The sequence below is a fragment of the Nonomuraea sp. NPDC049637 genome, assembly GCF_040675235.1.
Lineage (GTDB): Bacteria > Actinomycetota > Actinomycetes > Streptosporangiales > Streptosporangiaceae > Nonomuraea.
Window position 1 is genome coordinate 167,236 of sequence record NZ_JBFAOM010000013.1, and the last position, 51,017, is coordinate 218,252.

Annotated in this window: 56 protein-coding genes and 1 pseudogene (1 of these 57 running past the window's edge); 29 read left to right on the forward strand and 28 right to left on the reverse strand. The window is 73.1% G+C overall.

Features of this window, described 5'->3' with window-relative positions; translation table 11 throughout:
* Together AB0J71_RS20315 and AB0J71_RS20320 are read right to left on the reverse strand one after the other, a co-directional pair.
* On the reverse strand, positions 1-21 hold the 5' end (the start) of the coding sequence (locus AB0J71_RS20315; RefSeq protein WP_352324784.1) for a sugar ABC transporter permease. It extends 831 nt beyond the left edge of the window; the window shows 21 of its 852 coding nt (coding positions 1-21); the start codon lies at positions 19-21; the stop codon falls past the left edge of the window.
* Positions 18-1,334 (reverse strand): sugar ABC transporter substrate-binding protein, encoded by a 1,317-nt coding sequence (locus AB0J71_RS20320; RefSeq protein ID WP_364415441.1) that lies wholly within the window; start codon positions 1,332-1,334, stop codon positions 18-20. The genes AB0J71_RS20315 and AB0J71_RS20320 overlap by 4 nt, the downstream gene beginning before the upstream one ends.
* Before the next feature lie 171 nt (positions 1,335-1,505).
* On the opposite strand from AB0J71_RS20320, the gene AB0J71_RS20325 reads away from it, so the two are divergent.
* Positions 1,506-2,171 (forward strand): SDR family NAD(P)-dependent oxidoreductase, encoded by a 666-nt coding sequence (locus tag AB0J71_RS20325; RefSeq protein ID WP_352324782.1) that lies wholly within the window; start codon positions 1,506-1,508, stop codon positions 2,169-2,171.
* Between the two features lie 33 nt (positions 2,172-2,204).
* Here AB0J71_RS20325 and AB0J71_RS20330 read toward each other — a convergent pair whose 3' ends face one another.
* Positions 2,205-3,278 carry a saccharopine dehydrogenase NADP-binding domain-containing protein gene (locus tag AB0J71_RS20330; protein ID WP_364415443.1) on the reverse strand — a complete coding sequence of 358 codons (1,074 nt, stop codon included), beginning with the start codon at positions 3,276-3,278 and terminating at the stop codon, positions 2,205-2,207.
* 71 nt (positions 3,279-3,349) lie between these two features.
* Here AB0J71_RS20330 and AB0J71_RS20335 point away from each other — a divergent pair, with 71 nt between their 5' ends.
* Positions 3,350-4,330, forward strand: a complete 981-nt coding sequence (locus AB0J71_RS20335) for a helix-turn-helix domain-containing protein (RefSeq protein ID WP_352324780.1) — start codon at positions 3,350-3,352, stop codon at positions 4,328-4,330.
* Here the strand turns inward: AB0J71_RS20335 and AB0J71_RS20340 are convergent.
* Positions 4,303-4,740, reverse strand: coding sequence for a cupin domain-containing protein (locus AB0J71_RS20340; protein WP_352324779.1), 438 nt, complete (start codon positions 4,738-4,740; stop codon positions 4,303-4,305). The two genes, AB0J71_RS20335 and AB0J71_RS20340, sit on opposite strands and share 28 nt — an antisense overlap.
* Before the next feature lie 107 nt (positions 4,741-4,847).
* On the opposite strand from AB0J71_RS20340, the gene AB0J71_RS20345 reads away from it, so the two are divergent.
* The gene (locus tag AB0J71_RS20345) at positions 4,848-8,207 is read left to right on the forward strand and encodes a BTAD domain-containing putative transcriptional regulator (protein WP_364415445.1); all 3,360 of its coding nucleotides are present in this window, start codon (positions 4,848-4,850) and stop codon (positions 8,205-8,207) included.
* A 66-nt stretch (positions 8,208-8,273) separates the two neighbouring features.
* Here AB0J71_RS20345 and AB0J71_RS20350 read toward each other — a convergent pair whose 3' ends face one another.
* Positions 8,274-9,536: a serine hydrolase domain-containing protein gene (locus AB0J71_RS20350; RefSeq protein ID WP_364415448.1), complete on the reverse strand. Its 1,263-nt coding sequence runs from the start codon at positions 9,534-9,536 to the stop codon at positions 8,274-8,276.
* 157 nt (positions 9,537-9,693) lie between these two features.
* On the opposite strand from AB0J71_RS20350, the gene AB0J71_RS20355 reads away from it, so the two are divergent.
* The 4 genes from AB0J71_RS20355 (at position 9,694) to AB0J71_RS20370 (ending at position 11,868) form a co-directional block, all read left to right on the forward strand.
* On the forward strand, positions 9,694-10,038 hold the full coding sequence (locus tag AB0J71_RS20355; protein WP_364415450.1) for a VOC family protein: 345 nt from the start codon (positions 9,694-9,696) through the stop codon (positions 10,036-10,038).
* Between the two features lie 18 nt (positions 10,039-10,056).
* A complete protein-coding gene (locus tag AB0J71_RS20360; RefSeq protein WP_364415452.1) occupies positions 10,057-10,935 on the forward strand; it encodes an AraC family transcriptional regulator in 879 nt (292 codons plus the stop codon).
* Between the two features lie 60 nt (positions 10,936-10,995).
* Entirely contained in the window at positions 10,996-11,433 is a 438-nt protein-coding gene (locus AB0J71_RS20365) for an SRPBCC family protein (RefSeq protein WP_352324773.1), read from the forward strand.
* A gap of 78 nt (positions 11,434-11,511) precedes the next feature.
* On the forward strand, positions 11,512-11,868 hold the full coding sequence (locus tag AB0J71_RS20370; RefSeq protein WP_352324772.1) for a PRC-barrel domain containing protein: 357 nt from the start codon (positions 11,512-11,514) through the stop codon (positions 11,866-11,868).
* 111 nt (positions 11,869-11,979) lie between these two features.
* On the opposite strand, the gene AB0J71_RS20375 is transcribed toward AB0J71_RS20370, so the two are convergent.
* Complete coding sequence (locus AB0J71_RS20375; protein WP_364415454.1) at positions 11,980-12,828, reverse strand: helix-turn-helix transcriptional regulator; 849 nt, start codon at positions 12,826-12,828, stop codon at positions 11,980-11,982.
* Between the two features lie 104 nt (positions 12,829-12,932).
* Here AB0J71_RS20375 and AB0J71_RS20380 point away from each other — a divergent pair, with 104 nt between their 5' ends.
* A complete protein-coding gene (locus tag AB0J71_RS20380; RefSeq protein ID WP_364415456.1) occupies positions 12,933-14,414 on the forward strand; it encodes an MFS transporter in 1,482 nt (493 codons plus the stop codon).
* Between the two features lie 79 nt (positions 14,415-14,493).
* Here the strand turns inward: AB0J71_RS20380 and AB0J71_RS20385 are convergent, their stop codons facing one another.
* Positions 14,494-15,096 carry an alpha/beta hydrolase gene (locus AB0J71_RS20385; RefSeq protein ID WP_364415458.1) on the reverse strand — a complete coding sequence of 201 codons (603 nt, stop codon included), beginning with the start codon at positions 15,094-15,096 and terminating at the stop codon, positions 14,494-14,496.
* Positions 15,097-15,217: 121 nt separating this feature from the next.
* Here AB0J71_RS20385 and AB0J71_RS20390 point away from each other — a divergent pair, with 121 nt between their 5' ends.
* Entirely contained in the window at positions 15,218-15,871 is a 654-nt protein-coding gene (locus AB0J71_RS20390; protein WP_364415460.1) for a class I SAM-dependent methyltransferase, read from the forward strand.
* Positions 15,872-15,883: 12 nt separating this feature from the next.
* Here the strand turns inward: AB0J71_RS20390 and mltG are convergent, their stop codons facing one another.
* Positions 15,884-16,822 (reverse strand): endolytic transglycosylase MltG, encoded by a 939-nt coding sequence (gene mltG / locus AB0J71_RS20395; protein WP_364415462.1) that lies wholly within the window; start codon positions 16,820-16,822, stop codon positions 15,884-15,886.
* Positions 16,819-17,331 (reverse strand): SigE family RNA polymerase sigma factor, encoded by a 513-nt coding sequence (locus tag AB0J71_RS20400; protein WP_364415464.1) that lies wholly within the window; start codon positions 17,329-17,331, stop codon positions 16,819-16,821. Before AB0J71_RS20400 ends, mltG begins: the two co-directional genes overlap by 4 nt.
* A 123-nt stretch (positions 17,332-17,454) precedes the next feature.
* Between AB0J71_RS20400 and AB0J71_RS20405 the strand changes: the two genes are divergently transcribed.
* The 5 genes from AB0J71_RS20405 (at position 17,455) to AB0J71_RS20425 (ending at position 21,902) form a co-directional block, all read left to right on the forward strand.
* Positions 17,455-18,039: an NAD(P)H-dependent oxidoreductase gene (locus AB0J71_RS20405; protein ID WP_364415466.1), complete on the forward strand. Its 585-nt coding sequence runs from the start codon at positions 17,455-17,457 to the stop codon at positions 18,037-18,039.
* Complete coding sequence (locus AB0J71_RS20410) at positions 18,036-19,508, forward strand: MFS transporter (protein WP_364415468.1); 1,473 nt, start codon at positions 18,036-18,038, stop codon at positions 19,506-19,508. The genes AB0J71_RS20405 and AB0J71_RS20410 overlap by 4 nt, the downstream gene beginning before the upstream one ends.
* The gene (locus AB0J71_RS20415; RefSeq protein WP_364415470.1) at positions 19,505-19,891 is read left to right on the forward strand and encodes a MerR family transcriptional regulator; all 387 of its coding nucleotides are present in this window, start codon (positions 19,505-19,507) and stop codon (positions 19,889-19,891) included. The genes AB0J71_RS20410 and AB0J71_RS20415 overlap by 4 nt, the downstream gene beginning before the upstream one ends.
* Positions 19,892-19,978: 87 nt before the next feature.
* On the forward strand, positions 19,979-20,728 hold the full coding sequence (locus AB0J71_RS20420) for an SDR family oxidoreductase (RefSeq protein ID WP_352328408.1): 750 nt from the start codon (positions 19,979-19,981) through the stop codon (positions 20,726-20,728).
* Positions 20,729-20,831: 103 nt separating this feature from the next.
* Positions 20,832-21,902: a P1 family peptidase gene (locus AB0J71_RS20425; protein ID WP_352328409.1), complete on the forward strand. Its 1,071-nt coding sequence runs from the start codon at positions 20,832-20,834 to the stop codon at positions 21,900-21,902.
* A gap of 7 nt (positions 21,903-21,909) precedes the next feature.
* Here AB0J71_RS20425 and AB0J71_RS20430 read toward each other — a convergent pair whose 3' ends face one another.
* Positions 21,910-23,034, reverse strand: coding sequence for an NAD(P)/FAD-dependent oxidoreductase (locus tag AB0J71_RS20430; RefSeq protein ID WP_352328410.1), 1,125 nt, complete (start codon positions 23,032-23,034; stop codon positions 21,910-21,912).
* Positions 23,035-23,087: 53 nt separating this feature from the next.
* Between AB0J71_RS20430 and AB0J71_RS20435 the strand changes: the two genes are divergently transcribed.
* Together AB0J71_RS20435 and AB0J71_RS20440 are read left to right on the forward strand one after the other, a co-directional pair.
* Positions 23,088-23,780, forward strand: coding sequence for a TetR/AcrR family transcriptional regulator (locus tag AB0J71_RS20435; RefSeq protein WP_364415472.1), 693 nt, complete (start codon positions 23,088-23,090; stop codon positions 23,778-23,780).
* A 107-nt stretch (positions 23,781-23,887) separates the two neighbouring features.
* Complete coding sequence (locus tag AB0J71_RS20440) at positions 23,888-25,054, forward strand: MFS transporter (protein WP_352328412.1); 1,167 nt, start codon at positions 23,888-23,890, stop codon at positions 25,052-25,054.
* A gap of 17 nt (positions 25,055-25,071) precedes the next feature.
* Here the strand turns inward: AB0J71_RS20440 and AB0J71_RS20445 are convergent, their stop codons facing one another.
* The 4 genes from AB0J71_RS20445 to AB0J71_RS20460 all read right to left on the reverse strand — a co-directional run bounded on the left by AB0J71_RS20445 (position 25,072) and on the right by AB0J71_RS20460 (position 26,754).
* Complete coding sequence (locus tag AB0J71_RS20445) at positions 25,072-25,383, reverse strand: hypothetical protein (RefSeq protein WP_364415475.1); 312 nt, start codon at positions 25,381-25,383, stop codon at positions 25,072-25,074.
* On the reverse strand, positions 25,332-25,700 hold the full coding sequence (locus tag AB0J71_RS20450; RefSeq protein WP_364415477.1) for a hypothetical protein: 369 nt from the start codon (positions 25,698-25,700) through the stop codon (positions 25,332-25,334). Before AB0J71_RS20450 ends, AB0J71_RS20445 begins: the two co-directional genes overlap by 52 nt.
* A 19-nt stretch (positions 25,701-25,719) precedes the next feature.
* Positions 25,720-26,256: an ATP-binding cassette domain-containing protein gene (locus AB0J71_RS20455; protein ID WP_364415517.1), complete on the reverse strand. Its 537-nt coding sequence runs from the start codon at positions 26,254-26,256 to the stop codon at positions 25,720-25,722.
* 105 nt (positions 26,257-26,361) lie between these two features.
* A complete protein-coding gene (locus tag AB0J71_RS20460; protein WP_364415479.1) occupies positions 26,362-26,754 on the reverse strand; it encodes a GntR family transcriptional regulator in 393 nt (130 codons plus the stop codon).
* 171 nt (positions 26,755-26,925) lie between these two features.
* On the opposite strand from AB0J71_RS20460, the gene AB0J71_RS20465 reads away from it, so the two are divergent.
* Entirely contained in the window at positions 26,926-27,480 is a 555-nt protein-coding gene (locus tag AB0J71_RS20465; RefSeq protein ID WP_364415519.1) for a GNAT family N-acetyltransferase, read from the forward strand.
* A gap of 110 nt (positions 27,481-27,590) precedes the next feature.
* Here AB0J71_RS20465 and AB0J71_RS20470 read toward each other — a convergent pair whose 3' ends face one another.
* Positions 27,591-28,448: a helix-turn-helix domain-containing protein gene (locus tag AB0J71_RS20470; protein ID WP_364415481.1), complete on the reverse strand. Its 858-nt coding sequence runs from the start codon at positions 28,446-28,448 to the stop codon at positions 27,591-27,593.
* 223 nt (positions 28,449-28,671) lie between these two features.
* A complete protein-coding gene (locus tag AB0J71_RS20475) occupies positions 28,672-29,772 on the reverse strand; it encodes a hypothetical protein (RefSeq protein ID WP_364415483.1) in 1,101 nt (366 codons plus the stop codon).
* Positions 29,773-29,820: 48 nt separating this feature from the next.
* On the opposite strand from AB0J71_RS20475, the gene AB0J71_RS20480 reads away from it, so the two are divergent.
* From AB0J71_RS20480 to AB0J71_RS20490, 3 genes are all read left to right on the forward strand, one after another.
* Positions 29,821-30,501, forward strand: a complete 681-nt coding sequence (locus AB0J71_RS20480) for a polymer-forming cytoskeletal protein (protein ID WP_364415485.1) — start codon at positions 29,821-29,823, stop codon at positions 30,499-30,501.
* Positions 30,502-30,668: 167 nt separating this feature from the next.
* Complete coding sequence (locus tag AB0J71_RS20485; protein ID WP_364415487.1) at positions 30,669-32,381, forward strand: C39 family peptidase; 1,713 nt, start codon at positions 30,669-30,671, stop codon at positions 32,379-32,381.
* Positions 32,382-32,538: 157 nt separating this feature from the next.
* Positions 32,539-33,084, forward strand: coding sequence for an isochorismatase family cysteine hydrolase (locus AB0J71_RS20490; protein ID WP_352327338.1), 546 nt, complete (start codon positions 32,539-32,541; stop codon positions 33,082-33,084).
* 107 nt (positions 33,085-33,191) lie between these two features.
* Here the strand turns inward: AB0J71_RS20490 and AB0J71_RS20495 are convergent, their stop codons facing one another.
* From AB0J71_RS20495 to AB0J71_RS20505, 3 genes are all read right to left on the reverse strand, one after another.
* Positions 33,192-33,776, reverse strand: coding sequence for a DinB family protein (locus tag AB0J71_RS20495; protein WP_364415489.1), 585 nt, complete (start codon positions 33,774-33,776; stop codon positions 33,192-33,194).
* Between the two features lie 515 nt (positions 33,777-34,291).
* Positions 34,292-34,663, reverse strand: a complete 372-nt coding sequence (locus AB0J71_RS20500; protein WP_352327341.1) for a hypothetical protein — start codon at positions 34,661-34,663, stop codon at positions 34,292-34,294.
* Positions 34,664-34,671: 8 nt separating this feature from the next.
* Positions 34,672-35,397 (reverse strand): SDR family oxidoreductase, encoded by a 726-nt coding sequence (locus AB0J71_RS20505; protein WP_352327342.1) that lies wholly within the window; start codon positions 35,395-35,397, stop codon positions 34,672-34,674.
* A 102-nt stretch (positions 35,398-35,499) separates the two neighbouring features.
* On the opposite strand from AB0J71_RS20505, the gene AB0J71_RS20510 reads away from it, so the two are divergent.
* Positions 35,500-36,336: a helix-turn-helix transcriptional regulator gene (locus AB0J71_RS20510; protein ID WP_352327343.1), complete on the forward strand. Its 837-nt coding sequence runs from the start codon at positions 35,500-35,502 to the stop codon at positions 36,334-36,336.
* Between the two features lie 131 nt (positions 36,337-36,467).
* On the opposite strand, the gene AB0J71_RS20515 is transcribed toward AB0J71_RS20510, so the two are convergent.
* Both AB0J71_RS20515 and AB0J71_RS20520 read right to left on the reverse strand, forming a co-directional pair.
* Positions 36,468-37,061, reverse strand: a complete 594-nt coding sequence (locus tag AB0J71_RS20515; RefSeq protein WP_352327344.1) for a pentapeptide repeat-containing protein — start codon at positions 37,059-37,061, stop codon at positions 36,468-36,470.
* 434 nt (positions 37,062-37,495) lie between these two features.
* Complete coding sequence (locus tag AB0J71_RS20520; RefSeq protein ID WP_352327345.1) at positions 37,496-37,858, reverse strand: hypothetical protein; 363 nt, start codon at positions 37,856-37,858, stop codon at positions 37,496-37,498.
* Between the two features lie 92 nt (positions 37,859-37,950).
* On the opposite strand from AB0J71_RS20520, the gene AB0J71_RS20525 reads away from it, so the two are divergent.
* Positions 37,951-38,298 carry a GNAT family N-acetyltransferase gene (locus AB0J71_RS20525; RefSeq protein ID WP_352327346.1) on the forward strand — a complete coding sequence of 116 codons (348 nt, stop codon included), beginning with the start codon at positions 37,951-37,953 and terminating at the stop codon, positions 38,296-38,298.
* Between the two features lie 226 nt (positions 38,299-38,524).
* On the opposite strand, the gene AB0J71_RS20530 is transcribed toward AB0J71_RS20525, so the two are convergent.
* Positions 38,525-39,103: a TIGR03086 family metal-binding protein gene (locus tag AB0J71_RS20530; protein WP_364415491.1), complete on the reverse strand. Its 579-nt coding sequence runs from the start codon at positions 39,101-39,103 to the stop codon at positions 38,525-38,527.
* Between the two features lie 597 nt (positions 39,104-39,700).
* On the opposite strand from AB0J71_RS20530, the gene AB0J71_RS20535 reads away from it, so the two are divergent.
* Positions 39,701-40,297, forward strand: coding sequence for a TetR/AcrR family transcriptional regulator (locus AB0J71_RS20535; protein ID WP_352327348.1), 597 nt, complete (start codon positions 39,701-39,703; stop codon positions 40,295-40,297).
* Between the two features lie 215 nt (positions 40,298-40,512).
* On the opposite strand, the gene AB0J71_RS20540 is transcribed toward AB0J71_RS20535, so the two are convergent.
* Positions 40,513-41,376, reverse strand: a complete 864-nt coding sequence (locus AB0J71_RS20540; RefSeq protein WP_364415493.1) for a YwqG family protein — start codon at positions 41,374-41,376, stop codon at positions 40,513-40,515.
* A gap of 231 nt (positions 41,377-41,607) precedes the next feature.
* Between AB0J71_RS20540 and AB0J71_RS20545 the strand changes: the two genes are divergently transcribed.
* Positions 41,608-42,342, forward strand: coding sequence for a helix-turn-helix domain-containing protein (locus tag AB0J71_RS20545; RefSeq protein ID WP_364415495.1), 735 nt, complete (start codon positions 41,608-41,610; stop codon positions 42,340-42,342).
* Complete coding sequence (locus tag AB0J71_RS20550; protein WP_352330782.1) at positions 42,342-43,667, forward strand: MFS transporter; 1,326 nt, start codon at positions 42,342-42,344, stop codon at positions 43,665-43,667. The genes AB0J71_RS20545 and AB0J71_RS20550 overlap by 1 nt, the downstream gene beginning before the upstream one ends.
* On the opposite strand, the gene AB0J71_RS20555 is transcribed toward AB0J71_RS20550, so the two are convergent.
* Both AB0J71_RS20555 and AB0J71_RS20560 read right to left on the reverse strand, forming a co-directional pair.
* Entirely contained in the window at positions 43,645-43,965 is a 321-nt protein-coding gene (locus AB0J71_RS20555; RefSeq protein WP_352330784.1) for a multidrug efflux SMR transporter, read from the reverse strand. The genes AB0J71_RS20550 and AB0J71_RS20555 overlap by 23 nt on opposite strands.
* A gap of 135 nt (positions 43,966-44,100) precedes the next feature.
* A pseudogene (locus AB0J71_RS20560) lies at positions 44,101-44,403 on the reverse strand (multidrug efflux SMR transporter); the annotation flags it as partial.
* 129 nt (positions 44,404-44,532) lie between these two features.
* Between AB0J71_RS20560 and AB0J71_RS20565 the strand changes: the two are divergent.
* Both AB0J71_RS20565 and AB0J71_RS20570 read left to right on the forward strand, forming a co-directional pair.
* Complete coding sequence (locus tag AB0J71_RS20565; protein ID WP_364415498.1) at positions 44,533-44,997, forward strand: MarR family transcriptional regulator; 465 nt, start codon at positions 44,533-44,535, stop codon at positions 44,995-44,997.
* Between the two features lie 41 nt (positions 44,998-45,038).
* The gene (locus AB0J71_RS20570) at positions 45,039-45,944 is read left to right on the forward strand and encodes an NADP-dependent oxidoreductase (protein WP_364415500.1); all 906 of its coding nucleotides are present in this window, start codon (positions 45,039-45,041) and stop codon (positions 45,942-45,944) included.
* Positions 45,945-45,956: 12 nt separating this feature from the next.
* On the opposite strand, the gene AB0J71_RS20575 is transcribed toward AB0J71_RS20570, so the two are convergent.
* Positions 45,957-46,799: a LysR family transcriptional regulator gene (locus AB0J71_RS20575; RefSeq protein ID WP_364390244.1), complete on the reverse strand. Its 843-nt coding sequence runs from the start codon at positions 46,797-46,799 to the stop codon at positions 45,957-45,959.
* A 72-nt stretch (positions 46,800-46,871) separates the two neighbouring features.
* On the opposite strand from AB0J71_RS20575, the gene AB0J71_RS20580 reads away from it, so the two are divergent.
* The gene (locus AB0J71_RS20580; RefSeq protein ID WP_364415503.1) at positions 46,872-48,122 is read left to right on the forward strand and encodes an MFS transporter; all 1,251 of its coding nucleotides are present in this window, start codon (positions 46,872-46,874) and stop codon (positions 48,120-48,122) included.
* Here the strand turns inward: AB0J71_RS20580 and AB0J71_RS20585 are convergent.
* Positions 48,061-48,588, reverse strand: coding sequence for a DUF1062 domain-containing protein (locus tag AB0J71_RS20585; protein ID WP_352330804.1), 528 nt, complete (start codon positions 48,586-48,588; stop codon positions 48,061-48,063). The two genes, AB0J71_RS20580 and AB0J71_RS20585, sit on opposite strands and share 62 nt — an antisense overlap.
* A 353-nt stretch (positions 48,589-48,941) precedes the next feature.
* Here AB0J71_RS20585 and AB0J71_RS20590 point away from each other — a divergent pair, with 353 nt between their 5' ends.
* Positions 48,942-50,084: a glycosyl hydrolase gene (locus AB0J71_RS20590; protein WP_364415506.1), complete on the forward strand. Its 1,143-nt coding sequence runs from the start codon at positions 48,942-48,944 to the stop codon at positions 50,082-50,084.
* Here the strand turns inward: AB0J71_RS20590 and AB0J71_RS20595 are convergent.
* A partial coding sequence (locus AB0J71_RS20595; protein ID WP_364415508.1) for a glycosyltransferase occupies positions 50,030-51,017 on the reverse strand: 988 nt, incomplete at its 5' end. The two genes, AB0J71_RS20590 and AB0J71_RS20595, sit on opposite strands and share 55 nt — an antisense overlap.

A 51,017-nucleotide genomic window follows, 5' to 3' on the forward strand; every position in this document is an offset into this window, starting at 1 on the left:
CAGACGGCGCCGAACGATCATCCGATCTCCCGCTTCGTGGCGGACGCGATCTGCGCGGCCGCCTCGTCCAGCACGGCCTTGGGGTCCTTGCCGCCCACCACCGCACGCTGCAGCAGCTTCTTCAGCAGCTCACTGGCCTCGGCGTCGTCGTCGGTGGACTCCACGGCCGGGATGGCGCGCACCTGGTCGGCGAAGATCTTGTTGACCGGCTGCCCGCCGAAGTAGTCGACCGGCTCGGAGAAGTACGGGTCGGCCAGCGCGGGCAGGTAGGCCGGGAAGAGCGACTCCTGCTTCATCATCGACAGCTGGCTGTCCTTGTTCGCCGTGACGAACTCGACGAACGCCCACGCCGCCTGCTGGTTCTTCGTCTGGCCGGTGACCGCCAGCATGGACCCGCCGTTGGCCGAGGTGCGCACCCCGCCCGGCTCGAACGCGGGCAGCGGGATCACGCCGAACTTGCCCTTGAGCTCCGGCATCTCCGACACCAGCGTGCCCGTCCACCAGACGGCGGTGGGCGCGACGGCCGCCTTGCCCTCCTTGGTGGCGGTGACCCGGCCGTCCCAGCCCTTCTCGTTCTGGAGCAGGCCCTTGTCGTTCATCGTCTTGATCAGGGTCAGCGCCTTGACGGCGGCCGGCGTGTTGACCGCGACCTTGCCGTCCACGAACCTGCCCTGCTTCTGCTGCTGCAACAAGGTGGTGAACAGCGGCTCGCTGTTACCCAGGTCGGAGACCATGAGCTTCTTGCCGGTCTTGGCCTTCAGCGTCTCGCCGGCCTTGATCAGGTCGTCCCAGGTCTGGATGTCCTCGGCCTTGATCCCGGCCTGCTCGAAGTAGTCGCGCCGGTAGAACAGGCCGACGGGCGCGGAGTCCCATGGCAGCGCGAACAGCTTGCCGCCCTCGCCGGAGGCAGTCTGCCACTTGGCCGGGTCGAAGTCGGCCTTCAGCTTGCCGGCGACCGGGCCGAGGTCGGCCAGCCCGTTGGGGAAGTTCTTGGCGTAGCCGGGGACCCGCTCGTCCTCAAGGTGCACGACGTCGGGCAGGCCGGTGTCCGACTGCATGCCGACCGTGACCTTCTCGTAGATGTTGTCGTAGCCGACGTCCGTCACGTCGACCTTCACCTTGGGGTGCAGCTTGGTGAACTCGGGCGCCAGGCGCTTCAGGGCGGTCGCACCCACGTCGAACGACCACACCTTGACCTCGCCGGACAACTCCGCGGAGGTGGACGCGGCGATCGAGGGGGCGGGCCCCTTGGCCGTGCCGGTTCCGCCGGTGGCGCATCCAGCGGCGAGAAGTCCGGTGGCCAGCAGCCCGGCGGCGATTGTGTGGATCTTCACGGTGACCTCTTGGATCTGTAACATGTCACACTCTGAATACTGAGTGCTGAGTAACGTACGCTGAATACGCGTGGTGCACCAGAGGTGAAATCGAACCGTTCCCGATGGATGTGAGCGGACGGGCGGAAAGGCCGTTGCGTACTGCCCGTCCTGCCGGGATGATCGGCCGGCATGGGGAACGTGCTGCTGACCGGGGCCACCGGAGGCATCGGAAGGCCGCTGGCCGCCGCGCTCGGCGCGGCCGGGCACCGGGTGATCGCCGTCGGACGTGACGTCGGGCGGCTGGACGTCCGCGGGATCGAGGCCGACCTGGCCGACCCCGCGTCGCTGGCCCCCGCCATGGAGGCGCTGACGGCGGAGCTGACGGAGATACGCGCGGTGGTGCACTGCGCCGGCATCTCCCCCGTGGAGGCCGTCGCCGAGGCCGGCCCCGACACGTGGCGGCGCACGATGGCGGTGAACGTGGCCTCCGCCGCCGAGCTCGTCCGGCTCGCGCTGCCCGCGTTGCGGCGCGCCAAGGGACATGTGATCTTCGTGAACGCCTCCCCCGGGCTGACCGGCGTCCCGCGCTGGTCGGCGTTCGTGGCCAGCAAGGCGGCGCTGCGCGAACTGGCCGACTCGCTGCGCGAGGAGGAGGCCGTCCACGGGGTCCGGGTCACCACGGTCTACCCCGCGGCCACGGCGACCGACCTGCTCGGCGAGGTCAGGGCCGCCTTCGGCCGCCCGTACGACCCGCAGGCGTGCATCCGGCCGCAGTCGCTGGCCGAGATGGTCGTGTGGGCGCTGAACGCGCCTGCCGACTCCTACGCCTGCGAGCTGTCGGTGCTGCCGGGCTGAACCCGGCCGCGGCGGCGTGGATCGGCGCCCACCTCAGCGCTGCGCCGCGGCGCCGAGCTCGACCACGATGTGGGGCGACAGCGCCCGCAGGAAGTCGGGGGCGTCGAAGATGCGTCCCGCCGAGGCCACCCCGGCGGCCCTGGTCCGGCCGGTGAGGACGCGCTCGACGGCCTCCACCGCGAGCGGCGCGCTGACGGCGTAGATGTCCCGGCCGCGGGCCACCGCCCGGCGTTCCGCGGCGCCCGAACGCACGACCACGTCCACGACGAACGGCTGCGCCGACCGTCCGTGCTCGTCGGCCGCGACCGGGGCCGGGGTGTCGGGGTGCACCACGTCCGTGGCCGCCTCGACCGTCATGTAGTTGCGCACCTCGGGGATGTCCAGGTGGCTCGGGACGGTCACGATGTCGGCCATCGAGAACTCCGCGATGACGTCACGCGTCCCGGTCGGCTCGGGGAAGGCCCACTGCTCGGCCGGCGCCCGGTCGTCGCGGTACTCCAGCCGGCCGCCGGCGTGACGGACGCGCCGGCCGTCGCGCCGCTCCCTGGAGACCCTGCCCGCGGCCCGGGTGCCGGCCGTGGGGTGCCAGCTGTCCAGCCCGTAGGCCACGTGCGCCTGGTCGGCGCCGGTCCAGTCGCCCATCGCCGCCGTGACCAGCAGGTCGCCGAGCCCGCCGAAGAAGGCCATCGCGGGGACGATCACCGCCCCGGCCTCCCGGGCGCGCTCCGCGAACAGCTCGAAGGTGTCCACGTTGGCCTCGATCTCGGCCGCGACGTCCACGTACGGGACGCCGGCGCGCAGGGCCGCCTCGATCACGGGGGCCGCCGTGGCGGCGAAGGGCCCGGCACAGTTGATCACCGCGGCCACGCCGTCCAGGGCGCGGTCCAGGGCTGCCGGATCGTCCACCGACGCCTGCCTGACCGCCAGTTCGGGGTGCGCCTCGGCCAGCGCCTTCAGCGCGTCGCCGTCGCGGCCCGCCAGGACGGGCACCAGCCCGCGCCGCAGCAGCTCCGCCACCACGAAACGGCCCGTGTGCCCGTAAGCGCCGTAGACCGCCACCGCGGAACCCGTCGTCGTCTTCATCTGTGTCATGTGCTCATCAGCCATGCGGACATCCTGGCGGCCCACCGCGTCGCCGCACGAGCGTCCGGAACGACATGATGCGTACAATTCCGGACGTGACCACAGTCGCGGTAGCCGTCGCCGACGGGATCCTGCACTTCGAACTGGCCCTGGCCTACGAGCTGTTCAGCTCGCCCCCGCCCGTCCCCGTCGAGCGCTGGTACGAGCCGGTCATCTGCGGAGCCGGTCCCGTACGGGCCGACGGGCGGTTCCTGCTCGAACCCGACGCCGGGCTCGACCTGCTCGTCCGGGCCGACACGGTGATCGTCCCCGGCTGGGCCGAGGTGGACGAGGAGCCGCCGGCCGACCTCGTCGAGGCCGTGCGGGCGGCGCACGAGGCGGGCGCCCGGGTCGCGTCGCTGTGCACGGGCGCGTTCGTCCTGGCCGCGGCCGGCCTGCTGGACGGGCGGCGGGCCACCACCCACTGGGCCCACACCGAGACGCTGGCCGCCCGCCATCCCCGCATCCAGGTCGATCCGGACGTGCTCTACGTGGACGAGGGCAGCGTGCTCACCGCCGCGGGCAAGGCCGCCGCCCTGGACCTGTGCCTGCACCTGGTCCGCCGCGACCACGGCTCGGCGGTCGCCAACGCGATCGCGCGCCGCCTGGTCGTGGCGCCGCACCGGCCCGGCGGCCAGGCCCAGTTCGTCGCCACCCCCGTCCCCGAGCCGCACGGCCATCCCCTCAGCGACCTGCTCGCCTGGGCGGGCCGGCACCTGGACCAGCCCCTGACCGTGGAGGACCTGGCCCGCCGGGCGAACCTGAGCTCGCGCCACCTCGGCCGCCACTTCAGGTCCATGACCGGCACCACCCCGTTGCAGTGGCTGCTGACCCAGCGCATCCGCCGCGCCCAGGAGCTCCTGGAGACCACCGACGACGGCGTGGACGCCATCGCCGAGGCCACCGGCATGGGCACCGCGGCCACGCTGCGCCGGCACTTCAACCGCACGGTCGGCGTGCCCCCGGACGCCTACCGCCGCACCTTCCGCGCCCGCGGGGCTGCGCCCGATCAGCGGCCGGCCGGGTGGAAGTCGTAGGGCTTGGAGTCGTACACGTAGTAGACGCAGTCGGCGCCCGCGGCGCACTTGCCCCAGTGCTCGGCCTTCGACGGGTAGTACAGGTAGTCGCCCGCGCCGATCCGGTACGTCTTGTGGCCCTTGACGTTCCACAACATCACGCCGGAGACGCCGACGACGTGCTCGGGGCTGGTGTGCCAGTGCGGGGAGAAGGGCGTGCCGGCCTTGAGGGTGAACAGGGCCTCGGAGGGGCCGGTCTTCGGGTCGCCCTTCAGCTGCACGAACGTGCAGCCCTTCAGCCCCTCGCAGGGTGAGCCCGCCTCCTTGTGCGAGTGGTGGACGACCTTGTCAGGGCCCGAGTCGGCGTACGCGCTGGGGGCGCCGAGCACCATGAGAGCCAGCGAACCGGCCGTGATCACTTCTCTGAACATCTCGATCTCCAAGTGGACTGTGGTCCGATATGTCCGGGAACGTATCGGACTGCGGTCCGTTTCGTCAAGGGCGGCACGACCCGCCGCCGCGTGCCACACTCCTGGCCATGGCGCATTCGACCGTGCCGGACGGCGGACAGGTGCGCGTGGGCGTCCTCGGCCCCCTCGCGCTGGTGACCGCCGACGGCCCGGCGCAGGTCGGCGGCGCGCGGTTGCGCGTGCTGCTGGCCAGGCTGGCCCTGGACGCCGGGCGGGCCGTCCGGCCCGAGACCCTGGCCGAGGCGTTGTGGGACGACGCGCCGCCCGAGGCCCCCATGCACGCGCTGCAGTCGCTGGTGTCCCGGCTCCGGCGCGTCCTCGGGCGTCCCGGGCTGCTCACCTCCGGCCCCGCCGGGTACTGGCTGGCCGTCGAGCCGGACGCCGTCGACGCCGTGCGGTTCGAGCGGCTGGCCAGGCAGGGACGGGCCGCCGCCCGGGACCGGCCCGCCGAGGCGGCCGCCGTCCTGCGGGAGGCCCTGGACCTGTGGCGCGGGCCGGCCCTGGCCGACGTGCGGGCGGCGCCGTTCGCCGCCGCCGAGGCCGACCGGCTCGAACGCGCCCGGCTCGCCGCCCTGGAGGACCGCGTCGAGGCCGACCTGACGCTGAGCGGCGACCCGCTGGGCGCTCACCCGCTGGGCCCTGACCTGAGGCTGAGCGGTGACCTGGCGCTGGGCCCTGACCTGAGGCTGAGCGGTGACCTGGCGCTGGGCCCTGACCTGAGGCTGAGCAGCGGCCCGGCGCTGGGCGCCGATCTCGGCCTGGTCGCCGAGCTGGAGTCGCTGGCTGCCGCCCATCCGTTGCGCGAGCGCCTGCACGCCCAGCTCATCCGGGCGCTCGCCCGCGAGGGCCGCGGCGCCGAGGCGCTGGCCGCCTACCAGCGCATCCGCGTCCGGCTCGCCGACGAGTTCGGCGGCGACCCGGGCCCGCACCTCCAGCAAGCCCACCTGGCGGTCCTGCGCGGCGATCTTCCCGGCCCCCGTCGGCCGTCGGTGCCTTCCGGGACGTCGGGGCCGTCGGAACCGCCCTGGCCGTCGTCGCCTGGCCGGGCGCACGGCAACCTCGACGTCCCGCTCACCAGCTTCGTGGGCCGCGACGAGGACGTGCGCCGGGTGACCGGCCTGCTCGGGCAGGGCCGGCTGGTCACCCTGGTCGGCCCCGGAGGGGCGGGCAAGACGCGGCTGGCCGGCGCGGTCGGCCGGCGGCTCACGCCGTCCGGCGGGGTGTGGTTCGTGCCGCTGGCCGCGGTCGGGCCCGACGACGTCCCCCGCGTGCTGCTTGACCTGCTCCGGACGCGCAAGGAGGGCGCGCCCGCGCGGGCCGAGCCGGACGACCTGGTCGAGCTCCTCGCCGACGACGACCTGGTCCTGGTGCTGGACAACTGCGAGCACGTGATCGAGGCCGCCGCCGCGCTCTGCGGGACGCTGCTCGGCCGCTGCCCACGGCTGCGGGTGCTGGCCACCAGCCGCGAACCCCTGCGCATCGACGGCGAGACCCTGCACCCCGTGCCGCCGCTGGACCTGCCGGAACCGGGCGCGACGCCGGAGGCGGCCCGGTCGGTCGCGGCGGTTCGGCTGTTCCGCGACCGCGCCGCCGCCGTACGGCCCGGCTTCGTCCTGGAGGGCGGCGCGCTGGCGGCGACCGTCGAGATTTGTCACCGCCTCGACGGCCTGCCGCTGGCGATCGAGCTGGCCGCCGCCCGGCTGCGCACCCTGCCGGTCGAGGCGGTCGCCGCCCGGCTGGACGACCGGTTCCGGCTGCTCACCGCCGGCAGCCGGACGGCGCTGCCGCGCCACCGCACCCTGGCCGCCGCCGTCGCCTGGAGCTGGGACCTGCTCGACGCCGGCGAACGCTCCCTGCTGGAACGGCTGTCGGTCGTGCGCGGCAGCTTCACCGAGGACGCCGCAGCGGCGATCGGCGGTTCGGAGGACGTGCCGGAGCTGTTGGCGGCGCTGGTCGACAAGTCCCTGCTGCACCCGGCGGACTCCGCCGACCCGGCCGAGCCGCGCTACCGCCTGCTGGAGACCATCCGCGAGTACGGCCTGGCGCGCCTGGCCGAACGCGCCGAGGTCACCGCGACGCGCGACCGGCACGCCCGGTTCTTCCTGCGGCTGGCCGAGTCCGCCGACCCGCGCCTGCGCACGTCGGACCAGCTCCGCTCGCTGGCCCGCCTGTCGGCGGAACGGGACGACCTGTCGGCCGCCATCCGCTGGACGGTCGAGTCCGGGGACGCCGGACGGGCCGTCCGGTTCGGCGTCGCGCTGAGCTGGTACTGGTTCCTGCGGGACTTCCCGCCGGAGTCGCTCGACCTGCTCGGAAGGGTCCTTCAGGCAGACGGCCCGGCCGACCCCCGATCCCGCGCGCTGGTCGCCGCCGCCCACGCGATCGCCACCGTCGAGGCCGCCGGGCCGGAGGAGACCGACGCCGCCCTCGACCGGATCAGGGCGGCCCTGGCCCAGCTCGTCCCAGGCACGCATCCCATCACCGAGATGGCCCGCCTGGCGGTCGGCATAGCCGCGAAGGGCGACCACGCCGCGCCGGCGGAGGGGGCGGACCTGTGGAGCCGGTCGCTGGCGCTGCTGGTCAGCGGCGTGCTGGCCATGAACACCGGCCACCTCGCCGAAGCCAAGGACACGCTGCCCCGCGCGCTGGCCGGCTTCGAGCAGCTCGGCGAGCGGTGGGGGCAGGGAATGACGTTGAGCGCCCTCGGCTCGGCGCTGGTCCGGTCCGGCGCAGCGGCCGACGCGCCCGCCCTGGCCGAGCGCGCCACCCGCTGCTTCCGCGAGCTCGGCATGCCCGAGCACACCATGGAGAACGAGGTGGCCGCCGCGCTGCACCGTGCCGAGTCCGGCGACGTGGCCGGCGGCCGGCGGGACCTGACCGGCCTGCTAGGCAGGGCCGGGCGCAGCGGGTCGGCCGAGTCGAGCACCCAGGTGCGCCTGGGCCTGGCCCGGCTGGAGCTGGCCGCCGGGCGGGCGGCGGCGGCTCGCGAGCACGCCCTGGCCGGTCTGGCCTGCGCCCCTCCCGACCGCTCGACCACGCCGCCGCTGACCGCGCTGCTGCTGGGCGTCCTGGCTCGGGTGGACCTCGCCGAGGGGTTCCCCGAGCGCGCGGCCGGCCGGCTCGACCATCCGGCGGTGCGCCTGACGCTGACCTGGCACACGCCGGTCGCGGCCGCGACCGCGTTGGTGGCCGCCGCGATCGAGCTCGGCCGCGACCGGCCGGAACGGGCGGGCAGGCTGCTCGGGGCCGCCACCGTGCTGGGCGGCTGGACCGGCCCCGGCGACCCCGACCTGTGGCGGCTCACCCGCCGGGCCGAGACCGCCCTGGGCCTGGCCGGCTTCGCCGCCGCACACGCGGGCGGTGCGGCGATGTCACGAGCACAGGCCGAGAGCCTGGTGACAGCAGCCGTCACCACGCCGCCCAGTTAGCGCCGCTCAGCCGGCGCCCGCCCACGCGCCAGGCCCAGCCACTCACCAAGCCCAGCCACGCGCCGCTCAGCCGGCGCCGGGCACCGGCTTGCCGAACATCGTGCAGGTCACCGCCGTCTGCAGGGCCTGGACGGCCTTGGCGAGTTTCGGGTCGGCCTCGAACTCGGCCCAGAACTCGGACGCGATGAGCACGGTGGCCGTGCGGCCGCCGGTCCGGTCGGTGAGGTTGGTGGTCAGGTAGCCCGGCATGCCGCCGTCGTGCCCCCAGAACGTGCCGCACGGATGGTCGGCGGTCTGGATGCCCAGCCCGTAGCCGGGCCCGTCCGGTTGCCGCGGGTCCATCGGGACGGTGGCGCGCAGCTCGGCGAGCTGGGCGGCGGGCAGCAGCCTGCCGGACATGAGCGCGGCGTGGAAGCGCGCCCAGTCGCGGGTGGTGGACACCACCGCCCCGGCCGGGCCACCCCAGCTGGGGTCGTGGCCGGAGACGTCCACGTGGCCGTCGTGGCGCGGCCCGGCGAGCTGCCGGAACGCGGCCGGCACCGCGGGCGGCTGGTGGGCGGCGTCCGGCTCGTAGCCGCGGGCGTACGGGCCGCGCCAGTCGGGCCCGGTGGCGTAGTACGTATGAGCGAGGCCGAGCGGCCGGGCGATGCGGTCCCTGACCAGGCTGGCCAGGCTCGCCCCGGTGACCCGCTCCAGAACCGCGCCGACGGCGGCGTAGCCGGTGTTGCTGTAGGACCACCTGGCGCCGGGCGCGAACAGCGGAACGTGCCTCACCCCCAGGGCCAGCAGTTTCGCCGGGGTCCACCGCCGCCGGTCCTTGCCGAGCATCGAGGGCCGGATCGCGGGGTCGTCGGTGTAGTCGTACAGGCCGCTGGTGTGGTTCAGCAGCATGCGCAGCGTGATCGCGCCGCCGCCGGGCACCCGGCCGGGCAGCCACTTGTCCACCGGGTCGGTCAAGGCGAGCCTGCCCTCGGCGACGAGCTGCAGGACCAGCACGGCGACCATGGTCTTGGTGTTGGACCCCATCCGGAACTCGTCGCCCGCCTTGAGCACGTGGTCCAGTCTGGTCCAGGCGGCCTGCTCGGCGATCTCGACGGGCCGCCCGCGACCGTCGTCGACCCGGACGAGCACGGCCGGCGCGCCGGCCGCCACCACCTCCCGCGCCAGGCGCTGCAGCAGGGCGGGCGTCCCGTCCAGGGCGGGCCGGGACGTGGCGGCGGCGGGGAGCGCCGCGACCACGGCCAGGCCCACGGCCGGCACGGCGGCCGTGAGCGCGCGCAGCCACCGCGGCCGCGCCGCACGCCGGGACGGGACCTCACAGGGGTACATGAACCGGTTCCTCCTCCATCGGGTGACACCAACGCCCTCACCTTCCGGCCCCCCGCTCACAAACCGCACACATCCCGCTGTCAGTACGCCGCCGCGGCGATGAGTTCGCCCCACCGGCGGAGTCTTCATCGTGGAACGACAGGAGGGAGTGGTCCGAGTGGATCTCTACAGCGTGGTGTGCGTACGCGACCGGGTGGCGGCGCAGAAGTGGTACGAGGCGTTCTTCGGCCGCCCGGCGGACGAGGTCGTCGGCGAGGAGCACCTGTGGCAGGTCGGCGAGAACGCGTGGGTCGTCATCGACGACCGGCACATGCGGGCCGCGCGCGTCGGCGGCACCATGATCACGTTCGGCGTGTCCGGACTCGACGACATCCTGGCCAGGCTGGCCGGGCACGGCATCGAGCACGGTCCCGTGGAGACGTACGGCAACGGCGTGCGCCACGTGGACGTCCTCGACCCGGACGGCAACAGCCTCTCGCTCGCCGAGGCCCCGCCGCGGTGATCCGGTTAGGCTCGGGACGTGTTCGACTCGCCCGACTTCGACCTGGCGCCCTACGCCGGCCTCGACACCACGGCGTACGTGCGGCACACGTACAACAGCTGGGACGACGCCGGCTGGCGGTCGCTGCTGGTGCAGGGCTTCCGGCACGCGCCCGAGGCCGAGCACTTCGCCCTGCCCGCCGTGTCCGACCTGCATCTCGTGCTCTGCGTGGCGGGCAACGCCGACCTGCGGATGCACGCGGGCGGCAGGCCGGTCCGGCGGCGCTGGGTCCCGAGCCACCTGGAGCTCATGGTGCCCGGCCGGGCCGGGTCGATCAGCTACCGGGCGGCGGCCGGGCTGCGCACCGTCCAGGTGCACGTCCCCGCGGCGGCCGTGCGGCAGGCCGCCGACGCGCTGGGCGGTCGCGAGCCCGACCTCGAGGCGACGGCAGCGGCCCTGGCGGCCGGTGACCCGGTCGTCGAGCAGCTCCTGCGCGCGCTGCCCGGCCGCGCGGCGGCCGGCGACCTGTACGCCGAGTCCGCCGCCGCCTTCCTCGTGACGCACCTGCTGACCCACGGCCGGGCCGAGCGCCTGCCCGGCCCCGAGCACGCCGCCGTCCGGGCGGGTGTCGCCATCATGACCGAGCGCCTGGCCGAGCCGCTGACGCTGGCCGCCATCGCGGCCGAGGTGCATCTGAGCATGTACCACTTCGTCCGGGTCTTCCGGGAGGGCACCGGCCAGACACCCCACCGGTTCCTCACCCGGTTGCGCGTGGAGGAGGCGCGGCGGCTGCTGTCGTCCACCTCGCTCAGCCTGGAGCAGATCGCCGGGCGCTGCGGGTTCGCCGGTGCGGGCTCGTTGTCGTCGGCCTTCCTGCGCCAGACCGGCGTGCGGCCGTCGGCGTACCGCAAGAACTGACCGATCGACGGCAATCGTGCGCCTGGCCCACGGGCGGGGCCGCTGCCTACGTTGGGGCTCATGCCGTACTCCTTCGCCGTGACCGCTCGCTCGCAGGCCGCCCCCGAGGCCGTCTTCGCGGCGCTCACGCACGCCGCCACCTGGCCGTCGTGGTCGCCGATCGACTCCGCCGACGTCGAGGGCGGCGATCCGGCGGCCCGGCAGCAGGTGGGCGACACCAGGGTCTTCCGCACCGGGCGCAACGTCTCGCGCGAGCGCGTCGTCGAGCTGGTCCCCGACCGGCGGTTCGTCTACGACAACCTGGGCGGCCCGTTCCGCTCCTACCGCGGGACGGTCGAGCTCGCGCCGGCCGCCGGCGGCGGCACCGACATCACATGGTCGGCCGCCTTCGAGCCGAGGATGCCGCTGTCGGGCGGCTTCTGGCGGTGGTACCTGACCCGTTTCATGCAGGGCATGGCCGACGGCCTCGCCGCGTACGCCGCCCGCGCGACGACGTGACCGCGGCCCGATGTTTGGCGCGGCTGAGCCGGGAAGAGTGGGTGGGCAACGTTCTCTAGATCATCAGGAGGAAACCCCTTGTCTCAGGACATGTGGAGCTACGGTTCCGACGTCTACGGCGACAAGACTCTCGACGTGGTCGGCTTCGACGTCGAGGCCACCGACGGCTCGATCGGCTCGGTGGACGAGGCGAGCCACACCGTCGGTGACAGCTACCTGGTGGTCGACACCGGTCCGTGGATCTTCGGCAAGAAGGTCGTCCTGCCGGCCGGCACCGTCACGCGGATCGACCCGCAGGAGCGCAAGGTCCACCTCGCGCGGACCAAGCAGGAGATCAAGGACTCGCCGAAGTTCGACGAGGACGCCACGTACAACGACGACGTCCACCGCAACGAGGTGGGCGCGTACTACAGCCGCTTCAACGGCACCGTCTGACCCCGCGTAACCGGGGTACCCGCCGGGGTGCCCGCCGGGCGCGACGCGCGCCGCAGCAGCTGCCAAGGCCCCACAGCTCTGCGACCGGCGGGCCCCCGAGGGCCGGACGTCTCAGGCCGTCCGGCCGGTCTGGTGGGTCAGGATGCGCAGGGCGTCGGCGGAGGGCGGGTCGGCCGGGGTGTAGATCTCGACCCGGTGGTCAGGGCTGTCGGGCTGGAGCCAGACCTGGTAGTCGACGCTGACCGCGCCGACCGTGGGATGCCGCAGGCGCATCGTGCCCACCGTGCAGTCGGCGACCTCGCCCACCGCCCACAACGCCGCGAACTCCGCGCTGTGCATCGTCAGCTCCCCGATCAGCTCCGCCAGGCGGGCGTCCGAGGGGAAGCGGCCCGCGGTGAGCCGGAGGTAGGCGACATGGATGCGGGCCAGTTCGTCCCAGTTGCGGTGCAGGTCGCGGAAGAGCGGATCCAGGAAGAACATCCTCGGCACGGACGGCCGGTCCGCCGGATCCCGCGGCGCCTCGAACGGCAGATGCTCCCCCATCAGCGCATGCCCCGTACGGTTCCACGCGAGCACGTCCCCCCGCCGGCCGAGCACGACCGCCGGCGTCGTGTCCTTCAGCGACTCCAGCAGCGCCAGCACCCGCGGATGAAGCTCCTCCACGGGCGGCCTGGACAACCGGGACCTGGCCGGTTGCCGGGCGAGATTGTGCAGGTGGACGGTCTCGATCCGGTCGAGCCGCAGCACCCGCGCCAGGGCGTCGAGCACCTGCTCCGAGGCGGTCTCCGCCTGCCCCTGCTCCAGACGCGTGTAATACCCGGCGCTCACCCCCGCGAGCTGCGCCAGCTCCTCGCGCCGCAGCCCGGGGACCCGGCGGGCCGTCCCGAACGTGCGCAGCCCGATCGCGGCGGGCGTGACCCGATCACGACGGCTCTTCAGAAACGCTCCGAGACTCTCCACCCCACCGAGCCTAGGCCGACCGGCGGGCCGCGTGGGTACACCTGCTGGGTGCACCCACGCCAGGGGGATGGTTGCCGGACGCGTCCTGCCCGAGTGTCGGCGCCATGTATCGACAACACACGCGCACTCCCCCGGGCCTGCGGGCCTGGCTCGGCCTCCTGGTGATCCTCGGGCCCGTCCTGCTGGTCTCCATGGACGGCTCCATCCTGTTCCTGGCGATGCCCCGGATCAGCCAGGCCCTCACGCCCACCGCGGGCCAGGCCCTGTGGATCCTCGACGTCTACGGCTTCGCCGTCGGCTCCCTGCTGATCGCGTTCGGCAACCTCGGCGACCGGTACGGGCGGCTGCGGCTGCTCATGACCGGCGCCGCGGTCTTCGGCGCCGGCTCCACGGCGGCGGCGTTCGCGCCCAGCGCCGAGCTGCTGATCGCGGCCCGCGCGCTGATGGGAGTGGCGGGCGCGACCCTGCTGCCGTCGGCGCTGGCCGTGCTGAGCGAGCTGTTCGCCGACCCGCGGCGGCGGGCGCAGGCCATCGGCGTGTTCGCCGCGGCGTTCGCGGCCGGGTTCGCCGCCGGGCCGATCGTGGGCGGCGTGCTGCTGGAACGGTTCTGGTGGGGATCGGTCTTCCTGGTCAACCTGCCCGTCCTCGCCCTGTTCCTGGTCTTCGCGCCGATCCTGCTGCGCGAGGTGCGGGTGACCCGCGCCGGGCGCCTGGACGTGCCCAGCGTCGTGACGTCCGCGGCCGGGCTGCTGCTCGCGATCTACGCGCTCAAGCACGCGGCCGCCGAAGGGCTGTCGGCCGTCCCGGTCGTCGCGGGGGCGGCCGGGGCGGGGCTGCTGGCGTGGTTCGTCCGCAGGCAGCGCGGCCTCGCGCAGCCGCTGATCGAGTTCTCGCTGTTCCGCGACCGGGTGTTCACCGTGGCGATCGTCACCGGGCTGCTGCCGCTGGCGGCGTGGTCGGCGACGGCGTACCTGTCGGGCGTCTACCTCCAGTCCGTCCTCGGCCTGCCCGTGCTGCACGCGGCGCTGCTCGCGCTGCCCGGCGCAGTGGTGCTGACCGTCACCTGCGTCGTCACGCCCTTCGTGGTCGACCGCGTCGGCCGGCGGGCCGCGCTCGCCGTCTGCCACTTCTCCGTCGCGGCGGGGCTGCTGCTCCTGCTCCCGACGGCCGTCACGGGCGGGGTCGGCTGGTACGTCGCGTCCACGGTCGTGGCGGGCGTCGGGTACGGCGTCTCGTTCAGCGTCGTCGCCGACACCGCGGTCGGGGCCGTCCCGCCGGAACGGGCGGGAGCGGCGGGGGCGCTGGCCGAGACCAGCAACGAGATCGGCAACGCCCTGGGGATCGCGCTGCTCGGCTCGCTCGCCGCCCTGGTCTTCCGGCTCAGCGGACCGGACCTGGCTCCCACCCTGGACGAGACCCTCCAGCTCCCCGCCCTCGTGCCGGCGGCGGCCGCGCAGGCCGAGACGGCGTTCGTCACCGGGCTGCACGTGGCCGCGGCGGTGGCCGGGGTCCTGCACGTGGTGCTCGGCGTCGTCGGACTGCTGCGCACGCCGGCACGGGACGCCCTACGGCCGGTCGGCCACTGAGAGGTGCCACACGGCCGGTCGGCCACTGAGAGACGGCCACTGAGAGACGGCCACTGAACGGCGCGTCCTCAGCCGTCGGTCAGGAAGGCGAGGGCGTCGGGGGCGAACCGCTTGTCGGTGAAGGCGCCGCTGTGGCTGCGGCCGGGTATACGACGAGCTGGGCGTCGGCGTGGTCGGCGCGCCCCCCGTCCGAGAGCCACAGCAGGCCCCTGAGCAGGACGCGGCCGAGCGCCGACGCGGTGACGATCTCGGCCAGCGCGGGGTTCGGCCGCCTGCCCTGGCGGGCCCGTTCGACGTAGCCGCGCTGGGCCCGCCGGCCGGCCGGGCCGAGGGTGCAGGCCGTGCCCGCCAGGACGAGCCGGTCGACCAGGCCGGGATGGTCGGCGGCCAGTTGCAGGGCGATGGATCCGCCGGTGGACAGGGCCAGCACGTTGACCGGTCCGTCGAACGTGGCCCGGATCGCCTGGGCGAAGATCGCGGCGAGGTCCGCCATCGTCGTGGTGGACGGCAGCCCGGGCGGCCGGTTGACGACGTAGACGGTGAAGTCCCGGGTGAACGGCCGCACCAGCCGCATCGTGGACCAGCGGGTCATGCCGGTCGGGTTGGCCGCCTGCGGGGTGTGAATCAGGACGATCAGCGGCGGCCCTTCCCCGGCCGACAGGTACGGCAGGTCGTTCAGCATGGGGGATCCCTTCCCCCACTGTAACCGTATGAACAGATTGGATTTTTGTTCACAGCATAGGCGAGAACGGGCCGCCCGGGGCGGCGGCGACACCCCGGCCGATGGGCTACAGTCGTCCGCCATGGCCGACTCCTCCTACCTCACGGCGACGGCGCACGCCTACGACGCCGTCGCCGACCTGTACGCCGACCTCGCCCGCGACTCGCTCGACCGCCTGCCGCTGGACCGCGCGCTGGTCGCCGCGTTCGCCGAACTCGTCCGGGCCGCCGGACCCCGGCCCGTGGTCGAGGCCGGATGCGGCCCCGGGTACATGACGGCCCACCTGCGCGACCTCGGCCTGGACGCGTCCGGTGTCGACCTGTCCCCCGCGCTGCTCGACATCGCCCGCAGGGACTATCCCGGCCTGCGTTTCGAGCTCGGTTCGATGGACGCCCTCGACGTGGCCGACGGCGAGCTGGGCGGACTGATCTCCTGGTATTCCATGATCCACGTGCCGCCGGCGGAACTGCCGCCGTACTTCGCCGAGTTCCGCCGGGTGCTGGCCCCCGGCGGCCACTTCCTGGTCGCCTTCTTCGAGTCCGAGGGCGACCCGGTCACGGAGTTCGACCACAAGGTCACGCCGGCCTACCGGTGGCCGATCGACGAACTGGCCGTCCTGGCCCGCAAGGAGGGGTTCGTCGAGGTGGGCAGGCTGCTCCGCGAGCCGCTGGAGGACGAACGCTTCCGCCGCGGCCACCTGCTGATGCGCGCCGCAACCCCCGGCGACGCCCACTAGACGAACGGGCGCTCATCCTCGGTAGCCGGGCTTCCGGGCGCGTTCGGCCAGTTCGGCGTACTCCTTTCCGGTCGTGGCGAAGGCCAGGGTGCCGCGCTTCGGGTCGGTGAGCACGAAGTACAGCCAGGAGCCCGCGGCCGGGTGCAGGGCGGCCCTGAGCGCGGCGGCGCCCGGGTTGGCGACGGGCCCGGGAGGCAGGCCCTTGTGACGGTAGGTGTTGTACGGCGAACGCACCCGCACGTCCTCGACCGTCACGGGCCCCCGGCGCCTGCCGAGCGCGTAACGGACCGAGCTGTCCACCTGCAGCGGCATGCCGCGGGCCAGCCGGTTGTGCAGCACGCGGGCCACCTTCGGCATGTCGGCCTCCGTGGGCGACTCGGCCTGGACGAGACTGGCCACGACGACCACGTCCAGGGCGTCGGGCCGGGCGGCCAGGCCGAGTTCGTCCGCCGTCGCGCGGAAGCGGGCCACCATCTCGCCCAGGATCTCGGCCGGGGCGGCGGAGCCGGCGAACCGGTACGTGCCGGGGAACGCGAAGCCCTCCAGCCCGTCCTTCGCGTACGGAGGCAGGCCGAGCGCCTGCCCGTCCCCGGCGGCCTTCGCGAACGACTCCGCGGGCCTGCCGGTCACGCGGGCGAGCTCGTCGAACAGGCCGGAGACCCGTTCGCCGTCGTTGACGACCTCCACCTGAGCCCGTTCCGGACCGGGCCGGGTGGCCACGGACGGCGCCGGTCGGCCCGCCTCCGGCGCGAGCGCCCGGACGGCGACCGTGCCTCCGGCGACCAGGACGACGACGGCGGCCGCCGCCGCCAGCGCGACGCCCCTCCGGCGGGCAGGAAGATGCGGGAGGAACCGGGCGGGATGTCGTGGGAGGAACCGGGCGGGAGGCGGTGGCGGCTGCTCGTCCGCCATGTCGGCGAGGGTCTCACGCAGCAGGTTCTCGATGTTCAACGGAACTCCCTCACGGCGCTCAGCTCGGGGGCGGTCTTCTTCAGCCGCTCCAGCGATCGGTAGATCTGGCTGCGGACCGAGCCCACGCGCACGCCCAGCAGGTCCGCGATCTCGGTCTCCGACTTGTCCTCGAAGTAGCGCAGGACGAGCATGGTCCGCTGCCGGGGCGTCAGCCGGGACAGCGCCGCCCGCATCGTCAGGCGCAGGTCGGCGGCGTCGGCGTGCCCGTCGCCGGGCCGGTCGAGCCGCTCGTCCGTGCTCACCTCCACGACCCGCGACCGGCGGCGCCACCGGCTCACCTGCTCGTGGTACATGGTGCGGCGGACGTACCCCTCGACGGCCTCGAGGTCGCGCAGGCCGCGCCACCGCGCGGCCGTCTTCGCCAGGGCCGACTGGACGAGGTCCTCGGCGGCGTGCCGGTCGCCGGTCAGCAGGTACGCCGTGCGGAACAGCGCCCCCGACCGGTCGATGACGAACTGCCGCAGAACCGCCTCGAAGCCTGGATCCACCCGTCCTCCTCCTGATGTCACCCACCAAGGACGAGCGGGCGTCCCGGAACTATGCCGGACGCCGGAAGGCCGTGAATGCGGTGACTTGAGTTCGCCCATAGGCGAACTCCTAGCGTCGGTGCCATGACGGAAACCAACGCCGGCAGCCGCCTCCGGATCGCCGTGGTGATCGGAAGCGTGCGCAGGCCCAGAATGGCCGACCCGCTCGCCGCCTGGCTGGAGCGCGAGCTCAGCACGATCGACTGGCTCGACCTCGACATGATCGACCTGGCCGCGGTCTCGCTGCCGATGCACGAGCTGCAGCCCGGCGGAGGGGGCGCGTCCCCGATCGGCGACGCGCTCGCCGGCGCCGACGGGTTCGTGTTCCTCGTCCCGGAGTACAACCACAGTTTCCCCGCCGCGGTGAAGAACGCGATCGACTGGCACTTCACCGAGTGGGCGTACAAGCCGGTCGCGTTCGTCGGGTACGGCGCCTCCGGCGGCATCAGGGCCGTGGCGCAGTTGCGCATGGTCTTCCCCGAACTGCGGGCCGCCACGGTCCGCGAGTCGGTGCTGATCCCGATGGCGTGGGAGCACCTGGACGCCGACGGCCGTTTCGTTCCCCCACCGGGCACGACGCAGGCCCTGCACACGACGATGGGCGAGCTGCGCACGTGGGCGCGGGCACTGCGTCCCGTCCGCGTCCCGGATCTGGCCGGTCGACGGTGAGCAGGCTGACCGGGCCGGAGCTGCGCACCGCGGTCGTCCTGATGGCCGGCGGGCTGCTCGCGGTGCTGGACGCCACGATCGTCGTGGTGGCGCTGCCCGCGCTGATGGCGGCGTTCGGCGCGTCGCTGAGCTCCGTGCAATGGGTCCTCACCGCGTACGCGCTGGGGATGGTGGCGACGATGCCGCTGGCCGCCGGGCTCGCCGCGCGCTGGGGCGCCCGGCGCGTGTACCTGGCGGCGCTGGTCGGCTTCGCGGTCGCCTCCGCCGCCGCCGGCGCGGCCGGTGGCCTGGACGGACTGATCGCCGCGCGGGCGGCGCAGGGTCTCAGCGGCGGCCTGCTGGCGCCGCTGGGGATGGCGATCGGGTTCGGCGCCGTCGCGCCCGAACGCCGCAGCCGGATGACGGCGGTCACCGGGGTGCCGCTGTTGGCCGGGCCGATCCTGGGCCCGCTGCTCGGCGCGGCGCTCCTGGGCGCCGGCTCCTGGCGCGCGCTGTTCTACGTCACCGTGCCGCTGGCGCTGCTGGCCGCCGCGGGCGCGCCGGCCTGGTTGCCGGCCGACCCCGCGCGCGGCCGGCCGGTCCGGCCGGACCTGGTAGGGGCGATGCTGCTGGTGCCCGGCATCGTCGCGGTGGCGTACGGCATCAGCGCCCAGGACAGCCCGGCCTGGACGCGGATCGCCGCGGTGGCCGCCGGCGCGGTGCTGGTCGCGGCCTTCTGCGTCCGGGCGCTGAGGCGTCCGGAACCGCTGCTGCGGATCCGGCTGCTCGGCGATCCCACGTTCGGCCGGGGCGCCGCGGTGCTCGCCCTGTACGCCGCCCCCTACTTCGGCTCGGCTCTGCTGATGCCCACCTACGTCCAGACGCTGCGTCTCGACAGCGCCTCGGTCACGGCCGCGCTGATGGTCCCCGGCGCCGTCGGCATGGGCCTCAGCCTGCAGGTCGCCGCCCGGCTGCTGGAACGGCTCGGCCCCCGGCGGGTCGTCGGCACCGGGCTCGGACTCGTGATCGCGTCCGGCGCGGTCCAGGTGGTCATCCTGGCGCCGGACACCCCCTATCCGGTGCTCGGGGTGTTCGCGCTGCTCCAGGGGGCGGGCACCGGCGCGATCATGATGCCGACGATGTCCGGTTCCAGCCGGAACCTCCACGGCCCCGACCTGGCCTCGGGTTCCGCGCTGTTGTCGCTGGTGAGCACGGTCGCCAACGGCATGGGCACCGTGGCGGTCGGCGCGCTGTTCACGGCGCTGACCGCCGCGATGACCGGCGGCCTGTCGCTCGCGGCCCTGGCCGCCATGGACGCGACGACAAGGGCAGCGCAGGCGGTCGCCGTCACCGACGCCCTGCGGCTGACCCAGGCGGCGGCCCTCGTCGTGATGGCGCTGGCCCTCGTCGTACGATTGCGCTCTGCGGCCCGGCCCTCGGCGATGCCAGGCCGGCGGGAGTCGGCTGAGAGGACGGTGAGCACGCCATGACCGTCACCGACCGCCCCGGCTCCGAGACGATCCCGGCCTCGCTCACGGTCGGGCAGGTGGCCAGGGCCGCCGGGGTGACGCCCAACGCCGTCCGCTTCTACGAGCGCTACGGCGTGATCACCGGCCACCGCAACAGCGGCAACGCCCGCCGCTTCACCGTCGACGCGGTCTGCCGGATCAAGCTCGCCCTCGCCGCGCAGCGGGTCGGCATCACCCTCAAGGAGAGCGCCGACATCCTCTCCGGCATCCCGCCCATGTCCCGCGACCTCGGCCAGTGGGTCGCCGCGGGCGAGGAGCTCGTCCGGATCGGCCGCGCCCGCATCGACCAGCTGCAGACGACCGTGAACGAGCTGACCACCCTGGACTTCCTCCAGTCCCCTTGATCGCCCCGCGGGCGCCGAGCGGCACGCCTGCCACCCGCCCGCGCGTGGCCTTCGGGTGACTCCTCCCCTGATCGACAGGAACACATCATGAGCAACCTCCATGGCAGGACCGCGCTCGTCACCGGCGCGAGCAGAGGGATCGGCCGGGCCATCGCCCAGCGTCTGGCCGCGGACGGCGCGCGCGTCGCCGTCCACTACGGCGGCAACGACCAGGCCGCCGCGGACACCGTCGCCGCGGTCGAGGCGGCGGGCGGGCAGGCGTTCGCCCTGCGGGCCGAGCTGGGCACGCCCGGCGACGCCGAACGCCTGTGGGCCGCCTTCGACGCCCGCGCCGACGGGCTGGACATCCTGGTCAACAACGCCGGCATTTTGGGCGACGAGCCCGGCATCGAGCACGTCACCAGACAGCAGTTCGAACGGCTCTTCGCGGTCAACGCCACCGCCCCGTTCTTCGTCACCCAGCTCGCACTCCCCCGGCTGCGCGACGGCGGCCGGATCGTCAACGTCTCCACGATGCTGACCCGCGGCTCGGCGATGCCGACCGCGATCAGCTACGCCATGTCCAAGGCCGCGCTCGACGTGCTCACCTCGACGCTGGCCAAGCAGCTCGGGCCGCGCGGGATCACCGTCAACACCGTGGCGCCCGGCGTCATCGACACCGACATGCACCAGGGCAGACTCGTCGGGGACGCGCTGACCTGGTTGTCGTCGCTGTCCCCCATGGGCCGCGTGGGCACCCCCGAGGACGTGGCCGGCGCGGTGGCCTTCCTGGCCGGCGACGACAGCCGCTGGGTGACCGGCCACTGGCTGGACGCCTCGGGCGGCACCCTCCTCTGACGACGCGACCCGAGCAGTCCCTACCCGAGCAGCCGCAACACCCGCACGGCCTGAACCGCCAGCGGGCGTGGCGGCGGAGGGAAGCCCCGAGAATGGGAGCATTATGGACAATCACCTCACCGCAGCCACGAGGGGACGCGCGCGGGCGCGCGAGCTGGGCGTCGTCGTCGGCGCCCTGCCGACCGGGCCGTTGAACGCGATCACCGACGTCGAAGGCGTCCTGGTCGGCCACACCACCCTCGACGACGGCGCCGACCTGCACACCGGGGTCACCGCCATCGTCCCCCGTCAGCTCACCGCCGAACGGCGGGCGCTGCCCGCGGCCGTGTACGCCGGCAACGGATACGGCAAACTGGTCGGCTCCACCCAGATCGACGAACTCGGCGTGCTGGAGTCGCCCGTCGTGCTGACCGCCACGCTGTCGGCGTTCCGGGCCGCGGACGCGCTGCTCTCCTACCTGATGGACCGCAGCCCGGAGGGCATCTCCTTCAACCCGGTCGTGGGCGAGACCAACGACGGTTTCCTGTCCGACATCCGGCGCCGCCCGATCACCGAACGGCACGTGCTCGACGCGTTGGAGGGGGCGTCCGGCGGGCTGCCCGCCGAAGGGTGTGTGGGAGCGGGCACCGGGACGACGGCGCTGGGCTACAAGGCGGGCATCGGCACCTCGTCCCGGCGGCCGGTGATCGAGGGGGCCGCGGGAGGCGAGGGGGACGCGGTGACGGTCGGGGCGCTCGTCCAGGCGAACTTCGGCGGCGTGCTGACCGTGGGCGGCGTCCCGATGCCGGTCGAGGAGCTCGTCCCGGGGGCCGCCGGCGAGGAGCCCGTCGGCAACTCCTGCATGATCGTGGTGGCCACCGACGCGCCGCTCGACGCACGTCAGCTCGCCCGCCTGGCCCGCCGGGCGATCTTCGCGATGGGCCGCGTCGGGGCGTCGTACTCCAACGGGAGCGGCGACTACGCCATCGCCTTCAGCACCGCCTCGCCCGAGCTCCCGCGCCTGCCCGACGCCGGCCTGAACCCGCTGTTCGCCGCGGTCATGGACGCGGTGGAGGAGGCGCTGCTCAACTCCCTGTTCACCGCGACGACCACCACCGGCGTGCGCGGCCGGACCCGTCACGCCGTTCCCTACGACCGGCTCCCGCGCACCGGCGCGGGACAGCAGGTCGGCTAGCCACCGGTCAGGACGGCTGGAGCGCGTCGAAGACGGCCAGGGCCGTGGCGGGATCCGGGCCGACGAGACGTTCCAGGCCGTCCGCCGTCATCTTCGCCCACTTGCCGGCCCGTTCCCACATCCGCTCCTCGAAGGCGCGGACGACCTCGTCCGGATCGCCGGGGCCGGCGGCGAGGGCCTCGGCGAGCTCGGCGCCCTCCAGCATCGCCAGGTTCGCGCCCACTCCCAAGGGCGGCATCAGGTGGGCGGCGTCCCCCAGGAGCGTCACCCCGGGGACGTGGGCCCAGGTGTGGGCGACAGGCAGGACGTGAAGGGGGCGGTCGACGAACGCGGTGCCGCGGCGCAGGAGGTCGAGCACGGGGTCGGCCCAGCCCTCGAACAGCGCCAGCAGGCGGGACCGCACGGCCTCGACGCCGTCCGGGCCCGTGCCGGTGCCCGCGTGCCGCTCCAGCGGCGCGCGGAACTGGGCGTACACCTTGACGTGGCCGCCGCTGTTGCGCTGGGCGACGATGGACCGGTTCACGCCGTAGACGGCCACGGAACCGTCGCCGACCAGCCGGGCGAGGTCCGGGTGGCGGGTGTCCACGTCGTCGAGTGAGGTCTCGACGGCGGTGACGCCGGTGTAGTGCGGCATCGCGGCGGAGAGCGCCGGGCGGACCCGGGACCAGGCCCCGTCCGCGCCGACCACGAGGTCGAACGTCTCCTGCCGCCCGTCGGCGAAGCGGAGCAGCGCGCCGTCCCGCGTTCCGGGCGTCACCTCCGTCACGCCGTGCCCCCACCGGACGTCCAGCGGGCCGAGCAGCAGGTCGCGCAGCTGCCCGCGGTCGATCTCCGGATTGGCCTGCTCGTCCGGACGAGGCCGCCAGTCGCGCAGCACGGTCCCGTCCGGGGCCAGGATGCGCATGGCCTGCCCCTCGGGACGGGACAGCGCCCGGAACTCCGCCAGCAGCCCCGCCTTGTCCAGGGCGCGCTGGCCCATCCCCTCGTGCAGGTCGATCGTGCCGCCCGGAGGACGGGCGTAGGGCCCGGCATCGCGTTCGAAGACGGTGACGGGGTGGCCGTGGCGGTGCAGGACGCGGGCGAAGGTGAGGCCCGCGGGCCCGCCTCCCACAACGGCGATACGATGTCTCATATCGATACACTGTATTTCGCCGATACGGCGTATCGCAACAGTACGATGTATCCATGACTGTGTGGGACCGCCCGGAGCCGCCGACCCGACCCGCGCCGCTCGACCGGCGGCGGATCGTCGCCGCCGCCGTCGCGCTGGCCGACGAGGGCGGGCTGGAGGCGGTGTCGTTGCGCAAGGTCGCCGCCCGGCTCGACGTCGGCCCGATGCGGCTGTACGGATTCATCTCCACCAAGGAGGAGCTGTTCGACCTCATGGTGGACGAGGTCCACGCCGAGATCCTGCCCGACGGGCCGCCCGGCGGCTGGCGGGAGGCGCTGCGCGACCACGCGGTCCGCACCCGGCAGGCCGCCCTCCGTCACGAATGGCTGGCCGACCTGCTCGGCGGCCGTCCGAGCCTGGGCCCGAACGCCCTCGCCGTGACCGAGCGCACGCTGGCCGCCCTCGACGGCCACGCCGACCTCGACACCGTCATGCACGCCGTGCGGACCGTCGGCGCGTACATGACCGGCGCGATCAGGCGCGAGATCGCGCACCTGCGGGCCGAGCGTGCCACGGGCCTGTCCAAGCTCGACTGGCAGCGCGCCTACGGCCCGCACGTGAGCCGGATGCTGGCCACCGGCCGCTACCCCACGCTGGCCAAATTCGTGCACGACGGCACGGAGGTGGCCGCCGAGGAGTCCTTCACGACCGGCCTGGAGTGGGTCCTCGACGCCGTGTCCGCCAGACTCGACCGGCCGTCGGCGTGACACCCCCCGTGCCGCCTTCCACACCGCCCCCCGTGCCGCCTTCCGGGCCACCCCCCGGGCCGCCTTCCGGGCCCGCCGCGGCGTCGCCCGCGGGGGCGCGACGGCGGATGTGGCCGCTGTACGCGGCCGGGTTCACCACCGCGTTCGGCGCGCACGGCATCGCCGCCAACCTCGGCGGGTTCTCCTCGGACGCGGTCACCTCGCTGCTCGTCCTCGGCGGGCTGCTGGCCCTGTACGACGGCGCCGAGGTGCTGCTCAAACCGCTGTTCGGCAGCCTCGCCGACCGTATAGGCGCCCGTCCGGTGCTGGTGGGCGGGCTGGTGGCGTTCGCGGTCGCCTCCGGCCTGTACGTCGTCGCCGACAGCCCCGGCTGGTTGTGGGCCGCCCGCCTGGGCCAGGGAGCGGCGGCCTCGGCGTTCTCACCGTCGGCCTCGGCGCTGGTGGCCCGGCTCAATCCGGCCGCCAAGCTCGGCCGGGCCTTCGGCGGCTACGGCTTCTGGAAGTCGATCGGCTACACCCTGGGCCCGCTGCTGGGCGGCGTGCTGGTGTGGGCCGGCGGCCTGCGGCTGCTGTTCGCGGTCCTGACCGTGCTGGGCGTGGCGGTCGCCGTGTGGGCCGCGGTGGCCGTGCCCGGGGTGCCGCCGCTGCCCAAGGTCCGCCAGACGGTGCTGGACCTGGCGCGGCGCCTGGCCGATCCGGCCTTCCTCGCGCCGACCGCCGCCCTGGCCGGAGCCACCGCCGCGCTGTCGGTCGGCGTGGGCTTCCTGCCCGTGTCCGGCCGGGCCGCCGAACTGGGCACGGTCGCGACGGGCGCGGCGGTGTCCGTCCTGGCGGCGTGTGCGGCGGTGGTCCAGCCCAGGGCCGGGCGGGCCCTCGACGAAGAGCGTCTGTCGACCCGTACCGGCCTGCTGGGCGGGCTGCTGGTCACCGCGGCCGGGCTGGCTTGCGCCATGCTGCCCGGCCTGGCCGGCATCCTGTCGGCCGCCGTGCTGATCGGGGCCGGGACGGGGCTCATCACCCCGCTCGGGTTCGCCGCCCTCGCCGCCCGCACCCCGGCCGAACGCATGGGCCAGACCATGGGCGCCGCCGAACTCGGCCGGGAGCTGGGCGACGCCGGGGGCCCGCTGCTCGTGGCCGGCGTCGCCACCCTGGCCTCGCTCACCTACGGTTACGCCGCCCTCGCCCTCCTGCTCGCCGCCGGCCCCCTCATCGCCCTCGCCGTCCGCGGCCCCCGCCGCGGTGACGGTCCTGCGCCAGGCGTCCCGTCACCGTGACCAGGCGCTGATCGGCTTCAGATGCGGGGCCGGAGGGTGCGCCGGACGGCGACACCGCCCATGGCGAGAGCGGGGATGAGCAGGATTCCCGCTTCGGTCCATTGGAACTGCCAGAACCTGCTCGCCGGGTGGTATTCCGCCACGAGTCGATAGCCGTGGCTGAACGTGCACTTGGCGTACTTCATGGTCGACTCGTCTGTCCCGCAGGGGCCGGCGAGCGCGAGCTCTGCCGCCTGAGAGGTGTACTGCGTGCCGCTCCTGTCGATCCAGTAGCTGTTCACATGCAGGGCGCCTTCCGGTTCGAGTTCGTCGACGACCTCGGCCTGCACGACTCGTTCTGTTGGTGCGTGCCGTGCTCGTACTCCCGGGCCAGGAGCGGAGCGCCCCAGAAGGCGCCGATCAACGCCGGGGCCAGCAGTGTGAGCCAGCCGAGGAGTTCACCCACCGAGTACATGCGCTCGTTCATCTCCATGCGGTAGGCGCTGCACACGGGCGTGTCCGCCACGCAGCCGGCCGCCGGAGCGGACCGGGCGGCGAAGTCGGCCGCGCCCAGACCGCTGACGAGGAGAACCACCCCGAGGACGGCCAGCAGCACCGTGGTGACGAGCACCTGCAGGCGATGCTGCCGCCAGGTAAGCCACAACACTTCCAGGTCTCCTTAGCGGTCAGGAAAGGGTCAACGTCGCATGAGGCAGGGAGGTGGTGTCGGGGCGGCGCAGGTAGGCCAGCACCAGTTCCTCGAGGCTCACACCGGACACACTCCATCGCGGGTCGTGCAGAAACGTTCCCGGGCCGGTACGGGCCAGCAGGCCGGCCTGCCGTCCGCTGCGGCTGTCGCTGATCACCGGCATCCGGGCTGCCACCCCGTCGGCCAGTTCGGCCGGGCCGGACAACATCCGGTGAGTGGCGAGCAGCTCGTCGACCTCGCCGCTGATCTGGACCTGGCCGCGGTTGAGCACCACCAGCCAGTCGCAGGCGTTGGTCAGGTCCGACACCACATGGGAGGACAGCACGACGGTCATCTGCGTCTCGGCCACCGCCGCCATCAGGGAGCGCATGACGTCGTGCCGGGCCACCGGGTCGAGGTTGGCCAGCGGTTCGTCCATGACCAGCAGCTCCGGCCGCTTGGCCACGGCCACGGTCAGCGCGACCTGCGCCTGCTGACCTCCGGAAAGCCTGCCGACTTTGCGGTTCAGCGGGATGTCACCGCTTGGCGAGCCTCACGGCCTCCAGAGCCGTCGGGCTCTGTGCGGGAGCGGTGAGCTCCCCGGAACCGCCGCCGAACATCCTCGCTGTCCGATCCGCTGTCATGCGATCCCCTCCTGGGCGGAGTCGGCGAGCACCATGGCGAACAACGCCTCCATGTCTCCTTGGTCGAGCCCCGCTGCGTGGCAGTCGTGCACCCACCGGGCGAGGTCGCGGCGGAGCCGGGTGTGATCGGCCGTGGCTCCGCTGCCCAGGGACCGCCGTACGAACGTGCCCAGCCCGGGCCGGCCGGCGACGAACCCCTCGTGTTCCAGTTCGCGGTAGGCCTTGGCCACGGTGTTCGGGTTGATCGCGAGGTCGCTGACGACCTCTTTGATCGTCGGCAGCCGATCGCCGGGCATGAGCGCGCCGAGCCGCAAGGCGTGTTTGACCTGGTGCACCAGTTGCAGATATGTCGCCACACCGGAGCTGGGGTCGAGGCGAAACTTGATCACCGCAATACCCTTTTCCTATTAGATTAGTAAAAGGGTATTGGCGCCCGCGATCTTCGTCAACTTGGTCTCCTGGCCTCTTGCGCGGGTCGTCGCCGGCCACTGCCGCTGCTCACCGGGGCGCGGGTGATCGGCGGCGCCGGCCGGTTCTGGCATCATCGCCGGGTGATCCCCATGACGACCGACCGGCTGCTCCTGCGTCCACCGGACGACGACGACCTCGCCCCCTTCACCGCCATGAACGCCGATCCCGAGGTCATGCGGTACATCGGCGACGGGTCCGTCCCGCCGCCGGACCCGGACCGCACGGCGGCGTGGATCGCGCGCGCCCGGCGGGAATGGCGGGAGAGCGGCCACGGCCCCCTCTCCGTCGTCGTGCGCGAGACCGGGCTGACGGCCGGCTGGGTCACCCTGACGGTGCCCGCGTTCCTCCCCGAGATCCTGCCCGCCGTGGAGATCGGCTGGCGGCTCGGACGAGCGCACTGGGGCAACGGCTACGCCACCGAGGCGGCCGGAAGGCTGCTGCGGTTCGGGTTCGCCGAGTGCGGCCTCGACCGGATCGTCAGCATCCGTCACGTGGACAACCAGCGGTCGCGCCGGGTGATGGACAAGCTCGGCCTGCGGTTCGCGTTCGAGACGGTGGTCCCGGCCCACGGACGGCCGGTCGCCGTGCACGAGATCACCAGAGCCGCCCGGGAGGAGCCGCCACCTCACCCGCGCCTGCCGTAGAGCAAGAGCACGGCGGCCCGACGCCGGCGGCCGCCTCACCGCCCCCGAGGCGGCCGACCTGTGCCTGGCCGGCGCGCTGTGCCTGGTCGGCGGCGGGCAGGCATGATCCGCTAGGCGGGGTCGCGGGGAGGCCCGGACGGCCAGGCGACGTCGTCCACCGCGAGGAACGGCGAGAGCGCGACCGCGGCCGGCGTCACGCCCGCGAAGGTCATGACGTCCCTGTGCAGGTGAGACTGGTCGGCGTAACCGCTCTCGGCCGCCACCAGGGCGGCGCGCTCACCGGCGGCCAGACGGTGGGCCGCCTGGTCGAAGCGGATGAGCCGGGCGACCCGCTTCGGCGTGAGGCCGACCTGGGCGCGGAACCGGGCCCACAGGCGTTTGCGGCTCCAGCCCGCCTCGGCGGCGAGCCGCTCGACGGGCACCCGCCCGCCGCTGGCCGCCATCCGCCGCCAGGAGAAGGCGACCTCCGGATCGGCGGCCCGGCCCTGGTCGGCCCGCCTGGCCAGGGCGTCGCGCGCGATCGCGAACCGGTCCTCCCACGACCGGGCGGCCCGCAGCCGCTCCTGCACGCGTTCGGCCTCGCGCCCCCAGAGGTCGTCGAGCGCGACCACCGTGCCGCTCAGCTCGGCGGACGCGCCCAGGACGGCGTGCGCCGCCATCGGCGACAACCGGACCTGCAGGCACTCCATCCGGCGGGTCAGGCCGCTCCCCCGCACCTGCCGGGGCGCGAGGCCGGCGACGACGCGTCCGAGCTGGCGGGAGCCGCGGTCGTCCTCGATGGTGAACGGCTCGTCGCCGAGGTCGAAGAGCAGGGTGACCGCGGGGTGCGGGACCAGGGCGAGGTCGCGGAACTCGTTCGCCCGGTCGCTGAACCCCGCCATGACGACCCCGGGCAGGCCGCCGGGCCGCGACGGGACGGTGATCTCCCATCCGGGCACATGACCGCGAACCGCCGCAACTGACCGCACCCCGACATCGTACGAGCCCCGTACGCGCGGTGACGGGCGCGGGCTGGCCGGCCACCGCATCGGTCACTAGACTCGACGGCAGGCCGCCCCGGGGCCGACGGCCACCTGGGAGTCCCGGCCTCGACTGTGTATAGGTCCTCTTCAGGCGTCACAGCCTGCTCGGATCGCGCGTCGTTCCGGGCGAAGCGTCACCCTCCGGGGGTTGCGGCCCCCGGAGGCCGCCTCACGTCACGCCGAGGATGCCCTGGATGGCGGTGACCACGCCGGCCAGCGCGCTGCCCGCCGCGCCCGCGTCCGAGGCGATCTCGAAGATCGTCTTCAGCCGGGCCCTCAGGCCGCCCTCGCTGCGTTCGTCCGGCGTCCTGTCCAGCTCGCGCCGCACGCCCTCGGCCGCGTCCTCGACCGCCGCCGCCCGCTCCTCGGGGAGCTCGTCGCGGAGCAGGTGAACGGCGTCGAGCAGCTCCTCCACCAGCGCCCGCAGCTCGGCCGCGTCGTCGCCGGAGGCGTTGTGCACCGTGGCGTCCCCGCTGCCGGTGCTGATCGCGCTGTTGTTGAAGGTGTTGCGGTTGAACGTGGTCACGACCTCCGGCGAGTAGTGGAAGGGCCGGTCGGACCCGGCGGCGGCCATCAGGACGCGGAGCTGCTCGACCCGGGCGGCGATGACCGCGTTTCCCGACGAGCCGGCCAGGTGGTCGAGGGTCTGCACGGTGTCGGCGTAGACCTCCTGGGTGCGGGCGAGCATCTGCGCCAGCATCTCGGCCGCGGCGAACCCGTACCGCGAGGGACGCAGCAGCAGGTCGAGCGCGCGCATCAGATATCGCTCGACCTCCGGCTGCTCCACGTCCAGGCGGCCGTCCTCGCACAGCGCCAGCACCTGCTCGACGGCCGCGTACTCGGCGTGCAGCCGGGACAGCAGCACGCGCATCCGCCGCAGCTCCTCGTCCGGCCTGTCCAGATCGTGGGCGGGGATCACCTTCCACATCGACACCCGCAGCCCGGCCGCGCGCACCCACGCATGATGGACGGCCTTGTAGCGCCAGTGGTAGTCCTCCACCACGACAGAGGGCGCGCCCGCGCGCACCCACCAGTCCTCCGGGTCCGCCACCGCCGACGTGCGTTCCAGCAGGTGCCGCGCGAACCGCGGCCCGAAGGCCACCAACGGCGCGTGCGCCGCGCGTTCGCCGCGCAGCCAGGTGGTCGCCGACATGGCCAGCCGCACGACGTTCTCCGCGCCGTCCCAGATCTGGTTCGGGTCGAGCAGGCGGCGCCGGAAGCCCACCTCCAGCCGGTTCACGACCCGGTCGGCGTAGAAGTTGCGCAGCACGGAACACAGACACGATCACCACCCGGTCTGATTGCTAGGGTCACGCGCATGCGATCGACATACCTCGGCTGGGACGATGCGGTTGACCTGTTCGAGCGGCGCGGCCTGCCCAAGGAGACGTACGGGAACCTGTACGAGGAGGAATACATCCTCGTGCCCGGTCCCGCCACGGTGACCGGCGAGCTCCCCCTCGACGAGCACGATCGCACGCCATGGCGGGACGGCGCCCCCGACGCCGCGACCGGCTACATCGTGGACGGCGATCTGGTCGTCGACGGGAACGTCACCGACGTGGACGACGGCTCCGCCGCGCTGATCGTCCTGGGCGACCTGCGGGCGCGGAACGTCTACCTGGCCGGTGACGCCAAGCTGGTCGTGCGCGGCCACGTGACGGCCGAGACGTTCGTCGGCGACATGACCGACAAGCTGGTGATGATCCATGGCGATCTGCGCACCACCGTCTCCATCTTCTGGAACGAGTTCTGTCCCGATCTGGTCGCCGGCACCCTGCACGGCAGGGCGCTCACGCCGGCCTACCTCGACCTGTCCGACGCCGCCGTCGGCGCCCTGGCCGACCCGTCGCCCGAGGTCCCGCTCAGCCGCCTCCTCGTCCCGGAACTGCTGGTCAGCGGCGCCCCCGGCCCCGACGACCTGCCCGAGATCGGCGTCCGCGGCGACGTCCTGCGCGACCGCCTGCTGTCCGGTCTGCCCCTCACGATCGCAGGATGAGCCCCGGACGCCGATCGCGCATGACAGGTGTTTCCGCCACACCGGCCATGTCCCGCAAATCACCCACGACCACTGATCACGGTCAGACATTTTGACGACGTGCCTTCGACGGGGGCCGCGGTTCACGCTTTGGGAGCGAATTCCGCGATCTACCACGAAGGACGGTCATGTCACTCCAGCTCAAGAAATGCCGGAAATCACTCCTGGCGGCGGCCGCCGTCGCCGCGCTGACCGCGGTGACGGCGCTGACCGGCGCCGCCACCGCGCACGCCGCCGCGGCCACGGCCGCCACCGACCAGAGCGTCAGCACCTTACGGACCGGTGACGGGTTCGACGTGCTGATCGGCGGCCAGGCCCGCCTCCACCTCGCGCAGCCGGAGAAGTCGGACGGCGTCGTGACCGCCGCCGGTCCCGGCCACGTCGCCGTCATCCCCGACCACGACGGCTCGCGCGGCAGCCGCCTGATGACCTACGACACCCGCACCGGGCGCACCCGCACCCTCGCCCGCGGCAAGGTCGTCTCCGCCGCCTTCTCCCCGGACGGCACCCGGCTCGCCTACACGGTCGCCGGGCAGGCCGGCGCCGACCTGTACGCGGGTTCCGCCGAGGCGCCCGGACGCCGGATCGCCGCGATCCCCGGCGCCCGCGTCGAGGTGGTGGGCCTGTCGGGTGACGCGAGCACGGCGTTCGTGGCCGCCTACCCCGACGCCCGCGACGACCGTCGGTACGCGGCGAGCCTGCTGCGCGTCGCGCTGGCCGACGGCGCGGTGACGCCGCTCATCGCCAGTGACCCCGCCCACGGCCAGGTGTACGCCGACTTCCGCCTGGTGACCGGCGAGCGTCAGCTCGTCAGCTTCATCCGGCGGTCGGGACCGTACCTGTGCTCGGGACGCTCCGAACTGGGGCTCGCCGGCCTCGACGGCCGGACCGTGGCCACGTACGGCGCGAGCTCCGGCACGGCCTACCGCGAGGCGGTGTGGAGCGGGGACGGCGACCGGGTCGCCTACGCGGCCCAGCCGTGCGCGTCCCAGTCGAAGGCCGCGGCCGACCCGGCGGCGACGGCCGCCCGTACCCGCGAGGAGTCGGGCACGTTCGTGGCCCGGGTGTCGGGCGGCGCGCCCGTCCGAGTGGTCAGCGGGGTGACGTCGGAGTTCGGGATCGGCGGGTTCGACGGCGACCGGGTGCGGCTGGCCTCGGCCCGGCTCGGGGAGCGTACCGTCGGGGCGGACGCGGTGGCGCGCGGCGTGGCGCAGCCGCTCGCGGCGGCGAGCCTGGACGGCGTGTCCCGCTCGCTGGCCGGCGGCCGGACAAACCGCGCCGTGCACATCAACCAGATCTACGACACGCGGGACGAGTTCGACGGGCGCGGCTCGTGCGGCCCGACCACCGCCGTCATGACCATGGCCGGCTACCAGCTCGGCGAGTGGGGCCTGTGGGTGAACTACGGCGGACGCCACTACTCGCCCTACGGCCGCTACGTGACCGACCAGTACGACTACAACGGCTCGACGTTCTCCGAAACCGCGCCCGACTACTCCGGCAACGGCGCGTGGCAGGGCGCGCACGGCACGATCTACGACCCGCGGTACGGCGCGGTCTGGGCGGACATGTTCGGATACATGAACCGGCACACCGGCTGGACCAGGAAGAGCGACTGGAACCCGACCTTCGTCCGCGACCAGATCGACATCGGCAACCTCGTCGCCGTGTCCGGCCAGATGACCTCCGCCGGGCACATCGTCCTCATCAAGGGCTACACCGATGACGGCAGGTGGGTCGTCAACGACCCGTACGGGCCGAACACGAACGGCGGGCCCGGCGGCGCCGACCAGGTGTACGACACCGCCTACCTGCGCCCCGTCCAGGTCTGGGGCAACTGACCCCCGCGCGCGCCGGGGCCGAGAGCAACCACCTCCGGCCCCGGCGCGCTCACAGCCGCGGTTGCTGATATCTCAACTCTTGCCTACTGTGATCCCAGTTGGCAGGAGGTGGGCGCGGGCCGTCGCGCTCGCCGGAAACATCGGACGGAGCAATGTCGTGACCAGTGCACTCATCATCGGCGACCTCCAGCGGGGCATCACGGGCGGTTACCCGTTCGCCCAGCAGGTCGTGCCGCCGCTCACCGAACTGCTGCCCCGTGCCAGGGCGGCCGGCGTCCTGGTGGTGTTCGTGCACTTCGCCTTCCGGGCCAACGGCGCCGACGTGCCGCCCGGCAGCGCGCTGATGAAGTCGTTCTTCGAGGCCGGCGACGCTTTCCACGAGGGGTCGGCCGGAACCGAGCTCGCCCTGCCGGTCGCAGAGGAGGACGTCGTCGTGCTGAAGCGCCGCGCCAGCGCGTTCGCCGGCACCGACCTCGACCTCGTGCTCCGCGCGCGGGGCGTCACCACCGTGCTGGTCGCCGGCGTCGCCACCAGCGCGATGGTGGCCGCGACGTGTTACGACGCGGCCGACCGCGGCTATCAGGTGACGGTGCTGAGCGACGGCTGCGGCGACGGCGATCCGGCACTGCACGACTTCTTCGTGGACGCGGTCTTCCCGAGCCGGGGGTTCGACGTGGTGTCGTGCGAGGAAGCCTGTCGTTGACGGCACTGTGACGATTGCGCCGGGTCGGGACGGACCCGCGCGACGAGGACGCCTGCACCGGTGGTGGTGGGAGCGGGGGTGAACCCTGGATCCGCCAAGGGTGCGCCCTAGTGGGTGCGGGCCGTCCTGGCGGCGTGCTCGATCTTCGCGCAGTAGGCCGCACGGGCTGCCTCGTCGATCCGCTCCTCGTGTTCGGGGCGCAACCCGGTCCGGCCGTCGAGGCCCTCGCGCAGGATGTCAGCGTGCCCGGCATGCCGGGTGGACTCGGCGAGGACATGGACCATGATGGCGAACAGGTTCATGTGCCAGGCCGGCGTCGACTCCGGCCACCAGGGCACGTGGCCGGGGGCGTCGAGGGGAAGCTCGTTGATCGTCGCGTCCGAGTGGTCCCACGTGCGCCGGTAGAACCCGATGATCTGGTCGCGAGTCTCGTCCTCGGTCGCCCACAGATCGCTGCCGTCGGAGTCCTGCCACCGGGGCAGCGGTTCCGGGGAAGGGCGGTCGAAGACCTCGCCGAAGTACCTGGCCTCGGCGGTGGCCAGGTGTTTGACCAGGCCGAGAAGGTTGGTCCCGGTGACTGTCAAGGGTCGGCGGACGTCGTATTCCGACAAGCCGTCGAGTTTCCAGAGCAGCGCCCTGCGGTCCCGGCGCAGTCTCTCGTGCAGGTTGTCCTTCGCGAAATCGTCGATCACGGGTCCCGATCCTGTCAGACTGTGCCGGGGAGCGGCCCTGCGCGAGGTGGTTGTTCTCGGCGGATGAAGATCACCCTGAGGGATGTGGAGTTGACCGTTCGGGAGACCGGTGCGGGGCATCCGGTCGGCCTGCTGGGAGATCCCGGTCGGCCACCGCATCCACAGCCTCGCCCCCGGTGCGTTCGCCGCCGAGGTGCTGCCTTACCTGTGCGGCGGTTAGCCCGCCCCCGGCCGCCTCGCTCTACGGGTCACTCGCCGAGACAGAACCACCCATGGTCACCTTCCTGTCCGGCTTGGGGGGCGGCCCACGGCGTCAGGCGTGGAGCCCCCCGGCGGACGCCGGGAGGCTCCGGAGCGGCGGCATCCGGTAGGGGTTTGTCAGGGCGGGGTGGGTGGGATCCTCCCGGCCCAGTACGGCGCCTTCATGCACCATGCCCTCCGCCGCCTGCTGCCTGTGCTCTCGCGCCTGAGCCCGACGACCCGGCCGGCCCGCAAGCGCGTGACCATGCCTGCGGCTACAACTGGCGGCGGATCGCGTCGATCGTCGTCTCCGGCGAGGTGTTGAAACAGAACCGGATCCCCGGCGCCGCGGTGGCCAGCACGTTGATCAGCCGTTCGAAGAGCAGGGTGTGCTCGGGAATCGTCCGCACGCCGGCCCCGATCATCGCCACGCCGAAGGAGGGCCCGGACTCCAGACAGTCGCGCAGAGTCTTCTCCGCTGCTTCCGGGTCGGCTTCGACGAGACAGGACGTCACGTCGAGTCCCGCCTCGCGCAGGGCCGCCTCGCCCTGCGCGATCCGGGCCGTGAGAACCTGCTCGTCGAGACCGGGAAGCGCGGTGTAGTCGATCGCGCTCGGGTGCAGACCGATGGAGATGATTGTGGTCATGTTGTCTCCTACCAGGGGATCGGGCCGTTGCCGCCGAAGAAGCCGCCGGTCGGCCCGTCCGGCTCCAGGGTAGCCAGACCGACGACCACCTCCGCTGCTTCGGCCACCGTGTGGACGCCCGTGTGATGGTTCATGTCGGTGGCCGGGTTGCCCGGGTCCGCGGCGTTGATCTTGAACGTCGGCAGCGCCCGGGCGTACTGGGACACGATCATGTTGAGCGCGGTCTTGGACGAGGCATAGTCCAGGGCCAGGAAACCGTGCTCAGGGCGGGCAGGGTCGGCGGCGTTGGCCAGCGAGGCCAGAGCGCTGGACACCATGACGACGCGGGGGTGCTCCGACCTGCGGAGCAGGGGCAGGAACGTGTGTGTCACCCGTACCGGACCGAACACGTTGGCCTCGTACAACGGTCGCAGCAGGCCGGCGTGCATGTCGGCCGGATCCATGATCGGGCCGCCGACACCCGCGTTGTTGACCAGGACGTCCAGGCGGTCCGTCTGCTCGGCCACCTTCTTCACGGCGGTCGCGACGGAATCGTCGGAGGTGACGTCCAGCTCGACGAACGTGACATCGAGGCCCTGGCCAGCCAGCGAGTCCGCGGCCTGCCGGCCCCGTTCCCGATCCCGGGCGGTCAGGAACACGCGCCAGCCACGGCTCGACAACTGGCGTACCGTCTCCAGGCCCAGCCCCTTGTTCGCCCCGGTCACCAGGGCCACCGTTCTCAGGTCTGCAGTCATGACCTCCATCCTCGGGACGGGCCCCACGGCCTGCCAGGACCGGTGTGGCCTGGGACTGGCCGTACCACCCGGTCGATCCGGCTGGTACGGCATGATCGAGGGATGAACCGCGCCGAACTCGCCGAAGTGCTCCGTACAGCCCGATCACGCCTGCGCCCGCAGGACATCGGGCTGCCGGCGGGATCCCGCCGCCAGGTCGAGGGGCTGCGCCGGGAGGAGGTGGCCATGCTCGCGGGCCTGAGTGTCGACTACGTCGTACGCCTGGAACAGGGCCGCGGCCCCCGGCCGTCGAGTCAGGTCATCGCCGCCTTGGCCCAGGCGCTGAGGCTCGACGACGACGACCGCGACCTGGTGTTCCGGCTGGCCGGGTACGAGCCGCCCCACAACGGGCGCATCCAGATGGTCGTACGGCGGAGCGTTCTGCGACTCCTGGACCGCATGTCGGACCTGCCCGTACTGGTGCTGTCGGCCAAGGGCGACGTCCTGGCCTGGAACCCGCTGGCGGCGGCGTTGCAGGGCGACATGTCCGCCTGGCCCCGCCATCGGCGCAACCTCATCTGGCAGCGCTTTCTCGGCAGCAGCCGCTGCCAGGTCGCCCTGAACGCAGGCGACGACGATGCCGCGGCCCGCGCCTCGGTCGGCACCCTGCGCGCCGCTCAGGCCCGCTATCCGCGCGACCCGGACCTCGTCCGGATGATCGATGAGCTGCGTCGTGGGAGCCCCCGCTTCGACGAGCTGTGGAGGGAGGGGCGCTCCGCTGCATGGCGTGCCGCGGCAAAGAGCATCAACCATCCGGCACTCGGTACGATCACGCTCGACTGTGACACACTCCTGCTTCCTGACGACAACCAGACAGTGCTGATGTACTCCGCCGAGCCGGGCTCCTCAGAAGCGGCCGCACTTGATCTGTTGCGGGTGACGGGGCTGCAGCGGTTCTGACCCGCACTCGCACCGCCTCAGGGCCGGACGCGAGCATGACGGCGATCGGGCAGGTCGCCGGGGCCTGCGTTCCTGGGGCATGCCTTCGGATTTCTCGCTGATGAGCAGATCGCCCGGTACGGCCGCGTCGCTCAGCGGACGGCGCCGGCGAAGTTCGCCTCGACAGGGTTGGTGACGGTGGCGTTTCGCAAGTCCGCGCCCCGCAAAGTCGCTCCACTGAGAAATGTCTGATTCAGGGTGGCGAACTGCAGGTCCGCGCCGGCGAGATACGCGTCACTCAGGTCGGCACCGAAAAGCTTGGCGTAGCTCAGGTCGATCTTGTGAGAACCGTCGCGTGTGTGGTCACGGCGTCCGATGACGTTCAGCGCCGCCTGGAGGTCGGCGGGCGCCGCAGGCAGCAACCTTTCCGCGCCCACATTGCTGATCGGGGGCGGGGAGCCCCGCTTCGCGGAGTGTCCGCGAACGAACGCGGTCAGCACTCCCATGATCGCGGGCTGATCTTGCGGCGAGTCGTGCTCGATGCGTTCGAGGGCGTAGATCCCGCCAACGCGGACGTCGAGTGCACGGTTGCCGAGTTGCTCTACGGCGCGGCCGAACCGCTCGGTGGTCTGGCCCTGCTCCGCGAGTTTCAGCTGTTCGCGAGCCTGTTGCACGGAGTCGCCGGTGTAAATCAGGGCGAACCCGGCTGTGGCCGAGCTGCCCAGGGCGGCCACAGCGGTGATCATCGCGACTATCAGCGTGAGTCTCTGGGTCCGATCAGGACCCGGCGCGGAACCGCCCGCGTCTGGTTGCCCGCTCATCGCCGCCCTTCCCCTGGACGAGGTCATGCGTATGGCGCGTCAGGCGGCCTGCGCGAGGGAGCCCACAGTTCTCCTGGATGCTGGAGGTTCCGACAGCACAGCCTCGGCTGGACGTCACTCCGTCCCCATCGATAGTAAGGATCACCCTTCGACATCCCAACCCGAAGTCTTCGCCATATCCCCGAACATCCACCCATTTGGCTCAGGGGTCACGGCACCACGGCCGTTCCGTCGTGTTGGCGGCCTCTTCCCGAGCGTGGCTCCAACCGTCAGGTAGTCCCAACCCCTCAGAGGCCCGGAACTCTGTCCGGGCCTGGAATCGGGCACACCCCAGCGCTAACCCCCGGCGCTCTGAGCGGTTAGAAGCAGTCTTTTCGGGGGGTGCGTCCCGAAGCCTCGATCTCGACGGTCTTGGTCTTGGAGCTGCCGGGGGCCGTGAGGATCATCGCGATGTGCAGCTTCCCGCCGGAACCAGTGCCGCTGCCGCTGCCGCAGACCGAGCGGGCCTGCTTGGTGAGATGGTGGAAGCGGTAGACGGCCTTCTTCCAGTTCTTCTCCGGCGTCATGACCATCCACTCCTCCCCGTCGGTCTTCTCGGCCGTGCAGTGACTGACGCCCTGGCAGGGGTTGGTGTACAGCTTGGCGGACGCCTGGGCGGGGTGGGTCAGCAGCGCTCCCGTGACTGCCGCAGCCACCAGGCCCAGGGCGAAGGTCTTCATCATGTGCACTTAGATGTTCACGGCGAACTCAAGGTTCGTGCGGTCTGTGCTCAGCAGCCGGCACCCCCGACGCCCTGCCCCCCGGCTCTCCACAGATGGTCGCCGACGTGCATGAGTGGCTGACCGACACCGTGCACCGGCGACGGCTGGACGGCGAGGGCGTACACCTGGCGATCGTGGAGCAGGCCACCGGCGAGATCGTCGGCAGTGTCGGGTTGCGCGACACGGACTGGGAGGCCGGCCGTACCGAGATCGGTTACGGAATTCACACTGGTCAGCGAGGTCGCGGCTACGCGACCGAGGCCGCGCGCGGTTGGACGGTGGGCGCTCGTCAACGGTGGGATACGGCGTGTTCAGCTGCGCTCCCGCATCGACAACGCCGCTTCCCTACGGGTTGCCGAGAAGGCCGGATACCAGCGGGAGGGCACCGTGCGGGTCGCTGAGCGGGACGGGTGCGCGGCTCATGACCTGGCCGTCTTCTCGATGATCGCCACATGAGCAGCCGCAGAGGCTGAAGAAACCGCCGCTCGTGATCCGGGCGGAGCTTCACCGGCCAGCAGCGGTTTGCCCCTGCCGCGCCGGTCACAGTCGAAGGTGGAGCCAGATGTTGCACCGGTCGAGCTGGCCACGTCTCACCTGGCCAGAGTTCTGGTCACGGCCGCCTGCACGTCACGTGGCCCGATGCGGGGCGAGGTCGCGGCCGAGGAAGGCCAGCAGCCGCCGGTGGGCGGGTGCGCCTGCGGGCTGGTGAAGTTCGGGGCCGAACATTCCGGGACGGCGGAAGGCATCGAAGTCCATGCCGCGCATGGTGGCGAGCAAGTCGTCGCAGGCCTGCTGGTCCACCAGCGTTTCCTGGTCGGTGGCGATCGCCAGGTCGACGCCGTGCACCAGGACCTCGGTCAGATGGATGAGTGCGGCCATCGGCCCGGGCACTTCCCCGAATCCCAGCCGCACGGTCGTCTTCAGGGCACTCTCGCGGTGCCAGGCCGCGAGGTCGAGCCGGGCGGCTCCGAGAAAGGCGTCCTGCGGGTCGGCGCCCAGCCAGTCATCCTCGTGCTCGCCGCCGGGGCCGGTGCCGGTGAGCTCGGCGGCGAAGATGCGCATGCCGCCGACCAGGTGGTTGAGCTCGGTACGCACGTCCCATCCCGGGCAGGGTGTGGGGGCGGTGAGCTGCTCGTCGGTGATGCCCTTGACGATGGTCGCGGTCATGTGGACGGCCTGGTCGATCCGGCCGATGACGTTGGTCATCTGGTTGCTCATTTCGATAGTCGTCGTGCTCGGGCATTGATCAGGTCCAGCCCAGGTTCTCCGCTGAGGTTCACGGGTTGCCCCGGCTTCGGAAGTGAGCGGGCGAGTGTGGAGGGGACGGCAGGAAGGCGACCAGCCGGCGGACGATGTCCTTCAGCTCGTGGTGACGGCGCCAAACCGACCATGGCAGGACGAACGCCGACAGGAGTGCCGCTGGTCGACCAGGAGTCCCACAGCGCGGACCCGGACTCCCCGTTGCTCCTCGTCCGGGTGCTCCAGTTCCACCGCCGGCAGCGTCATCGCGATCGCGAAGATCGCATCGGTGAAGGGAGCCCGCCTCTCGGGAGTAAGTGGAGCGACCGCCGTAGGCGCCGTGTTCGCCGATTCCCCTGACCTCGGGGTGGGTGATGAGGGTGCTGGACCCCTTGGGGGGCGGGTGCAGGCGGGCGGGCTCGCCGTTGAAGAAGGCGTCGTTGAGGAACTTCACGGCGGGCTCCCATCACTAATCGAGACGGAACGGGACCGTCTCGATACGTCGCACCATAGTCCCGGCGCTACCCGAGACGCAACCGTTCCGTCTCGGGTAGGCTCGGTGGCATGAGTCGATCGCCAGCAGCTCGCCCGCCCGGCGGGCCCGTGCTTCAGGATGCCGTCACCGACGCGATCCGCACCGCCTTCCTGGAAGAGCTCGCCGAGGTCGGCTACGGAAGGTTGTCGCTGGAGGCCGTGGCCCGGCGGGCCGGCTCGGGCAAGGCCGCCATCTACCGGCGCTGGCCGTCCAAGGAAGCCGTGACCATCGACCTGATCGCCCAAGTCTCCATCGCCGCAACCGACACCCCCGACACCGGAAGTCTGCGCGGCGACGTCCTGGCCTTCCTGACCGCAGTCGACGCGGCGCTCCGGCATCCACTGGTGTCGCGAATTCTGCCCGACCTGTTCGCTGCAGCTGTCCACCATCCCAACATCGCCGACGCCCTGCGCGACAGGGTCGGTGGAGCTCGACGCGAGAAGGGGGTCAGCGTCCTGCGGCGGGCCGTGGAACGCGGAGAACTCGCGCCCGACACTGACTTCGAACTCGGCCTCGACCTGCTGGCGGGCCCCCTCTACTGGACCACCACCGTCCGCCAGGCCCCCGCCGACCCGGCCCGCCTGCAACGGCTCGCGGACAAGGTGGTGGCCGCCCTCGCGGCATGACGAGGTGCCATCCCAAGTGACGGAGGTATTGACGGCCGGCCCGGCTCGCACCACCCGGTAGGCGCGATCCTGCCGCTCGGCGTGCTCGGCCAGCAGGTTCGCGGGGTCGTCGGGCAGGGCGCTTGAGGTGGCGGATGACGCTCGGAAGCCCCCCAACGGCAAGGGTTCACTGACCTGGGAGAACCCCGCTGACGTCGGATTCAGCCCCCCGCGCCCTAGCACTGCATGGTGAGACGGGCTTGGTCGAAGCGGTGGGCGGCCAGGTGTTCGGGGCGGATCAGCCAGTAGAGGGCGCCGGTGTCACCCCACGTCATCTTCGCGTCGCTGTCGCTGTCGAACTGGGCAAGCAGGATCCAGCGCTCGGCTTCCCGGTCCAGGGCGGGGGTGCCCCAGGAGTGAACGCCGCCGAGCGCCGCGCTCGCCACCTCGTACTCCACCGGACCCTGCACGGGTACGGCGTGGCCGCCGATCTGGTGGTCGATGCGGGTGCGCAGCCGCCGGAAGGCCTGGACGAACGGCCGCAGCGGGGCCGGGGTCTCGCGAGGCCCGGGCCAGTGCCTGCCGTCGCCGAGCAGGGCTTCCCGGGCCTGAGGCAGCCACAGGTCGGGGGCGCTCTCCTCGACGCCTGCGGCCAGTTGCACGTACGGGTACGGTTCCAGCTCCGGGGGTGTTTCCGCCCGGAGAACCGGCGTGCCTTCCGGGACGTACAACACCTGGGCCCCGCCCCATGTCTCCGGGGCGTCGAGGGGGCCGGACGAGCCGCCGTCGTCCATGTCGTCGTGGCCGTCGCAGTAGAAGAACAGCAACGTCCCGTCCTGCGGGAAGGCCGCGGGCAGCCCGGCGTGCGGGAGCGCCGAGCACCGCACCGATGCGACGAAGGACAGCGGGCCGTGCCCCGGCCACTCGGGCCAGACGGCCCCGGTCGGCAGTTCCGGCTCCCCGCCGAGGGTGGCGACGGCCTGCTCGCCGTCCGCGGCCCGGCGCAGACGTACGCACGGACGCAGCAGCGCGGTCCACCGCTCGGCGAGGTCGGCGGGCAGATGCTCGGCGGCGAGACGGGAGTATCGCTCATCAGTCATGAGAGCCATGATGAAGCGCTTCACTGACATCCGAGCCGTTCACCTGGGCCGGCCAATGACGGTCCCGCCACTGGCCGGCCTCGGATGCGGCGATGCGGGCCGAGGTCTCGTCCGAGGGAACCCCGCGCGGCTCGGCGACTCGAAGCGCTCTGACGTCACCTCCGCCAATTGCAAACATCTCTTCGCGAACAAGTCTTTGCGAAGAGATGTTTGCGGTCTAGGCTGCCGGACATGACCGAACCCTCCGAGAGCGTGGTCGTCCTCGACGCCAAGGGCCTGCGGGCACTGGCCCACCCGGTACGGGTGCAACTCGTGGACCTGCTGCGCAAACACGGCCCGTCCACCGCCACCCGCCTGGCAGAACGCCTCGGGGTGAACTCGGGCACCGCCAGCTACCACCTGCGCAGGCTCGGCGCCGCCGGAATCGTGGCGGAGGACGCCGAGCGCGGCAACGCCCGCGAACGCTGGTGGCGCTCGGTCCACCACGTCACCCGGCTCAGCGACGACGAGCTGTCGGAGCGGGAGCCCGAGGCGGTGCTGGCCTACATGCAGTCCATCGCCGCCCTGTACGGTCTGCGAACCCAGCGGGCGCTGAACGAGCTGCCGACCATGCCGGCGGAGTGGCGGCGGGTGCTCGACCTCAGCTCCGTCACGCTGCGGATCACCCCGCAGGAGGGGCTTCGGCTGCGTGAGGAGCTGACGGAGGTCATCGACCGCTACCGCCGCGACACGCCCGGCCAGCCGGCCCCCGAAGGGGCCGCCCGGGTCTCCCTGATCACCCAGCTCCTACCCGACCTACCCGAAGCGACCGAACCGCTCAAAGCGAGCGAACAACCAGAAGCGAGCGAACAACCGGAAGCGAGCGACCTACCCGAAGCGACCGAACAACCAGAAGCGAGCGAACCATCCGAAGCGGCCGAGTCGACCGGACTGCCCGAGTCGCCAGAGTCGCCCGAGGGTGCGTGATGGGGTCGGGCGCGTCGTTACGCCCGATGGCCGGCCTGCTCGCGGCCATGGCGGTGTCGCTGACCGCGACGCGCGTGTCGGCCATCGCGTTGCCCTGGTTCGTCCTGACGACGACCGGGAGCCCGGCGCGGACCGGGATGGTGGCGTTCGCCGAGATGGCCCCGTACGTGCTGGTCAAGGCGCTGGCCGGGCCGCTGGCCGACCGGGTGGGGCCGCGCCGGATCTCCTGGATCGGGGACGTGGTGAGCGCCGCGGCGGCCGGAACCGTCGTCCTCCTGCACGCGCTCGACCTGCTGCCGCTGGGGGCGCTGATCGCCCTCGTCGCGGTGGTCGGCGCGGCCCGCGGTCCGGGCGATCTGGCCAAGGAGATCATGATCCCCGAGGCGGCCGAGCGCGGGCGGGTGCCGCTGGAGCGGGCCACCGGGCTGATGGGCGTGACCGAGCGGCTGGCCCAGACGGTGGGGCCCGCGGCGGGCGGGGCGGTGGTGGCGCTGCTCGGACCGCTGCCCGGCCTCGGCATCAGCGTCATCTGCTTCGCGCTCGGCTCGGTGATCGTGACGTGGGCGCTGCCACGCGGCATGGGGCACCGCGCTCCGGCGGAGGAGACGCAGCAGGGGTACTGGCGGCGCTTCGGCGAGGGGTTCACGTTCCTGCGTGGCGAGCCGCTGCTGCTGTCCGTGGTCGTCATGGTCGGCATCACGAACCTGCTCGACGCGGCCTTCGGCCAGGTGCTGGTGTTCGTGTGGGCCAGGGAGTCCGGCCACGGCGCCGCCGTGGTCGGACTGAACAGCAGCGTGATGGGATTGACGGCGGTCGGCGGCAGCCTGGTCGCGGCCGCCGTGGCGCACCGGATGCGGCGCAGGCCCGTCTTCTTCGTGGCGTTCCTGCTGGCCGGGCCGACCCGGTTCCTCGTCCTGGCGGTGGACGCGCCGGTGTGGGCCATGGTGGCGGTGTTCGCGGTGGGCGGGTTCGCCGGCGGGTTCCTCAACCCGATCCTCGGAGCGATCTCCTACGAGCGGGTGCCCCGGAGCCTGCTGGGCCGGGTGAACGCGCTGAAGGACTCCCTTGCCTGGGCCGGCATCCCGCTCGGCGGGCTGGCGGGCGGGGCGCTGGTGGCGGTCGCGGGGCTGACGCCGGTGCTGCTCGCCGGCGGGGCGGTCTACGCCCTCACCACGAGCCTGACGGGACTGCGGCCCGAGTGGCGGCAGATGGACCGGCTCCGCGGCCAGGGCCCGCCCGCCCCGACCGCCTCGCCGATGCCGCCGACGCCACCCGCGCCGCCGGCGCCGCCCGCGCCACCGGTCAGACGCCTGCGGCGATCTTGAGGAGCACCACGCCGCCGATGATCGCCGCGAACGAGGCGAGCTTGGCCGGCGTGATCTTCTCCTTGTAGATCAGCGCGCCGAGGACGACCGTGCCGATCGAGCCGATGCCGGTCCAGATGGTGTAGCCGACGCCGACGTCCAGGGACTTCAGGGCCAGGCTCAGGGTGAAGATGCCGCCGGCGGCCGACAGCAGGGTGAAGACGGAGGGCCACAGCCGGGTGAAGCCCTGGGTGGCGTTGGTGCCGAGCGCGAAGCCGATCTCGAAGACGATCGCGATGGAGAGATAGATCCAGGCCATGATGACGTTCCTTGGGCAGTGGTGGGCGGGTGGTCAGACTGCGGCAGGCTTGGTGGCGGCGGACCCGGTGGCGGACCCCGAGGCGGGTCCGGCGGCAGGCTCGGCCGTGGGCTTGGCGGACAGGCGGTCGGCGAGCTTGAGCCCCAGCACGCCGCCGATGATCAGGACGAAGGCCAGCCCCTTCCAGACGGTCAGCTCCTCCCCGAAGATCACCGAACCGAGCAGCACGGTGCCGACCGAGCCGATGCCCGTCCAGACGGTGTAGCCGACGCCGACGTCCAGGGTCTTCAGCGCCAGGCTCAGGAAGAAGATCCCGCCGGCCGCGGCGGCGGCGGTCAGCAGGGACGGCCACAGCTGGGTGAAGCCTTCGGTGGCGTTGGTGGCCAGGGCGAAGACGACTTCGAAGACGGCGGCGATGAGCAGGTAGATCCAGGCCATCTCAGGACCCTTCTTTATTTGCATGTACGTGCAAGCGGTTGACCGACAGAGAGAAGCTTGCATGTGCATGTATGCTTTTGTCAATCCCGCGTCCCAGAGACCGGGTCCTCAGAGAAGGAGGAGGCTTCCATGGCTCCGACGACACCGACTCCGCACCCGGCCCCCGCGCCCTCCGCGGTGTCCAGCTCCTGGAACGACGTCCTGCTGCTGCACGCCCGGGTGGAGAACGCCCTGGCCACCGCCCTCCAGCGGCGGCACGGCATCGGCCTGTCGGAGTACCGGGCGCTCGGCCATCTCGCCACCTCGGACGCCGGTGAGCTGCGCATGCAGGAGCTGGCCGACCGGATCGGGCTCAACCAGAGCTCCGTGACCCGCCTGGTGACCCGGCTGAACACGGCGGACCTCACGTACCGGGACCTGTGCCCGGACGACAAGCGCGGGGTCTACACCGTCATCACCGACGCGGGCCGGGCCCGCTACACCGAGGCGAACGTCACCTACGAGGCGACGCTGAGGACCGCCCTGGAGGAAGCCGCCCAGGCCGACCCGCGGCTGGCCGCGGCGCTGCCGGCCCTGGGGCTGCTCGACCGGTGACCCCGGCCATCCCTGTTGTCCCGAATATCGAGGAGTTGAACATGCGTGCTGTGCGGATCACCCGCTTCGGCGGCCCGGACGTCCTGACGGTCGCCGAGGCGCCGCCGTCCCGGGCCCGGGACGGCGAGGTGCTGGTGCGGGTCGTCGCCTCCGCCTTGAACCCGGTTGACGACAAGACCCGTGAAGGGGCCATCGGAGCGGGCAGCCCTCCCCTGCCGACGATCCTGGGATGGGAATTGGCGGGTGTCGTCGTGGACAGCCGGGACGAGGCCTTGCCCGTGGGTGAGCGGGTCTTCGGCATGTCCCACCAGCTCGGCACGGGCCGGGGGACGTGGGCCGACCTCGTGGCCATGCCGGTCGGCTCGCTGGCCGTGGCGCCGTCAGCGGTCAGCCTGGTGGAGGCGGCGACGCTGCCGTTGCCGGGGCTCACCGCCCTGCAGACGCTCGACTGGCTGGACGTCCGGGCGGGCGAGCGGTTGCTGGTGGCGGGCGCGGCCGGCGCGGTGGGCGGGCTGGCCGTCCAGCTGGCGCGGGCGCGCGGCGTCCGGGTGGACGCCCTGGTCTCCAGACCGGCGCAGACGGAGGCGGCCACGGACCTGGGGGCCGAACGGGTCACGACCGACCCCGCCGACCTGCCGGCGGGGGCCTACGACGCCGTCTTCGACACCTTCGGGGCCTTCGCCGTCGAGGCCGTGGCCGACGGAGGCCGCTACGCCTCCGTCGCCACCCAGGCCGGGCCGGTGCCCGACCTGTCCCGTCGATCGGTCCGCACCACCGTCAACCAGGTGCGCGAGGATGGCCCCGGCCTCGCCGAGCTGGCCAAGGCCGTCGACGCGGGCCAGGTCAGGGCCCGGGTCGAGGCCCAGTACGGCCTGCGGGACGTACGGGCGGCCCACGAGCACTTCCGGCGCGGCCGGCTGAGCGGCAAGATCGCCCTGATGTTCTGAGGCCGGCGGCGCTCAGATCATGCGTCGCAGCGCGGTCTCCACGGCGTCGATCAGCGCATCGCCCTCGCTCGCCGGATGCCGGGCCAGGCCGAGCTCGACGTCGGGCAGGGCGGGCAGGGCGCCCGGGTCGTGACAGGCCATGTCGGGTTCGAGGTTGCCGGGCATGAGCGCGGCGACCCCGAGCCCGGCCCGCAGCGCCGCGAGCACGCCGGCCAGGCTGTTGCTCTCGAACACCGGCCGCCATCTGCGGCCGGTGCGGTCGAGCGTCTCCACCACCGAGGTACGCCACGCGCACGTCCCGGTGAACAGCACCACCGGCAGCGGGTCGGCGGCCGGGTCGACGCCCTGGCCGACCGCCCACACCAGCGGACGCCGCACGGTCCAGCGCGGCGGCGCGGGAAGGTCGGTCGCCTCGTCGAGCACGAGTTGCACGCGGCCCGCGTGGTAGGCCTCCCGGATCGTGACGCCGGAGAGGCTCAGCACCTCCAGCGTCGCGCCGGGGTGCAGCCGGGCCAGGTCGGCGAGCGCCTGCGGCAGCTGCGCCGCGGCCAGGTCCTCCAGCAGCCCGACCCCGCAGCGGCCGGTGAGCGCGCGCCCGGTCGCGGTGAGCGCCTGCGCGGAGAGCGACAGGATGCGCTCGGCGTAGGGCAGCAGCTCCTCCCCCGCCCTCGTCAGGGACACGCCGGACGGCGACCGGTGGAGCAGCGGGCGGCCGACCGCGCTCTCCAGCTTGCGCAACTGCTGGCTGAGCGCGGGCTGGGTGTGCCCGAGCGCGGTCGCGGCGCGGCTGATGCTGCCGGCCCGCACGGCCGTGACGAACGACCGCAGCAACGCCGTCTCCAGATCCTTGGCCATAAGCATCCATTATGCCGGGTCCAACAAAACAACGTCTTCCTATGGCTTTCGCGGTGACCTAGCGTCGCCCGGGTGACCGGATACCGACAGGTTCTCGCCGTGCGGGGGATGGCGGCGCTGCTGGGCGTCTCGCTGCTCGCCCGTGCCGCGATCACCGCCGACGTGACCGCGCTGACCATGTACGTGGTGCTGCGCCTGGACCTGGGCTACGTGGCGGCGGGCGGCGTCGCGGCGGCCCTGACCGCCGGGGTGGCGCTGGGCGGGCCGCTGCTGGGCCGCGTGACGGACCGGCGGGGGCTGCGCGCCGTGCTCACGATCACCGTCGCGTCGCAGGCGGTGTTCTGGGCGAGCGTGCCCGTCCTGCCGTACGCGGTGCTGCTGGGCGCCTCCTTCGCGGCGGGGCTGCTGATGGTGCCGGTCCAGGCGGTGACCCGGCAGGCGATCGCGGCGATGACGACGCCGGGGCAGCGGCGGGCCGCGTTCGCGCTGGAGTCGGTGCAGGGCGAGCTGGCGTACCTGGTGGGGCCGGCGCTGGTGATCCTCTGCGCGGCGGAGCTGTCCCCCCAGGCCGTGGCGTGGGGGCTCGGGGCGGTCATCGTGGCCGGCGGCATCGGGATCGCCCTGCTCGATCCGCCGCTGCGGGCCGAGGGCGAGGTGGCGACCGGTTCGCCCGTCCGTCCGGCGCGCCGGGAGTGGCTGGACCGCCGGATGGTCGCCGTGCTGGCGATGGGGTTCGGCGCCACGGCCCTGCTCAGCGGCATCGACCTGGCCATCGTGGCCACGCTCAAGGAGGCCGGCCAGGTGTCCTGGGCCGCCGTGGTCGTGGCCGTGTTCGGCGTGACCTCCGTCGCCGGCGGGCTGGTCTACGGCGCGACGCGCCGTCCGATGCCGACGTGGCTGCTGCTCGGCCTGCTCGGACTGCTGACGATCCCCGCCGGGCTGGCCCACGACTGGCGCTGGTTGTGCCTGGCCGTCGTCGGCGCCGGGCTGCTCACCGCGCCGACCCTGTCCACGGTGGCCGACGCGGTGAGCCGGCTGGCCCCGGCGGGCGTGCGGGGCGAGGCCACGGGCCTGCAGGCGTCGGCGGCGAGCGCGGGCTTCGCGCTCGGCTCGCCGATCGCGGGGCTGGCGATCGACGCCGCGCTGCCGGGCGGCGGCTTCGCGGCCGCCGGGCTGGCGGGCCTGGCCGCGGCCCTCGCCGGGCACCTGCTGTCCCGCTCCCGGCGGGCGGACGACCGCCCGCCGGGCCGGCGGCCTCGACCTACATCAGCAGAAAGGAGAAGTCCTGTCTCGTCCTCCGATTCGGTGGGATGTCGATCTTGATGCGACGGGCGACCTCGTCCCGGCCGGCGCCCAGCCCGAGGCTGATCAGCCGTTCGGGACGCAGCGGGACGGGATCGTCGAAGGCGACCGTGATCCGGACGGGCCACGGACTCTCCGGAACGGGCGGCGCGTCGAGCTCCCAGCACCCGTCCCAGTCGAACGTGTACCGGTTCCGGCGGGCGGTCGCCGGGTCGAGCAGGGCCCGCGCCACGAGGGACGGCGAGTTGCCCGAGTACCCGGCCAGCAGGCCGGCGTCCAGCGAGCGCACCGGAACCCGGTCGTGCACGGTGAGCTTGCCCGTCCGGTCACAGGCCACGCAGTTGACCAGGAGCCAGACGTCGAGCAGCTTGCCGTTGGCGTTGACGCGGAACCGGCCGTCACCGACGGTGGCCCGCCCGGACGGACAGGCCACGCACCGCAGGACGAGCAGGGGCAGGCGGGTGCGCCGCACCACCCAGGGCAGCACGATATGAGGATGTGAAGACATGATCTCTCTGAAGACCTGACGAAGAGCACGGGAAACAGAGCCGACGGCGTCCGTCGGCGACCGATGCGCAGGAAGGTGTCAGGTCTAGAGAGCAGGCGGCGTCATGCGCGCGAAGTCCTCACTGAGGGTGGGTCAGGGGGCGGCGCTCAGAGCGAGCGGGAGCGCCATGATCGGCACCCTACCCGTCGCCGGCCGCCGCCCTCCAATGAATAACGGCCCGCCGGCGACGTGCGGCCCCGGCATCCGCGGCGATCACTTTGCAGTGGCTTGATCACCATCGTTCCGTCTCGGGGTACGGGAGCTGATACACCCTGTAAGGGAGGGGGCGGGCGATGACCGTGAGGATGGCATGGGTCTGCGCGCTGCTGGCCGTGGTCGCCGCGGTGGTCCCGCCGGCGCTGAGCACGAAGCGCGTCAAGGAGCCGTCCGCCGCCCGCGCCGACCTGTCGGCCGTGCCGTTCGGGGTGTTCCTCGCCTCCGACTGGCGCGGGCCGCACCTGCTGGGCGCGTTCGAGTCCTGGCTGGGGGCGGAGGTCCGGGTGGGGCGGACGTACGTGCCGGGCGAGGCGTGGAACGCGCTGGGCGGGCCGGACTTCGTCCTGCAGCCGTGGATGCGGTGGCGGGCGGCCAAGCCGGGACGCATGCTGGTGCTCAACGTGCCGATGGTCATGCCGAACGAGGGCGGCCTGCCGGACGAGGCGGTGGCGGTGCTGCTGAACGCCGGCGCGGACGGCGCGTTCGACCCGTACTTCGACCGGCTGGCCCGGACGCTGGTGGCCGGACGCGCGCCGGACACGGTGATCGTCCCGGGCTGGGAGATGAACGGCCTGACCTACTCCAGCCGCTGCTCGGCCGATCCGCAGGCGTGGCAGGCGTACTGGCGGCGGATCGTCGCCGTGATGCGGGCGGTGCCCGGACAACGTTTCCGCTTCGACTTCAGCCCCAACCGGGGCCCGGACGCCATCGGCTGGACCGACTGCTACCCCGGCGACGACGTGGTCGACATCATCGGCATGGACAGCTACGACCAGGGCCCCGGCGACCGGTTCGCCGACTACGTCGACCAGCCGTTCGGGCTGGCGGCGCAGGCCGACTTCGCCGCCGCGCACCGCAAGCCGATCTCCTTCCCCGAGTGGGGGCTGTTCCGGTACGGGGACCGGCCGGAGTTCGTGCGCGACATGCTCGACTGGATCGCCCGGCACGACGTGGCCTACCACTCGATCGTGGACTACTGCCCGCACGGCGTCTGGCAGTGCCCGGCCAACCCGCGGTCGTCGCGGGTGTTCCGGCAGCTCATGCGCGACCCCGGCTTCCGGCGCGGCCCGTCGGCGCCGCCGACCACCCCGCCCGCCCCGACGTCCCCAGCCCCCTCCCCCGCGCCGAGCGGGTCCGCGCCGGGCGGGAGCGGGTCGCCGGCGCCTCAGCCGCGCCCGGCCGTCACCGACGCGCCCACGGCGGCACCGCCCGCGGCCTGACCCGGCCGGGCCAGGCGCAGCGTGTGCGCCGCCAGCCGGTCGAGGGTGACGCCGAGGTCGAACTCCGCAGCCCGCGGCGGCGCCGCCCGTTCCTCCGCGCGCCGCACGGCCGGGTCGGTCAGCCGGGCCACGATCGCCGCGGCCAGCGCCCGCGGGTCCTGCGGCTCGACGAGCGCTCCGGTGGCCGGGGTGACCACCTCCGTGAGACCGGGGACGGCGGCCGCCACCACGGACCGCCCGCAGGCCATGGCCTCCAGCACGGTCAGCGGCAGCCCTTCCCAGCGGGAGGGCAGCACGACCAGGTCGGCGGCGGCGTACCAGGGCCGCGGATCGGCGCTGGCCCCCGGCATGAGGACGCCGGACGGCGCGCCCCGGCGCAGACGGGCGAAGTCGTCCCCGTCGCCGACGAGTGCCAGGCAGGCGTCCGGCACCCGGGCCGCGACCTGCCGCCAGGACTCCACCAGCAGGTCCTGGCCCTTCTGCCGGGTGATCCGGCCGACGCACACGACCAACGACCCGTGCGGGGACAGGCCGAGCCCCCGGCGGGCGGCGGCGCGCTCGTCCGGCGTGGCCGGACGGAAGCGGGCCAGGTCCACGCCGTTGCGGACGACGGCCAGCGGGCCGCGCACGCCCGAGTCCCCGGCCTGCCGGTGCTCGCCCTCGCCGACGCAGAGCACCAGATCCGTCCACCGGGTGGCGGCGCGTTCCCAGGAGGCGGCCGCGGCAGCCAGCGTGCCCCGGCCGGCCAGCCAGGACCAGCCGTGCGGCTGGAACAGCGTCGGCACGCGGCCACGCAACACCACCCGGCCGACCAGCCCGGCCTTGGAGGAGTGCAGATGCACCACGTCGGGACGGAACCGGCGCACGATCCGGCCCAGGACCGCGGCGGCGGCCAGATCGGCCGGATGCGGCGCCCGTACGGCGGGCCAGGGC

What these genes read in the sequence shown, in the direction of transcription:
- AB0J71_RS20380 (WP_364415456.1), top strand. Translation starts at nt 12,933, where the DNA reads ATGTATCGACAACACACGCGCACTCCCCCGGGCCTGCGGGCCTGGCTC.
- AB0J71_RS20430 (WP_352328410.1), bottom strand. Translation starts at nt 23,034, where the DNA reads ATGAGACATCGTATCGCCGTTGTGGGAGGCGGGCCCGCGGGCCTCACC.
- AB0J71_RS20385 (WP_364415458.1), bottom strand. Translation starts at nt 15,096, where the DNA reads ATGCTGAACGACCTGCCGTACCTGTCGGCCGGGGAAGGGCCGCCGCTG.
- AB0J71_RS20505 (WP_352327342.1), bottom strand. Translation starts at nt 35,397, where the DNA reads ATGACTGCAGACCTGAGAACGGTGGCCCTGGTGACCGGGGCGAACAAG.
- AB0J71_RS20575 (WP_364390244.1), bottom strand. Translation starts at nt 46,799, where the DNA reads ATGGCCAAGGATCTGGAGACGGCGTTGCTGCGGTCGTTCGTCACGGCC.
- AB0J71_RS20485 (WP_364415487.1), top strand. Translation starts at nt 30,669, where the DNA reads ATGTCACTCCAGCTCAAGAAATGCCGGAAATCACTCCTGGCGGCGGCC.
- AB0J71_RS20535 (WP_352327348.1), top strand. Translation starts at nt 39,701, where the DNA reads ATGAGTCGATCGCCAGCAGCTCGCCCGCCCGGCGGGCCCGTGCTTCAG.
- AB0J71_RS20520 (WP_352327345.1), bottom strand. Translation starts at nt 37,858, where the DNA reads ATGATGAAGACCTTCGCCCTGGGCCTGGTGGCTGCGGCAGTCACGGGA.
- AB0J71_RS20340 (WP_352324779.1), bottom strand. Translation starts at nt 4,740, where the DNA reads ATGTTCAGAGAAGTGATCACGGCCGGTTCGCTGGCTCTCATGGTGCTC.
- AB0J71_RS20515 (WP_352327344.1), bottom strand. Translation starts at nt 37,061, where the DNA reads ATGATCACCGCTGTGGCCGCCCTGGGCAGCTCGGCCACAGCCGGGTTC.
- AB0J71_RS20540 (WP_364415493.1), bottom strand. Translation starts at nt 41,376, where the DNA reads ATGACTGATGAGCGATACTCCCGTCTCGCCGCCGAGCATCTGCCCGCC.
- AB0J71_RS20330 (WP_364415443.1), bottom strand. Translation starts at nt 3,278, where the DNA reads ATGGCTGATGAGCACATGACACAGATGAAGACGACGACGGGTTCCGCG.
- AB0J71_RS20465 (WP_364415519.1), top strand. Translation starts at nt 26,926, where the DNA reads ATGACGACCGACCGGCTGCTCCTGCGTCCACCGGACGACGACGACCTC.
- AB0J71_RS20480 (WP_364415485.1), top strand. Translation starts at nt 29,821, where the DNA reads ATGCGATCGACATACCTCGGCTGGGACGATGCGGTTGACCTGTTCGAG.
- AB0J71_RS20415 (WP_364415470.1), top strand. Translation starts at nt 19,505, where the DNA reads ATGACCGTCACCGACCGCCCCGGCTCCGAGACGATCCCGGCCTCGCTC.
- AB0J71_RS20510 (WP_352327343.1), top strand. Translation starts at nt 35,500, where the DNA reads ATGAACCGCGCCGAACTCGCCGAAGTGCTCCGTACAGCCCGATCACGC.
- AB0J71_RS20500 (WP_352327341.1), bottom strand. Translation starts at nt 34,663, where the DNA reads ATGACCACAATCATCTCCATCGGTCTGCACCCGAGCGCGATCGACTAC.
- AB0J71_RS20440 (WP_352328412.1), top strand. Translation starts at nt 23,888, where the DNA reads ATGTGGCCGCTGTACGCGGCCGGGTTCACCACCGCGTTCGGCGCGCAC.
- AB0J71_RS20435 (WP_364415472.1), top strand. Translation starts at nt 23,088, where the DNA reads ATGACTGTGTGGGACCGCCCGGAGCCGCCGACCCGACCCGCGCCGCTC.
- AB0J71_RS20345 (WP_364415445.1), top strand. Translation starts at nt 4,848, where the DNA reads ATGGCGCATTCGACCGTGCCGGACGGCGGACAGGTGCGCGTGGGCGTC.
- AB0J71_RS20545 (WP_364415495.1), top strand. Translation starts at nt 41,608, where the DNA reads ATGACCGAACCCTCCGAGAGCGTGGTCGTCCTCGACGCCAAGGGCCTG.
- AB0J71_RS20525 (WP_352327346.1), top strand. Translation starts at nt 37,951, where the DNA reads ATGGTCGCCGACGTGCATGAGTGGCTGACCGACACCGTGCACCGGCGA.
- AB0J71_RS20405 (WP_364415466.1), top strand. Translation starts at nt 17,455, where the DNA reads ATGACGGAAACCAACGCCGGCAGCCGCCTCCGGATCGCCGTGGTGATC.
- AB0J71_RS20420 (WP_352328408.1), top strand. Translation starts at nt 19,979, where the DNA reads ATGAGCAACCTCCATGGCAGGACCGCGCTCGTCACCGGCGCGAGCAGA.
- AB0J71_RS20365 (WP_352324773.1), top strand. Translation starts at nt 10,996, where the DNA reads ATGCCGTACTCCTTCGCCGTGACCGCTCGCTCGCAGGCCGCCCCCGAG.
- AB0J71_RS20570 (WP_364415500.1), top strand. Translation starts at nt 45,039, where the DNA reads ATGCGTGCTGTGCGGATCACCCGCTTCGGCGGCCCGGACGTCCTGACG.
- AB0J71_RS20390 (WP_364415460.1), top strand. Translation starts at nt 15,218, where the DNA reads ATGGCCGACTCCTCCTACCTCACGGCGACGGCGCACGCCTACGACGCC.
- AB0J71_RS20350 (WP_364415448.1), bottom strand. Translation starts at nt 9,536, where the DNA reads ATGTACCCCTGTGAGGTCCCGTCCCGGCGTGCGGCGCGGCCGCGGTGG.
- AB0J71_RS20555 (WP_352330784.1), bottom strand. Translation starts at nt 43,965, where the DNA reads ATGGCCTGGATCTATCTCTCCATCGCGATCGTCTTCGAGATCGGCTTC.
- AB0J71_RS20425 (WP_352328409.1), top strand. Translation starts at nt 20,832, where the DNA reads ATGGACAATCACCTCACCGCAGCCACGAGGGGACGCGCGCGGGCGCGC.
- AB0J71_RS20530 (WP_364415491.1), bottom strand. Translation starts at nt 39,103, where the DNA reads ATGACCAACGTCATCGGCCGGATCGACCAGGCCGTCCACATGACCGCG.
- AB0J71_RS20550 (WP_352330782.1), top strand. Translation starts at nt 42,342, where the DNA reads ATGGGGTCGGGCGCGTCGTTACGCCCGATGGCCGGCCTGCTCGCGGCC.
- AB0J71_RS20565 (WP_364415498.1), top strand. Translation starts at nt 44,533, where the DNA reads ATGGCTCCGACGACACCGACTCCGCACCCGGCCCCCGCGCCCTCCGCG.
- AB0J71_RS20590 (WP_364415506.1), top strand. Translation starts at nt 48,942, where the DNA reads ATGACCGTGAGGATGGCATGGGTCTGCGCGCTGCTGGCCGTGGTCGCC.
- AB0J71_RS20325 (WP_352324782.1), top strand. Translation starts at nt 1,506, where the DNA reads ATGGGGAACGTGCTGCTGACCGGGGCCACCGGAGGCATCGGAAGGCCG.